Origin of the sequence: Chryseobacterium aurantiacum (assembly GCF_003020585.1) — a bacterium.
In the GTDB taxonomy this organism is placed as follows: Bacteria; Bacteroidota; Bacteroidia; order Flavobacteriales; family Weeksellaceae; genus Chryseobacterium; species Chryseobacterium aurantiacum.
In genome coordinates this window covers 1-57671 of the sequence record NZ_PXUE01000001.1, presented here as the reverse complement: position 1 = coordinate 57671, position 57671 = coordinate 1, and the positions used below count along the sequence as shown (strand labels likewise).

At 36.0% G+C, this 57671-nt stretch carries 49 protein-coding genes (1 of these 49 running past the window's edge); 30 read left to right on the top strand and 19 right to left on the bottom strand.

Going from position 1 to position 57671, the window contains the following annotated elements; genetic code table 11:
- From C7D53_RS00245 to C7D53_RS00225, 5 genes are all read left to right on the top strand, one after another.
- Positions 1-31, top strand: the 3' portion of a protein-coding gene (locus tag C7D53_RS00245; protein ID WP_106914438.1) for a hypothetical protein. The gene continues 761 nt to the left of window position 1, outside the view; the window shows 31 of its 792 coding nt (coding positions 762-792); its start codon lies beyond the left edge, outside the window; it ends in the stop codon at positions 29-31.
- 256 nt (positions 32-287) lie between these two features.
- Positions 288-1061, top strand: a complete 774-nt coding sequence (locus C7D53_RS00240; RefSeq protein WP_106914437.1) for a DUF6759 domain-containing protein — start codon at positions 288-290, stop codon at positions 1059-1061.
- Between the two features lie 98 nt (positions 1062-1159).
- On the top strand, positions 1160-1837 hold the full coding sequence (gene trmB / locus C7D53_RS00235) for a tRNA (guanosine(46)-N7)-methyltransferase TrmB (RefSeq protein ID WP_106914436.1): 678 nt from the start codon (positions 1160-1162) through the stop codon (positions 1835-1837).
- 19 nt (positions 1838-1856) lie between these two features.
- Positions 1857-2534 carry a DUF6759 domain-containing protein gene (locus tag C7D53_RS00230; RefSeq protein WP_228422127.1) on the top strand — a complete coding sequence of 226 codons (678 nt, stop codon included), beginning with the start codon at positions 1857-1859 and terminating at the stop codon, positions 2532-2534.
- A 7-nt stretch (positions 2535-2541) separates the two neighbouring features.
- Positions 2542-2979 (top strand): DUF6759 domain-containing protein, encoded by a 438-nt coding sequence (locus C7D53_RS00225; RefSeq protein ID WP_106914435.1) that lies wholly within the window; start codon positions 2542-2544, stop codon positions 2977-2979.
- 137 nt (positions 2980-3116) lie between these two features.
- On the opposite strand, the gene rpsB is transcribed toward C7D53_RS00225, so the two are convergent.
- The 3 genes from rpsB to rplM all read right to left on the bottom strand — a co-directional run bounded on the left by rpsB (position 3117) and on the right by rplM (position 4910).
- Positions 3117-3878: a 30S ribosomal protein S2 gene (rpsB, locus tag C7D53_RS00220; protein ID WP_045501217.1), complete on the bottom strand. Its 762-nt coding sequence runs from the start codon at positions 3876-3878 to the stop codon at positions 3117-3119.
- Between the two features lie 183 nt (positions 3879-4061).
- On the bottom strand, positions 4062-4448 hold the full coding sequence (gene rpsI / locus C7D53_RS00215) for a 30S ribosomal protein S9 (RefSeq protein WP_034706090.1): 387 nt from the start codon (positions 4446-4448) through the stop codon (positions 4062-4064).
- 6 nt (positions 4449-4454) lie between these two features.
- Positions 4455-4910, bottom strand: a complete 456-nt coding sequence (rplM, locus tag C7D53_RS00210) for a 50S ribosomal protein L13 (protein ID WP_047385928.1) — start codon at positions 4908-4910, stop codon at positions 4455-4457.
- Positions 4911-5254: 344 nt separating this feature from the next.
- Between rplM and C7D53_RS00205 the strand changes: the two genes are divergently transcribed.
- A complete protein-coding gene (locus C7D53_RS00205) occupies positions 5255-6361 on the top strand; it encodes a DUF3667 domain-containing protein (RefSeq protein WP_106914434.1) in 1107 nt (368 codons plus the stop codon).
- A 40-nt stretch (positions 6362-6401) separates the two neighbouring features.
- Here the strand turns inward: C7D53_RS00205 and C7D53_RS00200 are convergent, their stop codons facing one another.
- A complete protein-coding gene (locus C7D53_RS00200; protein WP_106915526.1) occupies positions 6402-6734 on the bottom strand; it encodes a hypothetical protein in 333 nt (110 codons plus the stop codon).
- A gap of 257 nt (positions 6735-6991) precedes the next feature.
- Here C7D53_RS00200 and C7D53_RS00195 point away from each other — a divergent pair, with 257 nt between their 5' ends.
- The 4 genes from C7D53_RS00195 (at position 6992) to C7D53_RS00180 (ending at position 12622) form a co-directional block, all read left to right on the top strand.
- A complete protein-coding gene (locus C7D53_RS00195; protein ID WP_106914433.1) occupies positions 6992-10339 on the top strand; it encodes a methylmalonyl-CoA mutase family protein in 3348 nt (1115 codons plus the stop codon).
- A gap of 18 nt (positions 10340-10357) precedes the next feature.
- Entirely contained in the window at positions 10358-10936 is a 579-nt protein-coding gene (locus C7D53_RS00190) for a hypothetical protein (protein ID WP_106914432.1), read from the top strand.
- Positions 10937-11068: 132 nt separating this feature from the next.
- Positions 11069-11851: a hypothetical protein gene (locus C7D53_RS00185; RefSeq protein WP_106914431.1), complete on the top strand. Its 783-nt coding sequence runs from the start codon at positions 11069-11071 to the stop codon at positions 11849-11851.
- A gap of 60 nt (positions 11852-11911) precedes the next feature.
- Positions 11912-12622 (top strand): Dph6-related ATP pyrophosphatase, encoded by a 711-nt coding sequence (locus tag C7D53_RS00180; RefSeq protein ID WP_106914430.1) that lies wholly within the window; start codon positions 11912-11914, stop codon positions 12620-12622.
- A 31-nt stretch (positions 12623-12653) separates the two neighbouring features.
- Here C7D53_RS00180 and C7D53_RS00175 read toward each other — a convergent pair whose 3' ends face one another.
- Positions 12654-14060, bottom strand: coding sequence for a pyridoxal phosphate-dependent decarboxylase family protein (locus tag C7D53_RS00175; RefSeq protein WP_106914429.1), 1407 nt, complete (start codon positions 14058-14060; stop codon positions 12654-12656).
- Between the two features lie 177 nt (positions 14061-14237).
- Between C7D53_RS00175 and C7D53_RS00170 the strand changes: the two genes are divergently transcribed.
- Entirely contained in the window at positions 14238-15344 is a 1107-nt protein-coding gene (locus tag C7D53_RS00170) for a serine hydrolase domain-containing protein (protein WP_106914428.1), read from the top strand.
- On the opposite strand, the gene C7D53_RS00165 is transcribed toward C7D53_RS00170, so the two are convergent.
- Both C7D53_RS00165 and C7D53_RS00160 read right to left on the bottom strand, forming a co-directional pair.
- Positions 15328-15942, bottom strand: a complete 615-nt coding sequence (locus C7D53_RS00165) for a hypothetical protein (protein WP_106914427.1) — start codon at positions 15940-15942, stop codon at positions 15328-15330. The two genes, C7D53_RS00170 and C7D53_RS00165, sit on opposite strands and share 17 nt — an antisense overlap.
- A 53-nt stretch (positions 15943-15995) precedes the next feature.
- A complete protein-coding gene (locus C7D53_RS00160) occupies positions 15996-16319 on the bottom strand; it encodes a PadR family transcriptional regulator (RefSeq protein WP_106914426.1) in 324 nt (107 codons plus the stop codon).
- Positions 16320-16399: 80 nt separating this feature from the next.
- Here C7D53_RS00160 and C7D53_RS00155 point away from each other — a divergent pair, with 80 nt between their 5' ends.
- Both C7D53_RS00155 and ruvC read left to right on the top strand, forming a co-directional pair.
- On the top strand, positions 16400-16924 hold the full coding sequence (locus tag C7D53_RS00155) for a 2'-5' RNA ligase family protein (RefSeq protein WP_106914425.1): 525 nt from the start codon (positions 16400-16402) through the stop codon (positions 16922-16924).
- Positions 16925-17047: 123 nt separating this feature from the next.
- On the top strand, positions 17048-17602 hold the full coding sequence (gene ruvC, locus C7D53_RS00150; RefSeq protein ID WP_106914424.1) for a crossover junction endodeoxyribonuclease RuvC: 555 nt from the start codon (positions 17048-17050) through the stop codon (positions 17600-17602).
- A 35-nt stretch (positions 17603-17637) separates the two neighbouring features.
- Here the strand turns inward: ruvC and C7D53_RS00145 are convergent, their stop codons facing one another.
- Positions 17638-19551, bottom strand: a complete 1914-nt coding sequence (locus tag C7D53_RS00145) for a zinc-dependent metalloprotease (protein ID WP_106914423.1) — start codon at positions 19549-19551, stop codon at positions 17638-17640.
- 223 nt (positions 19552-19774) lie between these two features.
- Here C7D53_RS00145 and C7D53_RS00140 point away from each other — a divergent pair, with 223 nt between their 5' ends.
- Entirely contained in the window at positions 19775-20845 is a 1071-nt protein-coding gene (locus C7D53_RS00140; protein WP_106914422.1) for a DUF4407 domain-containing protein, read from the top strand.
- 143 nt (positions 20846-20988) lie between these two features.
- Here the strand turns inward: C7D53_RS00140 and C7D53_RS00135 are convergent, their stop codons facing one another.
- From C7D53_RS00135 to C7D53_RS00100, 8 genes are all read right to left on the bottom strand, one after another.
- On the bottom strand, positions 20989-22857 hold the full coding sequence (locus tag C7D53_RS00135) for a GEVED domain-containing protein (protein ID WP_106914421.1): 1869 nt from the start codon (positions 22855-22857) through the stop codon (positions 20989-20991).
- Between the two features lie 371 nt (positions 22858-23228).
- Positions 23229-24689, bottom strand: a complete 1461-nt coding sequence (guaB, locus tag C7D53_RS00130; RefSeq protein WP_106914420.1) for an IMP dehydrogenase — start codon at positions 24687-24689, stop codon at positions 23229-23231.
- Between the two features lie 178 nt (positions 24690-24867).
- Positions 24868-25374: a DUF4252 domain-containing protein gene (locus tag C7D53_RS00125; RefSeq protein ID WP_106914419.1), complete on the bottom strand. Its 507-nt coding sequence runs from the start codon at positions 25372-25374 to the stop codon at positions 24868-24870.
- 10 nt (positions 25375-25384) lie between these two features.
- Positions 25385-26665, bottom strand: coding sequence for a DUF4252 domain-containing protein (locus C7D53_RS00120; protein WP_106914418.1), 1281 nt, complete (start codon positions 26663-26665; stop codon positions 25385-25387).
- 48 nt (positions 26666-26713) lie between these two features.
- A complete protein-coding gene (locus C7D53_RS00115) occupies positions 26714-27385 on the bottom strand; it encodes a hypothetical protein (RefSeq protein WP_185126676.1) in 672 nt (223 codons plus the stop codon).
- Positions 27360-27869: an RNA polymerase sigma factor gene (locus C7D53_RS00110; protein WP_076355200.1), complete on the bottom strand. Its 510-nt coding sequence runs from the start codon at positions 27867-27869 to the stop codon at positions 27360-27362. Before C7D53_RS00110 ends, C7D53_RS00115 begins: the two co-directional genes overlap by 26 nt.
- Before the next feature lie 99 nt (positions 27870-27968).
- Positions 27969-29129, bottom strand: coding sequence for a putative sugar nucleotidyl transferase (locus C7D53_RS00105; RefSeq protein ID WP_185126680.1), 1161 nt, complete (start codon positions 29127-29129; stop codon positions 27969-27971).
- A gap of 104 nt (positions 29130-29233) precedes the next feature.
- On the bottom strand, positions 29234-29485 hold the full coding sequence (locus C7D53_RS00100; protein ID WP_027375398.1) for a type B 50S ribosomal protein L31: 252 nt from the start codon (positions 29483-29485) through the stop codon (positions 29234-29236).
- Between the two features lie 185 nt (positions 29486-29670).
- Between C7D53_RS00100 and C7D53_RS00095 the strand changes: the two genes are divergently transcribed.
- The 6 genes from C7D53_RS00095 to C7D53_RS00070 all read left to right on the top strand — a co-directional run bounded on the left by C7D53_RS00095 (position 29671) and on the right by C7D53_RS00070 (position 35130).
- The gene (locus tag C7D53_RS00095; RefSeq protein WP_106914416.1) at positions 29671-31080 is read left to right on the top strand and encodes a hypothetical protein; all 1410 of its coding nucleotides are present in this window, start codon (positions 29671-29673) and stop codon (positions 31078-31080) included.
- Positions 31080-31406, top strand: coding sequence for a nucleotide pyrophosphohydrolase (locus C7D53_RS00090; RefSeq protein WP_106914415.1), 327 nt, complete (start codon positions 31080-31082; stop codon positions 31404-31406). The genes C7D53_RS00095 and C7D53_RS00090 overlap by 1 nt, the downstream gene beginning before the upstream one ends.
- An 83-nt stretch (positions 31407-31489) precedes the next feature.
- Complete coding sequence (locus C7D53_RS00085) at positions 31490-32713, top strand: 3-phosphoshikimate 1-carboxyvinyltransferase (RefSeq protein WP_106914414.1); 1224 nt, start codon at positions 31490-31492, stop codon at positions 32711-32713.
- An 82-nt stretch (positions 32714-32795) separates the two neighbouring features.
- Complete coding sequence (locus C7D53_RS00080; protein WP_106914413.1) at positions 32796-33284, top strand: hypothetical protein; 489 nt, start codon at positions 32796-32798, stop codon at positions 33282-33284.
- Positions 33285-33299: 15 nt separating this feature from the next.
- Positions 33300-33983 carry a hypothetical protein gene (locus tag C7D53_RS00075; RefSeq protein WP_106914412.1) on the top strand — a complete coding sequence of 228 codons (684 nt, stop codon included), beginning with the start codon at positions 33300-33302 and terminating at the stop codon, positions 33981-33983.
- 148 nt (positions 33984-34131) lie between these two features.
- The gene (locus tag C7D53_RS00070; RefSeq protein WP_106914411.1) at positions 34132-35130 is read left to right on the top strand and encodes a phosphatidylinositol-specific phospholipase C; all 999 of its coding nucleotides are present in this window, start codon (positions 34132-34134) and stop codon (positions 35128-35130) included.
- 80 nt (positions 35131-35210) lie between these two features.
- On the opposite strand, the gene C7D53_RS00065 is transcribed toward C7D53_RS00070, so the two are convergent.
- From C7D53_RS00065 to C7D53_RS00055, 3 genes are all read right to left on the bottom strand, one after another.
- Positions 35211-37037, bottom strand: a complete 1827-nt coding sequence (locus tag C7D53_RS00065) for an alkaline phosphatase (protein ID WP_106914410.1) — start codon at positions 37035-37037, stop codon at positions 35211-35213.
- 75 nt (positions 37038-37112) lie between these two features.
- A complete protein-coding gene (locus C7D53_RS00060; RefSeq protein ID WP_106914409.1) occupies positions 37113-38621 on the bottom strand; it encodes a RagB/SusD family nutrient uptake outer membrane protein in 1509 nt (502 codons plus the stop codon).
- A 26-nt stretch (positions 38622-38647) separates the two neighbouring features.
- Entirely contained in the window at positions 38648-41536 is a 2889-nt protein-coding gene (locus tag C7D53_RS00055) for a SusC/RagA family TonB-linked outer membrane protein (protein WP_106914408.1), read from the bottom strand.
- Between the two features lie 397 nt (positions 41537-41933).
- Here C7D53_RS00055 and C7D53_RS00050 point away from each other — a divergent pair, with 397 nt between their 5' ends.
- From C7D53_RS00050 to C7D53_RS00005, 10 genes are all read left to right on the top strand, one after another.
- Positions 41934-42722 (top strand): SDR family oxidoreductase, encoded by a 789-nt coding sequence (locus C7D53_RS00050; protein ID WP_106914407.1) that lies wholly within the window; start codon positions 41934-41936, stop codon positions 42720-42722.
- A gap of 132 nt (positions 42723-42854) precedes the next feature.
- Positions 42855-44432, top strand: a complete 1578-nt coding sequence (locus tag C7D53_RS00045) for an autotransporter assembly complex protein TamA (protein WP_228422124.1) — start codon at positions 42855-42857, stop codon at positions 44430-44432.
- Between the two features lie 298 nt (positions 44433-44730).
- On the top strand, positions 44731-47889 hold the full coding sequence (locus tag C7D53_RS00040) for a SusC/RagA family TonB-linked outer membrane protein (protein ID WP_106914405.1): 3159 nt from the start codon (positions 44731-44733) through the stop codon (positions 47887-47889).
- Positions 47890-47908: 19 nt separating this feature from the next.
- Entirely contained in the window at positions 47909-49429 is a 1521-nt protein-coding gene (locus C7D53_RS00035) for a SusD/RagB family nutrient-binding outer membrane lipoprotein (RefSeq protein WP_106914404.1), read from the top strand.
- Between the two features lie 82 nt (positions 49430-49511).
- Positions 49512-51860, top strand: coding sequence for a phosphocholine-specific phospholipase C (locus tag C7D53_RS00030; RefSeq protein WP_106914403.1), 2349 nt, complete (start codon positions 49512-49514; stop codon positions 51858-51860).
- A gap of 185 nt (positions 51861-52045) precedes the next feature.
- Positions 52046-52624 (top strand): hypothetical protein, encoded by a 579-nt coding sequence (locus C7D53_RS00025; protein ID WP_106914402.1) that lies wholly within the window; start codon positions 52046-52048, stop codon positions 52622-52624.
- Between the two features lie 103 nt (positions 52625-52727).
- Positions 52728-53537 carry a WxL protein host-binding domain-containing protein gene (locus C7D53_RS00020; RefSeq protein ID WP_228422123.1) on the top strand — a complete coding sequence of 270 codons (810 nt, stop codon included), beginning with the start codon at positions 52728-52730 and terminating at the stop codon, positions 53535-53537.
- Positions 53530-56265, top strand: coding sequence for a hypothetical protein (locus C7D53_RS00015; protein WP_106914401.1), 2736 nt, complete (start codon positions 53530-53532; stop codon positions 56263-56265). Before C7D53_RS00020 ends, C7D53_RS00015 begins: the two co-directional genes overlap by 8 nt.
- Positions 56262-56792 (top strand): hypothetical protein, encoded by a 531-nt coding sequence (locus C7D53_RS00010; RefSeq protein ID WP_106914400.1) that lies wholly within the window; start codon positions 56262-56264, stop codon positions 56790-56792. Before C7D53_RS00015 ends, C7D53_RS00010 begins: the two co-directional genes overlap by 4 nt.
- A 90-nt stretch (positions 56793-56882) precedes the next feature.
- Positions 56883-57371: a hypothetical protein gene (locus tag C7D53_RS00005; protein WP_228422122.1), complete on the top strand. Its 489-nt coding sequence runs from the start codon at positions 56883-56885 to the stop codon at positions 57369-57371.
- The last annotated feature ends 300 nt before the right edge of the window (positions 57372-57671 follow it).

The following is a 57671-nucleotide window of genomic DNA, read 5'->3' as shown; positions in this document are numbered from 1 at the left end:
CTCTCATCTTCAGGAGGTAGTTGCCAAGTAAAATCTGATCTGAAAAAGAAACCAAAATTTCATATAAACCATAATCCATGTATCATTTACATGGATTATTTTTTTATCATTTATACAGGCTATTCAAAATTTATCAAATACTTCTGTTTAATATTCAAAAATATGCGTAATTTTATGTCACATACAAGTGTTTAAAATAAAAAAAATACTATTACGTTATCATATAAACTATTTAACCTAAACGCAAATTAAGAGAAAGTACATCATTTTTAACTAAAAACTCATTAATGAAAAAAATACTTTTACTTATTAGCTCAGTCTTGTTTTTCAGTCTGTCTGCCCAAAAAAGAGGGAAAGACTACAGCGATGTTATAAAAAGCAATAACATCTATGAAATTAATGCTTTCTTAAGAGACGCTCATCCTGATGATCCAAGACGATCTGTACTGAAACCAAGGGTTATGGAACTGATGAAAGAATACATCAAAAACGCACACCCTGACGATCAGAAAGTAAAAGATATGCAGGAAATGCTTGCCCTGTTAAGAAGAAGACCTTCTACGAAGATTACTTTTGATGAGATGAACGCCAAAATCAAGGAGAAACAAATCGCAAAGTATAAGGCGGAACTGGCATCAAAGCAACCTACAGCCGTTTACACCCCAAGCACCACGCAAAATACATTTGTTGTAAATACAGCCTCCAACACAGCCATACCCAATGCAGAAGCTGAAGAATTCAATATGCTGATGAAAATCTCTCCTGTGGAACACCAAAACAAGACTGTAAAAATCCTTAATTCCCTTTTTGATAATGATCCTAATGCTAAGGAATGCATTATTCTTATTCAAAATAATTCTGACTGTAATATCATTGTGAGAATGGAAGGGGTAGGAACCACCAAGTATAGACTTGCTATTCCAGCGCATGCTGACAACTCAATAGTGATAGAAAAAGGACAGTATCTTTTCACAAGCTTAGTCTGCGGAGCGCAGTATGCCTCACAAAAAACCATTCAAAAACCAATTATGGTAGCCCTCGGAAGCACAAAGGCAAAGTAACCAAACGAATATAGTGTATTCTCCATAGGTCTTTTAGTTCTAAAAGGTCTATAATCTATGCAATTTTTACTATTTTTGCAGTCATTTTATAAATCTCAATGGGCAAGAATAAATTAGCAAGATTTGCTGAAAACAAAATATTACCAAATGTTATCCAACCAACAAGAGAAGATGCTTTAAATGGCTTTGATCTTAAAGGAAAATGGAGAGAAAACTTCTTTAAAAATGACAACCCTATCGTTTTGGAACTAGGTTGTGGAAAGGGAGAATACTCTGTAGGACTTGCAAGAACATTTCCTGAAAAAAACTTTATCGGAATTGACATTAAGGGCGCGAGATTTTGGTTTGGAGCTAAAGAAGCTGTGGAAAACAATATGAATAATGTTGCTTTTTTAAGATCGCAAATTGAACTTGTAGATCATTTCTTTGCCGAGAATGAAGTAGATGAAATCTGGATCACTTTCCCGGATCCACAGATCAAATATAAAAGAACAAAACACAGATTAACTCACCCTGACTTTTTAAACCGATATAAAAAATTCCTTAAGCCGGGTGGTATCATCCATTTGAAAACAGATTCAGAGTTTCTTCACGGATATACTTTAGGATACCTACAAGGTGCAGGATATGAAATCATCTCTGCTCACCATGACATTTATGGAGCTCCGGAATATGATCCTGATACAGAACATTTGAGAGACATCAAAACGTATTATGAAGAACTATTTTCGGCTAAAGGTAAAACTATCACTTATATAAAATTCCGAATAAGCTAATGAAATAAAACAACACTTGATGAAAAAAAAAATTTTAACGATTTTATTTTTCACTTTCCTTACCCCAGTCTTTACCAATGCACAAAAAAGCAGTAGAGACATCCTAAAAAGCACAAATATCAAGGAAATTGAAGAATATCTAAAGAACGCACACCCTGACGATCCGAAAAAGAGTGTGCTGAAACCGAAGCTCATTGCCCTGAAAAACTCTCAGTGGACCCAAGGAGCACTTACCGCCAAACCGATGGAAGCAAGGCCTGTATTGGCTGATATTCCCAAAAATGCAATGAAAGATCCCAATTCAAAAGAGGCGGAGGAATTTCGACGATTAATTGCGGAAACATCTACCGAACATAAGGAGAAAACAGAAAAACTCCTGAATGCAATGCTCAATGAGGATATTACCAAAAAAGAAGTTATCCTTTTATTTAAAAATAACTCAGACTGCAATATTGTTCTTAGGATAGAAGGAAAAGATTATTACAATCTTGCCGTTCCTGCTCATGGAGAAAACTTCATTGTGATCAACAAAGGCTCCTATACCCTCAACAGTAACGTGTGTGATATGAAGTACTTTTCCCAGAAAGAGGTAAAAAAAAGTATCTTTGTAACCATTGATAATCCGAAACAGCCAGTAGCTGAACAAAAGCCTGCTGCTCCACCGGAAAAACCCTTAAAAAAGAAAAGAAAAAAATAGAATAGGTATGAAAAAGCTATTAGCTCTCACAGGAATCTCATTAATTCTTACAAGTTGTAGTGCCAACTATGGTGGCTACCCTATAAGAAATCCCTACCCTACCAATAACTCTGGTGGAAGTGCGGCTAATACAGCAAGAGAATATAACGAGCTTATTAAAACCTATAAACCAGAAACAGCAGAGGTACTCAGCGATCTTCTAAATGATGATGATCCCGGCAACCTCAGAACCTCCATTTCAGTAGAGAATAAATCTTCTTGTAATATGGTCCTTACGGTAAGCGGAAACGGCTTTTTTAAGAAGATTCCCATAGGAGCCGGAAAGATAGGCTACACCATGGTTCCTAAAAATCAAAACTACCGACTTTCAGGAATGGTTTGCAACTCGTCCTATCAATCGACAAAGTACATAACAAGTTCCTATTCTATAACGCTTAGAAACTAACATAAGGCCACAGAATTCTGTGGCTTTTCTTTTATATTCTTATTTTAATAGACTAACCTAATATTTAAACATCTATAAAAGCAAAAAAACGCTGAACCTAAGTTCAGCGTTTTTCCTATATTAAAGAAAATCTTTAATTATTCTGCATCGAAATCAGCATCTGTATCAGCAGACACTTTTTCTCCTTCTTCTTTAGATTTTTCTTTATCAGCTTTTCTTTGAGACTGACCTTCTTTGATAGAATCAGAAACAATGCTCAAGATCATATCGATAGATTTAGAAGCATCATCGTTTCCTGGGATAACGAAGTCAACTTTTCTAGGGTCAGAGTTTGTATCAACGATACCGAAAACTGGAATACCTAATTTCTTAGCTTCAGTTACCGCGATGTGTTCTCTTAAGATATCAACTACAAAGATTGCAGAAGGAAGTCTAACCATGTCAGAGATAGAACCTAAGTTTTTCTCTAAGTTAGCTCTTTGTCTGTCAACTTGTAATCTTTCTTTTTTAGATAAAGTTTCGAACGTACCGTCTTTTTTCATTTTGTCGATAGAGTTCATCTTCTTTACCGCCTTTCTGATAGTAACGAAGTTCGTTAACATACCTCCTGGCCATCTTTCTGTAATATAAGGCATATTAAGTTCAGAAGCGTGTTTTGCAACAACTTCTTTCGCTTGCTTTTTAGTAGCTACGAAAAGAACTTTTTTACCTGCAGAAGTTAATTTTTCTAAAGCGCTGCACGCCTCATCTAATTTAACTGCTGTTTTATGTAAGTCTACAATGTGAATACCGTTTTTCTCCATAAAAATGTATGGAGCCATATTTGGATTCCACTTTCTAGTCATGTGACCGAAGTGTACGCCAGCCTCTAAAAGGTCTTTTACATTTGCTTTTGCCATGTTTTCTGTTTTTGTTAGTTTACTTTCCGTCTTTTAAACAATCAACAACTTCTTTAGATGGGAGAAGCGTTTGGATGCTAAACGTAACGGGCAATTTTTTTGTTTAGATAAATAGATTTTAGATAAAAGACAACAAATTGAATAAATTCTGAAATCTGAAATCTTGAATCTGAAGTCTGAAAATTAACGTTTTGAGAATTGGAATCTCTTTCTTGCTTTTTTCTGACCTGGCTTCTTTCTTTCCACCATTCTTGCGTCTCTTGTAAGTAAACCAGCTGGCTTTAATGCTAATCTGAACTCAGCGTTGATTTCGCATAAAGCTCTAGAAATACCTAATCTGATAGCCTCTGCTTGACCTGTATTTCCACCACCGAAAACATTTACGGTAACGTCGTACTGACCAACAGTCTCAGAAAGGATAAACGGTTGGTTTAATTTATAAACCATCACGTCTGTAGAGAAATAAGTTGCAGCATCTTTACCGTTTACTGTAATAACACCAGAACCTGGTTTTACATAAACTCTAGCTACAGAAGTTTTTCTTCTTCCGATTTTGTGAACTATAGACATAATTAATTATTTAAATTCGTTAACATTAATTGTTTTAGGCTGTTGAGCTTCATGTTTGTGCTCAGTTCCTTCATATAAATAAAGGTTCTTAAGGATGGCAGAACCTAATCTGTTTTTAGGTAACATACCTTTTACAGACTTTTCTAATACCTTTAAAGAATCTTTCTTTTGAAGTTCAGCCGCAGTCATAGACTTCTGTCCACCAGGGTATCCTGTATGCCAGATATAAGTCTTATCAGCCCACTTGTTTCCGGAAAGCGTAATTTTCCCAGCATTCAAAACGATTACGTTATCACCACAATCTACGTGAGGTGTAAAGTTCGTTTTGTGCTTACCTCTCAAAATCTTTGCAACCGTAGAAGCTAGTCTTCCTAACGGCTGTCCTTCAGCGTCTACCACAACCCATTCTTTATTAGCAGTAGCTTTGTTCGCTGAAACAGTTTTGTAACTTAATGTATTCACACGTTTTAGTTAAAGATTAAACATAATTTACCCCTAAAAGGGTGTGCAAAGGTACAAATAATTTTCGTAACCCAAAAACATATTTCATTTAATCTATATAATATCTGCTATTCAACTCTATAGCAATAGATTTTAACACTATTTATACTTTTGGCATAAAACTTGTAAAATGTTGTTGCGATGAAAAAAACGTTTAGAAGATTCTAAAAACACAACTGATAAAGTAAGAGTTTGGTCCCTCAACTCTTTCTTTATTAACTTTCCTTTAAAGATTTCCGCAAAAGCTTACTGATCCCATTATTTTATCACTGAAATAATTATATTTGCCTCACAAACTTTTACTCATGAGCCACGGAAAGATCAGAGAAGATAAAACCTGCCTGAACTGCGGGCATCAAGTTGAAGAACGTTTCTGCCCCCATTGCGGACAGGAAAATACTGAAAGACGCCAACCGTTTTATTTTCTTTTTACCCACTTTATTGAAGACTTCACCCATTATGATGGGCAATTCTGGGGTACGGTAAAAAATCTACTATTTAAACCCGGAAAACTTACAAACACTTATCTGGAGGGTAAGAGACAGGTATTTGTTCCCCCTGTAAAGCTCTATATATTTGTCAGTTTCATTACTTTCTTTGTGTTTGCCCTTTTTCCTATGGTGAATTTTAATTTTAATGAAGAGAAAGACCACAAAGATTCGGAAAAGACAGGTGTTATTTCCAAAATACAATCTCTGGAAGCTCAAAAAATACTGGACAGCATACAGGCTAAAAAAAACCTGACAGCAGAGGATTCAATGACTATTAAAGGTTTAAACGCACTTCCGGACTCCGCTAAAATAGAGGATGTTAAAGAAATATTGAACCTGAATAAGACAATAGATCCTGATGTGGAGTATGGACAATACAGAACGAGGAAATCCTATGACTCGGCTCTGGCTAAAAAACCTTCAATTTTTGATGTTATTCAAAAACCAGTGGCTCATAAATTCTTTGAGCTTAAAGAGAAAGGAGTAACTAAAAAAGAAATTGTTGTTAATATGATACAAAAGTCATTTCACAACCTACCCAAAGCCCTTTTCATCTATCTTCCGCTCTTTGCATTCTTTTTATGGGTTTTTCATAGCAAGAAAAAATGGTGGTATTTTGACCACGGGATCTTTACCCTGCATTATTTCTCGTTTCTTTTATTAACAATCCTGCTTATATTCTTACTCACCAAATTGATAGGTCTAGTAGACTTTTGGCTGGCTAATACTATTTTATATATTCTGGTGATGGCCTTATCAATATATAGTGTTGGATATTTCTTTATTGCTCACCGTAGGGTTTATCATGCACATGGCCTCGTAAGCTTTATTATTGGAGCCATATTATTTACCCTTAATTTATTTGCATTTACGTTTTTAGTTGTCGGTCTTGCTATAATTAGCTTTCTGATGATTCACTAAATAAAAAAACTGAGGCTGTCTATTTTGACAGCCTCAGTTTTTATTTTCTTAATGACTTGCTACCCCTGAAGCTAGCAAATAAATAATACGCTACAAAAACCGTAGAAAACTTTAGGATGGAAGGAATCGCTAATTCTAATTTAAAAATCAGGGTTCCCACCAGAACAAGAATTCCCATGGCTACAAATGATAAGCCTAGTTTTTGAGGTAAAGTAAAGTTGGGCGTATCCAAATAATAAGCAATTCCCCATGCAGTTCCAAAGGCAAAGGCATAATAAATATCCAATGCGATGTTCTCTGAACTTAAAAAGAAATAATTGATAAGGAAGCTTATTACCGTTCCCAATGCGAAGTACATCAAAGCTTTTTGCATGTCTGTAAAATATTTTGCAAAAGTAGAGAATTTAATTTGAGAATCTAAAGCCGAATCCATTTGAAAATGAAATCCCTGTAACTCATTTTAACTCTGCAACTCCCGATCTTTCAAACTTTTAAACACTTCAACCCAAAAAAGGGGACATTTAATTAAATAGCCTTAACCAAAATAGTGATAATCAATACTATAAAATCAAACACAGGGTTCTTTTTTTATTATTATATTTGGAAACTTAGAAACTTTCTAGAATTTTTATGGAAACCCAAAAATATACTCCAACCAACAAGGTAAGAATCGTAACTGCTGCCTCATTATTTGACGGGCATGATGCTGCGATCAATATTATGCGTCGTGTCATTCAGGGAACTGGATGTGAAGTTATTCACCTAGGACATGACAAATCTGCAGAGGAAGTTGTAAATACAGCGATCCAGGAAGATGCCAATGCTATTGCATTAACCTCCTATCAAGGTGGTCACAATGAATATTTTAAATATATCTATGACCTTTTAAGAGAAAAAAACTCTCCACAAATTAAAATTTTTGGCGGCGGCGGCGGTGTAATCCTACCCGAAGAAATCGAAGATATTATGTCTTACGGAATCGACAGGATTTATTCTCCGGACGACGGTCGTGAACTTGGTTTACAGGGAATGATCGATGATTTGGTGAAAAGATCAGATTTCGCAACAGGAAAAGAAGTAACTGCGGAAGATTTAGACTCAATTAGCTTTGAAAACTCTACGAGTATTGCTAAAATTATTTCTGCCGTTGAAAACTTTTCAGAAGATAAACCTGAACTAGTAAAAGCCATTGACGAAAAATCAAAGGATTTAAATATTCCAATTATTGGTATCACCGGAACGGGTGGTGCAGGAAAATCTTCTTTGACGGATGAACTGGTAAGACGTTTCCTTCGTTCAAATCCTGGTAAAAAAATTGCCATTATTTCCATTGACCCTTCGAAAAAGAAAACCGGAGGAGCATTATTGGGAGACAGAATCCGTATGAACGCAATCAATGATTCCAGAGTTTATATGCGTTCTATGGCTACGAGAGAAAACAATGTTTCCGTTTCTCCATTTATCCATTCAGCTTTAAATGTTTTGAAACTTGCTCATCCTGATGTAATTATTCTTGAAACTTCAGGTATCGGACAATCGGGTTCGGAGGTTTCAGATTTTGCTGATGTTTCAATGTATGTGATGACTCCTGAATATGGAGCTTCTACGCAGTTGGAAAAAATCGACATGTTAGATTATGCAGATTTAGTTGCCTTAAATAAATCTGATAAAAGAGGTGCTTTGGATGCGCTTCAGGCAGTAAGAAAACAGTTCCAGAGAAACCACTTATTGTGGGAAAGTCCATTGGATGACATGCCGGTTTATGCCACAAAAGCGTCTCAGTTCAATGATCACGGAACAACAGAATTATACAACAGATTGGTTGAAAAAGTTAATGAGAAGTACTCGGATTTGAACTTACAAGGTTTTGTTGAACAGGAAATCACAGATGAAGTAACCATTATCCCTCCAAAAAGAGTTCGTTACCTTTCTGAGATTGTTGAAAACAACAGACAATACGATGCTAATATTGAAAAACAGGCAGAATTAGCCAGAAAAATGTATCACATTGAAGGAGTGAGAAGTTTTCTTTCTAATGAAACTTTAGATGCTGAATATCAAAAGGCTGAAAAAGATCTTCAACAGGAAAATATCGACTTCCTAAAAACTTGGGATGATACGAAAAAAGCTTTCCATGCTGAGTTTTACTCCTATTTTGTAAGAGGAAAAGAAATCAAGGTTGAAACCTCAACAGAATCTTTATCTCACTTAAGAATTCCAAAAATTGCTTTACCTAAATATACCGATTGGGGTGATTTGATTAAATGGAAAGGCCAGGAAAATCTTCCTGGAGGATTCCCTTATACTGCAGGAATTTACCCTTTCAAAAGAACGGGTGAAGATCCTACAAGAATGTTTGCAGGAGAAGGAGGACCAGAAAGAACAAACAGAAGATTCCATTACGTTTCTGCAGAAATGGATGCAAAACGTTTGTCTACAGCATTTGACTCTGTAACTTTATATGGTCAAGACCCTGCTTTACCACCGGATATTTATGGTAAAATTGGAAATGCAGGAGTTTCTATTGCGACTTTAGATGATGCTAAAAAATTGTATTCCGGATTTGATTTGGTGAATGCAATGACTTCAGTTTCTATGACCATCAACGGGCCTGCACCCATGTTGCTAGCTTTCTTTATGAATGCAGCCATTGACCAGAACGTTGAAAAATATATTGCTGAACACAAGCTTGAAGCCAATGTTGAGAAAGCCTTAAAAGCAAAATTCGATGACAAAGGCTTAGAAAGACCAAAATATAACGGCGAATTGCCTCCATCAAATAACGGATTAGGTCTAAAATTGTTGGGCTTAACGGGAGATGAAGTAATTCCGGCTGAAGCTTATGCTGAAATTAAAGCCAAAACAATTGCAACAGTTCGTGGAACGGTTCAGGCAGATATTTTAAAGGAAGATCAGGCTCAGAATACCTGTATCTTCTCTACAGAATTCGCATTAAGATTGATGGGTGATGTTCAGGAATATTTCATCACAGAAAAAGTGAGAAACTTCTATTCGGTTTCTATTTCAGGATACCACATTGCGGAAGCAGGTGCTAATCCGGTTTCTCAGCTGGCATTTACGTTGGCGAATGGTTTCACTTATGTGGAATATTATTTGTCAAGAGGAATGAACATTAATGATTTCGCTCCTAACCTATCTTTCTTCTTCTCGAATGGTATTGACCCTGAATACTCAGTAATCGGACGTGTAGCAAGAAGAATCTGGGCAAAAGCAATGAAACTGAAATATGGTGCTGACGAAAGAAGCCAGATGTTGAAATACCACATCCAAACTTCGGGACGTTCTCTTCACGCTCAGGAAATTGATTTTAATGATATCAGAACAACGCTTCAGGCCCTTTATGCTATTTATGACAACTGTAACTCTTTGCATACAAATGCATATGACGAGGCGATTACAACTCCTACAGAACAATCTGTAAGAAGAGCAATGGCGATTCAGCTGATCATCAACAAAGAATTAGGATTAGCGAAAAATGAAAATCCGCTTCAAGGATCATTTATCATTGAAGAGTTGACAGATTTAGTGGAAGAAGCTGTGTATGCAGAATTTGACAGAATTACAGAAAGAGGAGGTGTTCTTGGTGCAATGGAGACGATGTATCAACGTTCAAAAATTCAGGAAGAATCTATGCATTACGAATGGTTGAAACACACTGGAGAATATCCAATTATCGGGGTAAATACTTTCCTTGGTAAAGATGGTTCACCAACGGTTCGTCCGGGAGAAGTTATCCGTTCAACTGAGGAAGAAAAACAGGTTCAGATTGAAACTCTTCATAATTTCCAAAGATCAAATGAAGACAAGTCAGAAGCTGCCTTAAAAACATTACAACACGCTGCCATCAATCAACAGAATTTATTTAATGTAATGATGGATGCCGTGAAATATTGTTCTCTGGGACAGATCACCAATGCTTTGTTCGAAGTAGGTGGAAAATATAGAAGAAACATGTAGAATATAAAAAAACTAACAATGAAAACTCTCTTTAAAATTATTTGTTGCCTTGTTTTATTTTCATGTAGTGGATCAGATGATGACACTTCATCAGACAACAAACCAACTGAACCGCCAGTGGAAGGATATTTCCAGGCAAAAATTGAAGGTGTAGACAAAAAAGTCGAAAATAAAGGAACTACCCATTATGTAGAATGGAGAAAATCAAAAGATTCGCATAACCGCGATTATTATGGGATTTTCATATATGCTTATGACCAGGGATTTTATTTAGATTCTAAAATTTATACAGACAATATTGAAGTGGGTAAGGAATATGTTTATGTACATACCGATCTCCCCGCCTCCATGAATATGGATTTCAACTATTCTGAGACTTGTGTGGCTCCAAACTGTTCATCCTATTGGGGATGTACCAATAGTTTCTATGGGAAACCGACCGGAAAAATTACCATTACTTCATTTGATGGAAAAAAGATGTCCGGTAAAATAGAAACAAAGGTGAATCATCAATATTATGGGGTAACGGCTAATCAGACAAGAACCATTAGTGGTGGTGTATTTGTGAATGCAGAAAAAGCGACAGGAAGTTTATAATTTAGATCGTCCAGCAGTTTTTACTGAAAACATTATATCCACACCCTATTTTTGAATTATTTTCAGAAAATATAAAAGCCTCAAGGAATTTCTTTGAGGTTTTTTTGTATTTTTATTCTTCAACGTATAATCATGAAAGAAAAATTTCAAATTTCGAGTCCCTGCAGTCAGGACTGGGAGAACATGGAGCAGGTTTCAGATGGCAAATTCTGTGATGAATGCAAAAAAAAGGTATGGGATTTCGATCATCTTCCTGAAACAGAAATTGATGCAGTTTTAGAAAGCAACACCTCTATTTGTGTGAAAAAAACATATTTAAAACCTACTTTTTCAAGTGTATTTTTGGCCTTAACACTCACCTCTTCAATCTATGTGAATGCACAAACTGAAAATAATAAGTCTACCACTGAAAATGTATATCAAAAAGAGATTACAATAAAAGGAAAGCTGGTTTCTTCAAGAAATGCAAAGTTAGCAGCAGGAGAAATATCATTAGTGACATTGGATAGGCTGTACAGTGCAAAAGCCGATGAAAACGGAAATTTCACTTTATCTTTTCCGGAAAAAGTATTAACTGAACACAACATCGTAAGAATTGATTATACGACTATAGATTCAAACAATAAAGAAGTTACTGATTTTAAATCTTCCATCCTTAAAACCAATGAGTTATTGGGTAAACAAAACTTTGAGATTGAAAGAGAGTATATAACCATAGGAGCTGTTTACATATCCGATCATCAACCTCCTGATTATTATTTTCTGGATGGAAAAAAAGTAGGAAAAAGAAAATTTGAAAAAATAAAAGCTGAGCATCCTGAATATAAGTATTTAGCATTCTATGATGAAGTAATTGTTAAGAAGCTGTCTAAAAAAAGCTTTATAGAAAACCTTTATTTACTTTATTCTAAGTAAAAGCCTATAAATCCATGAAAATGATCAGGGATTTTTTATTTTCGCAGAACAATTATTCTCATGAAGCCAAAAGCCTTATTCAACTGGAGCAGCGGGAAAGATTCTACGCTTGCCCTTTACAAAATATTACAAGAAGATCAGTATGAGGTCTCTACTCTATTGACAAGCATTAATAAGGAGTTTCAAAGAATTTCCATGCATGGGGTACATGTTTCCCTTTTGGAAAAACAAGCTGAAAGTTTAGGGATTCCTTTAATTAAAATGGAACTTCCCAAGGAACCTTCTATGGAGGAATATCAGCAAATCATGAGTAAAACGATGTCTGAAATACAAGCTCAGGGCATCACCTACTCTATTTTTGGAGATATTTTCCTGGAAGACCTTCGTAAATATCGTGAGAATCAACTAAAAGCCATTGGAATGCAAGCTGTATTTCCTCTTTGGAAAAAAGATACTTTAAATCTTATCCACGAGTTTCTGAATCTTGGTTTTAAAACCATTGTAACCTGTGTAAACGGAAACTATCTGGACAAAACCTTTGCAGGACGTATTATTGACCAACAATTTATAGATGATTTGCCCGATAATGTAGACCCTTGTGGAGAAAATGGAGAGTTTCATACTTTCACGTTTGATGGCCCTATTTTCAAGAATCCTATTGATTTTGAAATTGGAGAAATTGTCAAGAAAACCTACCCCAAGCCTAAAGCCAATCCCGAAGATCAGGATGAAGAGTATCTTTTTTGGTTTTGTGATCTGGTATTAAAGTAAGCCCGAAAATTTCTTAACGGGCTTTTCAATATTATTTTAATGTGGTAATTATATCATTCATTAGATCAAATACCAGGCGAATATCATTTTCATTGGTTTGCCAGTTTACAAAAGCCGCCCGAATTCCTTTATGTTGGTTATAAAAGGTTGGAGTCATAAAAACCTTTCCTATTTTGTTAAGCAATTCCAGAAAATGAGCAACCTCATCCTGCTTGTTATCATCTTTTAAGGTAAAGCAAACGGTATTAAGCCTCACAGGAGCCAATAATTTAAAATCATTACTCTTTTCCACAAATTGCCCGAACTGTTTTGCAAGAGATACATTATTCTCTACGATATCCTGATATCCCTCCTTTCCATAAGCCATAATGGAAAACCATGCTGGCAGGGCCTTTAACCTCCTTGAATTCTCAGGAAGAAAATTTAAATAACTGAAGCTCTCCAACGGATCTCCAAGATAAGGAGCATTAGAATTTTGAAAAGTCTCTATCTGTAAAATTTTATATTGATCCTTAATAAAGAAAACAGCACTTTCATAAGGTACATTAAGCCATTTATGACAATCTACTGTGATACTGTCTGCATATTCCCAACCTTCCACAAGGTGTTTATAATTTTCTGAACACGCGGCAAAACCTCCAAAAGCTGCATCAATATGCCACCAGAAGTTATATTTATCTTTTAATTTTTTTATTTCCACAAAATCATCGAAATCAACAGTATTTACCGTTCCTCCGCTTGAAATCAGGAGAAATGGTTCTCCATTAAGTCCCATAATCTGATCTTCTAAATCTGCGATGGAAATTGCCTCACGATCTTCTTGTGTTTTTATTCTGATCATATTATTACTTCCGATTCCTAGCAATGAAAGTGATTTTATGGAAGACGAATGTGGTGTCGCTGTCAGTACTCTCACCGGTTCGGAAAGACCATCTTTAGCAACATCTCTCCCTTGCTGTTTTCCCAACCATTGACGAGCCACCGCCATGCATGTAAAATTAGACAGAGTAGCCCCTGTTACAAAGCCTCCTAAAAAGTTATCTGGAAGCCCAAGAAGCTTCAACATTAATTGTATCGTTTCCAGTTCTATATTGGCAGAAATGTCCCCCTGTCCTTTTACAGATTGAGTATTCTGATCATAAATAGTTGCCAGCCAATCACCGGCAATGGAAGCGGGAGTAGTGCCTCCGGTAACAAATCCCCAATATCTGGGTCCTGATGATCCAACCATAATAGGTTCGAATCTTTCATTGAATATTTTTAGTGTTTCTTCAGTTCCATAACCAGACTTTGATAGTTCCGGCTCAGCAGGCTCAAAAGGTTTATTTATTGTTACAGGTCTGTCCGCAATAGAATTGAGGTATTCTGTACCCTGCTTCTTTATGGCATCCAAAATATGGTCAATTTGGGCAGCATCATTTTTTAAATGGTCATTCATTATTTTTCGGATTACAGATAATTTATTCAAATGTATTGAATACTCCTCAAAGAATTATTAAATACTTATTAAATGCCTCAAAAAGTCTTTGTTAGCACACATTTTGCATATTCCAATGCTCTTAAAAGTTTCAGTATCTTTAAGAATATCATTTTTAATTTTAAAAAATAAACACCCGTGATCAAAAATTTAGTATTCCTTTTGCCTTTCTGTTTTTTATTTTCCTGTAAAACTGAAACCCCTCTCCCTCCCATTGATAAAAAAGCAGTTATTGATTCCACCATCACCGCTTTTCAAAAGACCCTTTTAGAACAACAGATTGATTCTGTATTTAAAAAATATCAATTCAATGGCAGTGTTGCCGTTTTTAAGGACTCTCTACCATTGTACAGAAAGGAAAGCGGATATTCAGATTTTAAAAGGAAAATAAAAATTGACAGCAGTACTATTTTTGCCATTGGTTCTGTAAGTAAGCAGTTTACCGCTGTTTTGGTTCTTCTTCAGATGGAGCAGGGAAAATTGAATGTTACAGACAAGGTTTCAAAATATCTGAAGGAATTCCAGATTAAAGAGTATCAAAACATCACTATCCATCAGCTTCTGAACCATACTTCCGGATTGAACATGCTGGGTGGAAAACTGATGTTTAAAAGCGGGTCTGATTTCTATTATTCCAACGACGGCTTTAATGCACTAGGAAAAATTGTAGAAACAGTGTCCGGAAAATCATATGATGAAAATGCAGTGGAGCTTTTTAAAAAGGCGGGAATGAGCCATTCTTCTACGGACGAAATTTTTAAAGGAAATAATTTTGCCTCGGCCTATGTTGGCAATGCCGTCAGAGCTGAAGAAGTTCCGAACATGCCGAAAAGACTTGGTGGAAAAGAAATTGGAACTCCTGCCGGAGGGATACTTTCTACCATTCAGGATCTTCATACCTGGAATAATGCCCTTTATGGCGGAAAAATCCTTAAGCCTGAAACCCTCAATCAGTTTATGGCCAAAAGTGCAGAAAGACGACATGCTATCTTTGGAAAAATGGGCTATGCCTACGGAATCATGTTGAACATCGGCAAGCCCAATTCTTATTTTCACAGTGGGTATGTAAAGGGATCTCCGTCCCTAAATATCTATTATCCTGAAACGAAGACCTCTGTTATTATCCTTTCCAATATTGCGGATGAAGAAAAAGGCAAAGGCCTGGTCTTCAAACCCCATATAGAGGTGAAAAAGATCACGGATAATCTTGAAAACACACTAGTGCAGCTTAAATCAAAACACTAGTCTTCTTTGCGTTGTAATAAAGTAACTGAATTTTAACTGCAATAGCGTATAAGAAGAAAATCTTCATTATTCCGCTTCCTGCGTCCGTTACATTATTACCCCAAAACCATGCAACAGAAAAAAGGATAATACCAACGAAGGCATTCTTTAAAATTAAGGGATGAAAGCTAAGTCGTACATAATTGTATAGTCTCATTTTTCCAAATACAAGGTTATACCCCAGAAGTACTCCCATAATGCTTAATAATGAAATCTGAGAATACCTGAATACATTGGAATTGCTGTACATAAACACTGCAAGAAGCAATGAAAAAGCAACAGCAGAAAAGGTAATGGTCTTAAATCTTTTCTGAATCACTGATTTTTCAATTCTTGCGATCTTTCTGGATGATAGAAAATCTGCTTTCACCATATTTAATTCTTTCTTCCAGCTCATTTTTGCCTGTTGGAAAGCGTCCTGAAAACTGATGTTTTTCTCTTCCTGTTGTACTGAAATCTGTTCTATGAAATGATCTTTAATTTCAATAAACAATTCAGAATTTAAATTCTTAGATAAAAGATATCTTTCGATCTCCTTTTCCTGATTGATTGCCATCATAGTAAAATGAATTATTAGTTTAAATATTTATTGGATTGGTTAAATACAGCTTATTAGATACTGAATATTGTCTGCAGATTGATAAGATAACTTTTCATCTCACTTTCCTGTTCTGCCTGCTGCTTTTTCCCTTTTTCAGTCAGTAAATAGTATTTCCGGTCTCTACCGTTAATCTTTTGAATTTCCGAAGTGATCATTCCATCGGCCTCCAGTTTATGCAGTAGAGGATAAAGGGCTCCCTCCGTCATTTCAAGCTCTCCCTGAGTAAGCTCCTTGGCTCTCTGGGTAATCTGGTAACCATACATTTTAACTTCCCTGGAAAGTAATTTCAAAATGATATTCTGTAATGTTCCTTTATAAAGACTGTTCTTTTTCATGGAGTAATTTTAATATATTGCAAACATATGCATAATTTTCTTATGTATCAAAATTTATTTTAAAATTTTAAATTTACTTTATGAAAAAAATGTATTTCATTGCCATTTATCCACCTCAGGAAATTATTGAAGAAGTTAGGGTTTTTAAAAGAGATCTTGCGGTTTCATATAGCAATACCATGGCATTGAAGAATGATGCTCACATCACTCTTTTCCCTCCTTTTTCCAGAGAATTAGAATTGGAAAGTGATATTCATGTAGCTTTTCAAAAAATTAATACCAGTCTATCACCCTTTGAAATGGATTTAAATGGATTTGGTAGTTTCCCTAACCCAAAAAACCCTGTTATTTTTGTACATCCTGAAAATAATGTTCATTTAACTGAGCTTTACCATAGAGTAAATCAGCAGTTTAATTTTACAAAATATTCATTTAATCCACATATGACAGTAGGCTACAGAGATCTGACATGGGAAAACTATCTGAATGCATGGGAAGAATATAAGGAAAAAGAATATAAAACTAAATTCATAGTTGAGAAAATTTTACTGCTTCGTCATGATGGTAAATGGGTTCCTATTGCTGAAAAACACTTGACAGATTAGAAGGATGAATGGGTGGAAGAATCATCTTAGATTCTATAAAAACCCTTTAAATTCTTATTGAAGTGAAGTACTGAACTATTTTCAGTTTCTATTGTTATTTTATAAAGTCATATCTTTGAACCAATGATTTCAGAGAAGATAATTTTAGGTATTGACCCCGGCACCGCCATCATGGGATTTGGTCTTATTTCCGTTAAAAAAGGTAAAATGGAAATGATTTCTATTCACGAACTTATCCTAAAAAAATACCCCAATCACGAAACCAAGCTCAAATATATTTTTGAAAAAACACTGGCTCTTATTGATGAGTTTCATCCTGATGAAGTAGCACTGGAAGCTCCTTTCTTTGGAAAAAATGTACAGAGTATGCTAAAATTGGGACGTGCACAGGGAGTAGCCATGGCTGCCAGCCTATATAGAAATATTCCCATTACGGAATATTCTCCTAAGAAGATCAAAATGGCAATTACAGGAAATGGTAATGCGAGTAAGGAACAGGTCGCAGGAATGCTTCAAAATCTTCTTAATTTAAAAGAATTTCCCACCAAATATCTGGATGCTTCTGACGGGCTTGCTGTTGCCGTATGTCATCACTTCAATTCTGGGACTATTACAGATACAAAATCTTACTCAGGCTGGGAAAGCTTTTTAAAGCAGAATCCCAATAGATTAAAATAAAGAAAGCCCTTTTACAAGGGCTTTTTTACTTAGTTTTAGTTGTTCAAGAATTTCTTAGATTCTTTCTTATTTTTATCAGAGTAATTAATGATATATGCTCCTTTAGGAAGCGATCTATCAATCTGAACTTCATTTGTCTTGGTATTTCCTTTCTGAATAAGCTTACCGCTTAGGTCATAGATCTGGTAATCTCCAAATATGTCATTTCTTCCAGCTAATCTTAATTTATTTTCAGCTTTCAGATAGACTAATTTTGATTCTGTATTACCAGTAACTTCAGAAGTTCCCAAACCTCCCATAATTCTCACTGCATAGTCTTCCATTTGACCATATTGTAATTGAGAGCAAGCAGTAACATCAGGAAGTGCTGCACCAGCATAGGTTGCTGCGTCTACCGCAATTCTCATTCTTAGGTAAGTATTGGTAACAGCTCCTGCCGGAGGAGTAATATTGGTAGTAATGGTAGTCCCTCCTCCAGATGCTATAGTAGCGGAAGTATTGTTTACCACTAACTCAGATTCTTCGAATGAACCATTGTTATTATAATCTATCCAAACCTTGGTTTTAAATTTATCAGCCTGATTAAAGCCATTGTCATACCCAACTTTTAACGCTGTGCTTCCAGCTAAAGGAATATCAGTATAGTAAGCAGGTCTTATACAGTTTGCGGCAGTGTAATCATCATAAAACTTAGGAGCTGGTTCATCTGAATCATATCCGTTAGTTAAACTTCCAATAGATCCAAAGCTCACTCTTGTTGGTCCAATCGCAAAGTTATTGTTAGCAGGGTGTGTAATTCCTGCCGGATTACATTGAGCTGCCACTACAGAAACAGGAGACGGAATTACAACAGAAAGATCTTTACCAGCTGTTGAATTAAGTAGATTTTTTCTGTTCTCCATCATCAACATGATAGCTCTTTCTCTCTGGCCTGCTGTAAATTTTCTTTCCGTATTAGAATAGTTCATAATATTATACTGAACCCCTTGATAATTTACCCCGGTACAAGGATTAATAGCTGTGTTAGCAGGTGCCGGATTCTGATAGAAAGCAGCCCCGGAAACTTCAGTATCACAAACCCTGTCATTATCTATTGTACAGTCTGTTTGAGCAGGAGGACAATATCCAGCATTTCCACTTGTTACAGTATAATTCCCCCCCTGGAAAGTGTGATAAAGACCAAACGCGTGCCCTAGTTCATGCGTAAGTGTTGTATCATTGGAATTTTTGATGGTAGCTACTTTCATGAAACTTTCATAAAAATAATCATAGGTCTCGGGGAACCTTGCATATCCCATCAACCCACCAGAATTTAGCTGTTGACCGTTAAATCCAATGATAACATAAATATTAAAATAAGAGCCTTCTGGCCAATGCGGAGCCAATGCTTTAATATCAGCATCACTTGCACCACTACCTCCAGAACCTTGCTTTACGCCACTGGCATCATATTGAGGAATCGGGCTTCCGTTATATCGTACAATACCGTTTGTAGCTGTACAGGTTGGTGATCTTTTTGCTAAAACTAATTTAAAAGGCATTACATTTCCTCCATCTATACCTGGGCCTTCTGGATAGAAACCATTACCGTAAGTAGTTGCATACATTTTATTTGCCCTGTCAATCCAGTCTGTAATCTCCTGATCTGTCAGTGATAAATTTGCATTTGCAGCTGCTTTAGATTCAATAACATGTACTACAACAGGAATTTCATATACCTCACCGGTATATAACCCGTTCCAGGATGTTCCACCCCCTACTTTATTCAGATAGTCATGCTTATCAATTTTTCTAAGCTTTTGTTCTGTCTCTTCTCTTCTCTTTTTCAGTTCAGGAAACTGAGCATCCATTCTTCTTAATTCATCATCAAATCCACAAGCATGTTCGTGGCTCTGTGAAAAAACATTAATAAACAACAAAACCGCAGAAACAATAGTAATTTTCTTCATATTGATCTTTTTTTTTGATTATATAAAAGCAAAAATATCATTTTTAATCTAATTAACTCAAAAACAAAAATATTTTTTTTATTATTTATACAATTCAATCCAGTTTATCCAACCTATTATAAATCAACATTTTGATATTTTTAGCCAAATTACTTGGTAAAACATAATACTATCTTTTACATTGGTATGATTTTTAATACTACATTTGTATAAATTTTCAGTTATGAAAACAAACCAACAAACTATAAATCAAGCGAATCATAAAATAAACTGGTTCCAAAAGTTTCTAATGGTCTGTTCTGGCGGGAACATCCATATTTTAAGAAAAACTCCAAGTGAATGGAATAAATTTTCAGGGATTGGAGGAATTGTACTTTTTACTGCAGTATTTGCTACTTTATCTGCAGGTTATGCTATGTATACGGTATTTGACAACATCTTGGCCTCTGTAGGTTTTGGAATTTTGTGGGGATTGATGATCTTTAACCTTGACCGATATATTGTTTCCTCTATTAAAAAAACAGGAACATGGTGGAATCAGATACTCATGTCTATCCCCCGATTGATTCTTGCTACTTTTCTAGGAATTATTATTTCAAAACCTCTGGAGCTTAAAATTTTTGAAAAGGAGGTTAATAAGCAATTAAATACCATTATTCAAAGAAATAAAAAGCAGCTTCAGGGAGAAATGAGTGGAAGAATTCTTCAACAAAGCGGGCCTTTTGAAACAGAAAAGAACCAGATCTCTGAAAAAATAGCTCTGTATCAAAAATCATATGATTCTGCATCTGTGGAACTGGAAAAGGAAATCTTGGGAAAACAATCCGGTTTAACCAGCGGAAAAGAAGGTTTTGGTCCTAATGCTAAACGTAAGCAACAATTGAAGGAACAAAGAAGACAGGATCTTGAAAATTACCAGAAACAGGCAGCTCCAAGATTGCAATATCTGGATCAGGAAATCTCAAAGGTCTATACAAATCTGGAAACAGAAAGAAAATCTACAGAAACCTTTGAGGATAAATTCAATGGTTTTGCAGCAAGGCTTCAGGCTTTGGATGAACTTGGAAAGAATTCGGCCATTATAGGGCTTGCAGCTACGTTTATTATGGGATTATTTATCTGTCTTGAAATTTCACCTGTTTTGGTAAAATTAATCTCTCATGTAGGTCCTTATGATTATCTTTTAGAGAAAACAGAAAATGACTTCCGTCTTTATTCTAAAGAAAAAATTGAAAAAGGGAATGCTCTGACAGATTTCCGTGTTGAAGATTTCAAGGATAATTTAAAAAGCTAATATATACGTATTGTATATTGAATAATTAAAATCACAAAGCTTTCGGAATTTCCGGAAGCTTTTTTTGAATAAATATTGAATTCGGAATACTAAAAAAATGCCCCCATTAAATGGAGGCATTATTATTTATAAATTGATTAAAATTATTTAATGATCAATTTAGAAGTTTTATTCTCTTTTCCGTTAGAAACCTGAATCATATAAACTCCTTTTTCAAGTTGTTGATTTACTTTGAAAACACCATTTCTTTCTTCAGATACAGATGGACTTGCCACCAATCTTCCAGACATATCAGAAATTGAAACTTTCAAGTTCTTAGCATTTTTAGCCTTGATGAAAATTTTCTCTCCTGTAGCAACAGGGTTAGGATAAATTGTTAAATCACCATTATCAGCTTTCACCTCACTTGTTCCTAGGTTGGTAACAAATCTCACTGTATAATCTTCAATCTGACCATACTTTAATTGTCCACAAGGAGCCATCCCTGGATTATCATCATCTACAAGTACTCTCATTCTAAGTGGAGTATTAAGCACTACTGTAGCAGGAGCTGTAACTGTAGTAGTGTAGATACCTATTGCTGTAGCTGGATCCGCAACAATATTGTCACCAGAACCAACAAGCTCAGAAGCTTCAAATGTTCCGTTATTATTGAAATCAATCCATACTCTCACATCATTCTCTGAACCAGACACGTTAACCTGAAGATTATGTGTACCGGTTGCTGAAAGCTCCGTAGATGTAGCTTTCAAGCAGCTTGTCCCTGTATAATCTTCATAAAAGTTAGGTGCACCAGCCCAAAATCCTACAGAACCATTATTTATATTTCCTAGCTTTACCAATGTAGGCCCTACAAAATAATTAGCAGGAGTTATTACCCCAGTTGGGTTACATGTAGCAGCAATAGGAGTTCCAATAGAGGTAGTTGCAGAAGGTGCAGTTGCCCCCAATGAAGTACTTAATGCCCCTCTTAATAAGAAGAAATTAAGAGATGCTTTGTCGTGTTGCCCATTTGTAAATTTGAATGCATTCGGGTTTGTATAATTCATCATATTATACTGTACTCCCTGATAATTAGTTCCTGTACAATAATTCATATCATTATTGGTAGGTGCTGGATCATTAAGTAAACTTCTTGATCTTTCTGTATCACAAACCCCATCATCATCTACAGTGCAGTCGTTAGTAGTTGGTGGGCAAAAATTAGTAGTAGTATCTCCTTGTGGAGCGTCAGGGTCTACATTTCCGAAAGTATGAAGTAATCCCATACTATGTCCAAACTCATGAGCTAAAGTAATATCATCCTGTAGTGTCACTACAAAAGACTTCATGAAAGATTCGTATGCAGAATCAGGATTTTGAGGCAGGCCTGCCCATCCCATAATTCCATATTGCCCTCCTCCATCTACTTTATTCATAATATAGATATTAAAATAAGAAGCTTCTGGCCAATGCGGGGCAATCGTTTTTACCTGTGTAGTAGTAACTCCATTTGCTCCATTACGCTTTACTCCATAATCATTATATCCTGCAAGTGTACCTCCATTGTATCTGATGATTCCTGTAGTTGCATTACAATTAGGATCTCTTTTAGCCAAAACTAGTTTTATTGGCATTGTAGCTGCATTTCCAAAATCAGCAGGAACGCCTTGAGCCCATTGATAAGTACCAGCATACATTGCATTACAACGATCCAGCCACGCCTGAATTTGAGCATCACTTTTATTATAAGAAGAGCCTATAGCAGCATCAGTAGGTGCTATTACGTGTACCACTACCGGAATTTCGTAAACTCCATCCACCGTTTTAAAAGCAGCACCCCCATTCTTCGCATTACTTTTCTGATTAGAATCTACAATACGGTTGCGGATATTACGAATCATTTCGTCAATTTCCTTATTCTGTTTTTGATAATTTTTTTGTTCTTTATCAAATTCACACCACTCTTTTTTTTGCTGTGCTGATACAGAAAGGGAAAGTAGCAATGCCCCACAAAGGATAGTTTTCTTCATTTCAATAATTTTTAAAAAGTTTTAAATTCACAACTTTATCTAAAGTAAAATCAGATATACATAATTCACATTAGCTAAAAATGAATAAAATCCAAATATTTAATACAGTAAGTAGAAAAAAACTCCAATTTGTTACACTTTCTATTTTTTTTATTTCGCAATAATTAAAATATTTTCTTGAAAATAAAATTAAAAGAAAGCTTATTTAAGGTTAAAATTCACTTTTAAAGTAATTTATTAAAAGCACAACACATCAAGACAACAATCTATCAATCAATACAAAAATTACTAAAACAACACTTAATCATCAATTAACTCCAAAAAAAAGCCGCACTTTTGTGCGGTTTTTATAGTACTATTTAAATTATTTTTTAAAAAGAATAATTCGGAGCTTCTTGGGTGATAATTACATCATGCGGGTGCGATTCTTTCAATCCGCTTCCTGTTATCATTACTAATTTGGAATCTTTTTGCAGAACTTCAATATCCTTAGCTCCACAATATCCCATACCTGCTCTCAGACCACCAGTCAATTGGAAGATTACATCTTCTAATTTTCCTTTGTGTGGTACTCTTCCTTCAATTCCTTCCGGAACGAATTTTTTAGCTTCACTTTGGAAATATCTTTCTTTTCCTCCTCTCTTCATTGCAGAAAGACTTCCCATTCCCTGGTAAGACTTGAATTTTCTTCCCTGGAAAATAATTTCCTCTCCTGGTGCTTCATCAGTACCGGCTAAAAGAGAACCTAACATTACTGCTCCTGCTCCACTTGCAATAGCTTTTACAATATCTCCGGAAAGCTTGATTCCTCCATCAGCAATTACAGTTACATTTTGAGATTTTGCGTATTCGTACACATTATAAATAGCTGATAGCTGTGGTACTCCAACTCCGGCAACCACTCTGGTTGTACAGATTGAACCTGGACCAACTCCTACCTTAAGAACATTTGCTCCTGCCTTAATAAGATCTTTTGCAGCTTCAGCAGTTACAATATTTCCTCCTACGATATCCAGATTAGGATACGCTTTTCTGATTTCAGAAATTTTATCCAATACCCCTTTAGAATGTCCGTGAGCTGAATCAATTGCGATAATATCTACACCTGCCTGAACAAGGGCCTGAATTCTATCCAATGTATCTTCTCCAACTCCAACTCCTGCTCCTACAATAAGGCGACCGTTGTCATCTTTATTTGCATTTGGATATTCCAACTGATTATCAATATCCTTGATGGTAATTAATCCAACAAGTTTATTATCCTTATCTACGATAGGCAATTTTTCTACTCTGTTTTTAAGAAGAATTTCTTTTGCCTTTTCAAGGTTGGTATCTTTGTCTGAAGTGATCAAGTTTTCCTTGGTCATAATCTCCTCCACTTTCATATCAAGATTCTCCTGATACTTTACATCTCTGTTGGTAATGATTCCAATAAGAACATTATTGGGGTCTACTACCGGAAGACCAGAAATTTTGAATTTTGACATCAGTTCTTTAGCTTCTGCTAAAGTATGATCTTTTGAAAGGGTCACCGGATCAGAAATCATTCCGTTTTCGGAACGTTTCACACGGTTTACTTGCGCTGCCTGCTCGGCAATCGTCATGTTTTTGTGAATAAAGCCTAACCCTCCAACTCTTGCTAATGCAATGGCCAGATCAGCTTCAGTAACGGTGTCCATAGCAGCGGAAACTATCGGAACATTCAGCGTGATTTTGTCGGTAAGTCTTGATTTTAATGAAACCTGGTTAGGTAAAACTTCTGAATAAGAAGGGACTAGAAGAACGTCATCGAAAGTGATGGCTGTCTCTACAATTTTGTTATGAATAGACATCTTTACTTTCTTTGCAAAATTAGGTTATTTTAATGACATATGAAAATCATTTTTAATAGTTTAAATAAAAATTAATAATCAACAAGTTAAATCGAAAAACCGCCCTTTTTAAGAGCGGTTTTCCTTTACAAAATAAATTTAGTATGTCTGAAACTACTTGCTTTCTATTATAATTGTATTAATTATCCACAGAAATAGAACTAATCATTCTTGAAATATCATCAGGAGTAAAGTTTCCTTTTACATCTACAAATACCATTTCTTTACTATTAGAATCTAAGGTGATCAACATATTTTTAATGGCATCCCCATCCTGTTTTACACGAATATTGATATTATCTCCATCATGCTTTATGGTAGCCCATTCCTCATAGTGGTTATCCTGCAAATATTGAGCATAGTCACGAAGCATTTGCTTATTACCATTGGCAACTGTAAGCAGTTTTATTTTAGAGGTTTTTTTAACAAGATTGATCGCTTCCTCATCTTTTCCTTTTTCTCTCAGAGATTTCTTAATATAGGATTTGGCTAAAAACATGGGTACATTAATACTCATAAATGTAGCCCCTTTAAAGTCATATTTAGAATTCGAAAAGAAAGCCATATTAGGTTTTTCCGAAACAATACAGGATTGAAGCATTCCTATTGTCAGGATAGCAAGAAAAAAGTTTTTAAGAGTTTTCATGGTGATGATTTTAGTCCATTGGTTTTAATAATCCTCCTGAGGTTTTGCTAATATTTGCATCTATTTCAGGTCTTCCTTTATATCTTACAGATCCTCCGGAAGAGGCTCTTACCTTTAGTTTATCGGACACATTTACGCTAAGATTTCCTCCGGAAGTAGCTTCTGTTTCAAGATAAGTAAACTTCAGCTCATCAGCTTTACATAATGCTCCACTGCTAATATCAATGGTTCCGGAATCTGCTTTTCCACTCAAACTGATATTGGAGCCGCTTGAACTTTTTACATCAATATTTCCAGCTGTAATTCCTGCTCTGATATTGGAACCTGAAGAGACTGAAATAGTGGCCGCATTTGATACTTTGAAATCACCAGTAATATTAGAACCGGATGAAGCATCAATCTTCATGTTTTTTTCCTGAATAGAGTTTACAATGGTAAGGTTAGAGCCAGAAGACACATCAATATCTTCCATTCTTGGAGAGGATACGTTAACGCTTAGATTTTTGAATCTCAGATTTCTTACCCCTTTATTATCAATATAAATTTTTAAAATACCATTCTCCACCTTGGTAATAATGTATTCTAATTTATCTGAATCAGCAATCACTTTTACACTGGTTGGTTTTTCTTGTTTAAAGATTACGTTTACACCTGTACTTACGCGAATCCCTGAAAAATCACCTACGTTTCTCGCTTCCCCGTTAAGGTAAGACGAATTATTATCTGAGGTAAGATTATTTCTTGTGCTGGAAATTGGATTCTTCTTGGTTTCACTGGAATTAATGATTTTGCTCACATCATCCATAGAAAGCTTTCCGTCCAGCATTACAAAAATACTTTCCCCGCTTCCTCCGTCAATACTTAATAACAAATCATCCAAAATTCCATTTTTAGCTTCTGCGGATAAAAACTTCACTTTAGCTCCGGCATTATTCACCGACATGATTTCGCTGTAGTTCAGATTCTTTAAGTAAGAGGAAATATCTTTACTTAGCTGAGACATATTTGTTTGAATCTTACGCCCTTCAGCGGTATTTCCCTTTTCCTGATTTTCGGTGATCAGAATCTTAAGTCCGTTAATCTTTGACAATAGCGGTTTAATCTGATCTAGCTGAGAGTCATCAATATTGAGACTGCTAAGCATCCCGAACATTGGTTTCGCAATCTTAATGGAGGTTACTCCTTCTACCTCTTGATATTTGTCAAAAAGCTGATCAAATTTATCTTTTTGTCCATATACATTAAAGAAATGGGAAAAAGCAAGAGCGAATATTATGAATAGTTTTTTCATGAGTCAATTTTATTTTTTTTAAGTTAATGATGGCAACTGTTGTTCTGATTAATAATCATCGTCTACCACCGTAGGCTGTGCCAATTTTTCACTAACGTTATTTGCAAATATCTGAAATGAGTATTTTGTTACATTAATTGCTTCTTCTACATTGTCAATTCTTTTTCCGTTTACAATAACGTAAGAATTTTCATAGCCTGTAGAATCTTTAGACATATTGTTTTTAAAAGGAGAATTATCCGCGTATCTTGGCTTTCTTTCCTTTTTAAGCCTGCCTCTTTTTGGCAATATTTCATCCATAACATCTTTTTCAGCTACATGATTATCCTGAAATATGGAATCTTTTTTTGTTCCTGAAATAGAATCGGTGTGGTTAACCGCTACCTGTTCCTGGTGTTCATTATTTTCTTCAATGAATCTGGATTTTTGTCTTAAGACTTCATTCTTCACCAGTTGTTCTTTATCCTGAGTATCTGCTTCAGAATTATTATTAAGGAAAAGCCCTATCCCAAAGACCAGCATTACACTAGCGGCCATCCAGAACCATTTGGGAAAGGAGGGTCTTTTCGGTTCTTCCAATGGAATAATTGGAGTTATATTTCCTTCGGGTTCTGCACTTTCTGCTTTCTGAAGAAAATCCTCAAAGCTCCAGTCCATTTTTTCTTCCTTTATATCCCGGAAGACTTCGTTGTATTTATCTTGTAATTGATCTTTTTTCATAGCTCATCAGTTGTGAGATTTGTTCTTTTACTTTTTGTCTCGCTCGCATAAGGTTTACCCTTACTGCATTTTCCTCCATTTCCAGCATTTCAGAAATTTCGGAAACATCATACTCTTCTACATCTTTCAAGTGGATAACCATCTTCTGTTTTTCGGGGAGCTGGTTGATAAATCCTATGATATAGTCCTTAAGATTATCAACGTCCATACTGTAAAGCTCTGACCGATGAAGTTGCATATCCGCAAAGCCTATCTTCACATCGTGATGCTTCAGCCGGTTCAGGCATTCATTACGAACAGACTTCAGCGCATAGGATTTAAAGTTTCCAAATTGCTCAAGTTCATCCCTTTTCTGCCAGAACTTCATCATAAGATCCTGTACTACATCTTCTGCCTCATCACTACTCATGACGAATCGCTTCGCAAAACGATACATCTCGTCTTTGAGAATAAACACCGTATTCTTGAAAGTTTCTTGGGTCATGAGTTTTGTTTCTTATAGGTAAGACAACTGCTGTTTCAAATCTATTACATCAAAAATAAAAAAACTTCAAAAAAAATTGAAGTTTTTATTATAATTAGATTAATACGTATCAAAAATATGTTTCAGAATAGCCTTATCCTCCTCTGTTAAAGGGACTTTCCGTCTTGCCATTGCTCTTTCAGCCACCTCATAAACTTTATCCAGTCGGAATCTTTCATCATCCTTTAATCCTCCCCATGAGAAATTCTCTACAAGATTGGGTGGAAAACCAGGTTTGAAGATATTGGAAGCAACTCCAATCACAGTTCCTGTATTCAATTGAGTATTGATTGCTGTTTTGGAATGATCTCCAACAACAAGACCTGCAAACTGCAATCCGGTATCTTCGAAAGCCTTGGTTCTATAATTCCATAGCTTAACATGGCTATAGTTATTTTTAAGATTGGAAGAATTGGTATCTGCTCCAAAATTACACCATTCGCCAATTACTGAGTTTCCTATAAACCCTTCGTGTCCTTTGCTTGTGTACCCGAAGATGATAATATTATTCACCTCTCCTCCTACTTTACAGTGTGGCCCAATGGTAGTTGCCCCATAGATTTTTGAACCCAGGTTAAATTTAGAATCATCACCCAGTGTGATCGGTCCACGGAGGTTACACCCTTCCATAACTTCTGCATTTTTACCAATATAAATCTTACCGGTCTTGGTATTCAATGTTGAAAATTCAATTTGGGCCCCCTCTTCAATGAATAAGTCTTTTTTATCACCTAAAAATCCGTTTGTTGAAGATAATTCCTGCGAAGTTCTTCCTTTGGTAATCAGGTCAAAGTCAAAATCAATTGCGTGATGGTTATAGGTAAACAGGTCGGTTGGTTTTTTAAAGAAAATAAGTTCTTCTTTAATATCAGTCATTTTTTCAATCTGATGTAAAGAAAATCCTTTCATATTAATTTTTGCAGCCACCAATTCATCTTCGTAAACCAAAGCTTCCCCTTGTTTAAGATCCTTGATTTGTTGAATTACTGTTTCTGTAGGCAGAAAGTTCGGAACCAGAAAAAGACTTTCCTTTTCTTCCGGGGCTTTAAATTTATCCTGCAGATACATTTCTGTAAAATAAGAAACTTCTGTATTCTCCAGAATTTTCTGCCATCTTTCTGAAAATGTAAGAATACCACATCGCATTGCTGCAACTGGTCTGGTAAAAGTAAGTGGAAGAAAGTCTTCCCAATATTGTGCGTCTGAAAATACTAATTGCATCATTCAGTTTTAAGTTTAAGGTTTAAAGATCTAGATTAACAAATTTACAATAAAAAAAGTCTCCCAAAAATTGGAAGACTTTAATATTTTAATTGTACAAAAAATTACTTAGCGAATTTTTTGTATTTGTTCATGAACTTATCAACTCTACCTGCAGTGTCAACTAATTTCACTTTACCAGTATAGAAAGGGTGAGAAGTTGAAGAGATCTCCATTTTGATTAGAGGGTACTCTTGTCCTTCGAACTCGATAGTGTCTTTTGTTTCTGCAGTAGACTTGCAAAGAAACACCTCGTCGTTACTCATATCTTTGAAAACAACAAGTCTATAATTTTCTGGGTGGATTCCGTTTTTCATAATACTTTTTTTTAAAAAAATTAAGTTTGCTTTCGAAATAGTAATGGATATTTCTCTGCTAAATTTTAGGTTGCAAAAATACAACATTTTTTCTAATTTCCAAATACTGAATCCAATATTTTTTTATTGATAAGAAATTCAAAGTATTTTCGTTAAATTTGGAACTTACTTAAACTTTAATTTCGATGAAATTCAAATTATTACTGGCTTTTTCTTTTTGGATGCTACTTGTTGCAGTATCATGTAATAAGGATGATATTACCTTTGATGCTCCTTCGCAGGAGTTAAGATTTTCAAGAGACACGGTATTCTGTGACACGGTATATCACCAGGTACGTTCAGAAACCTATGTAGTAAAGGTATATAATAATGAAGACAAAGATATTCTGATCCCAAGAGTAAATCTTGAAAAAGGAGCAGCATCGTTATATAGAATTAATGTAGATGGAAAACCAGGGTATGATTTTAAGGATGTTCCTTTGAGAAAAAAAGACAGTCTCTATATATATGTGGAGATAGCACCACAGGCAACAGGACCTGAAGCCATTGCTGAGGACAAGGTTCTTTTTTCCGGACCTACCGGACAGCAGCATGTTACCCTATTCTCAGTCGTTCAGGATGCAGAATTTTTTATTCAGACTCCTACCAATCCTAATATAATTTCCAGTTCTACCACATGGACTAATAATAAAGCGAAAATTATCTACGGGGATCTTAGTCTTGCTTCTAATGTAACTTTAGATATAGATCCGGGTACCAAGGTATATTTCCATAAAAACAGTGGAATGAAAGTCTCTTCCAATGCTGTTTTAAATATTAATGGGACAAAGGATAACCAAGTTATTCTTCGTGGGGACAGAAATGACCCTTATTATGATACTATTTCTAAAAACTGGAACTCCATAAGAATGGAGGCTAATTCTATCCTTAATATGAATCATGCAAGACTCTTTGGCGGAACAAGGGGTCTGGAAATGAAGCAAACCAATGCTTCCATCACCAATTCATTTATCCATACTTTCTTTGAGTACGGAATTTATGCTGTAAATTCTAAGGTGAATGCCAATAATCTTGTGATGAACAATTGTGGATTATCATGTATTGGAATTTTCAAAGGAGGAAATCATAATTATACTCATGCAACAATTGCCAACTACTCCAAATCAATGGGAACATTTGACAGAAATGGAGTCTTTGCAACGAATGAGTGGAAAAATGATGCCGGCCAAATAGAACAGGGCGCTTTACAGCAGCTTAATATAAGAAACAGTATTATTTACTCTGACAGGGATAATTCTGTTCAGTTTGAACCTACACCCGGACAACAGTTTGAATATCTTATTCAAAATTGTTTAATAAAATATTCCGGTCCATCCGAAGCTGGTTTCTCTTTTGAGAATAATACGAATATCGTACAAACAATTAGAAATGTGGAACCTGAGTTTGTGAACTATTTTATGGCAAAAATGAACTTAAGAGTAAAAACTACTTCTCCGGCTATCGGAAAAGGAAATGTTTCCGTAGCGGGAACTGTACCTTTTGACATTGTCAATGTATCAAGAACCACTAACCCTACTCTTGGAGCTTATCAATAATGGAAATTACCCAACTACAACAACAGGTTGATGAGTGGATTAAAACCATCGGTGTAAGATATTTTAATGAGCTGACCAACATGGCCATGCTAACTGAGGAAGTAGGCGAAGTAGCCAGAATCATCGCAAGAAGATATGGTGAACAGAGTGAAAAGGAAAGTGACAAAACCAAAGACCTGGGAGAAGAACTCGCAGATGTACTTTTTGTAACACTATGTCTGGCCAATCAGACCGGAGTGAATCTACAGGAAGCATTCGACAAGAAAATGAAGATTAAAACTGACCGTGATAAAGATCGGCATCAGAATAATGAAAAATTAAAATAGAGAAAGTTCTCAGATAACAGATCTCGGATCGTAAACTCTGATATCTGTTATCTGGTTCCTTACTTCTTAAATCCGAAGAAATAATGAAGCTAGAAAAATCAAAATTAATAGGCAATAAGACAGTACAAATCAGCGGTTCGAAAAGTATTTCGAATCGTTTATTGATTTTGGAAAGTTTATTTAGTAATATTAAAATCGGGAACTTATCCAATTCTCAGGATACCCAATTATTGAAGAAAGCATTATCTGAAAACACAGAGGTGGTGGACATCCACCATGCGGGAACGGCCATGCGTTTTCTCACTTCCTATTATTCAATTCAGGAGGGAAAAACAACTGTACTTACCGGTTCCGGAAGAATGAAAGAAAGACCTATTAAGAATTTAGTGAATGCCTTAGTAGATCTTGGTGTAGAGATTGAATATCTGGAGAACGAGGGTTTTCCTCCTTTAAAAATCACCGGTAAAAAGATCACTCAAACTTCGGTCAATGTTCCTGCTCATATTTCAAGCCAGTTTATTACCTCTCTGCTGCTAATTGCAGGAAAACTTGAAAACGGTCTGGAAATTCATCTTGTAGGTGAAGTAACATCAAGATCTTATATTGAAATGACTCTTGATATTCTGACAAGATTTGGAATTAAAAACAGCTTTGAAGGCAATACTATTAAAGTAGAACCCTTCCATCCTGATACTGAAACTGCAACGGTAAGTTACGAGGTTGAAAGCGACTGGAGTTCGGCTTCTTATTTCTACTCAATCTGTGCATTGGGAAGAGAAACCATTCATCTGAAAAGCTTTTACAAATCATCAACTCAGGGTGATTCTGCGATTGCAAAAATTTACGAAGATTTCTTCGGAATTAAAACAACGTTCTCTGAGGATGAACACAAACTGACACTGGAACCTCAACCTGACTTCTCTTTTCCTGAAAAAATCATTTTGGACATGAATAACTGCCCGGATATTGCCCAAACGCTTTGCGTAACAGCCGCAGCACTACAAATACCTTTTGAAATATCAGGACTGGGAACATTAAGGGTAAAGGAAACCGACAGGCTTCAAGCTTTATATAATGAACTGAAAAAACTGGGTACTGATACCAAAATTACTGATCTAACCATTGATTCTGTAAGTTTTGGGGAACCAGAGGAGCATATTTCGATCCGAACATATCAGGATCATAGAATGGCTATGAGCTTTGCTCCTTTCTGCCTGATTAAGGAACTTAACATTGAGGATGAGAATGTAGTGGAAAAATCTTATCCTATGTTCTGGGAAGACCTTGCCAGTGTAACAGTACAATAATTTAACAATTTGAAAATGTAGTAATTTGAAAATGAGCTGCTAAGTCTTTTTAAATTACTACATTTATAAATAACACCATTTCATGAAAAAGTATTTAATCCTATTTGCTTTAACGTTCCCCCTATCCATTTGGGCGCAGTATCTTCTTCCCAATGAAGAAATTATTTTTTCCTTCGAAACAAAAGCAGGAAAGAAAATGGCATTGGTAAAGGATAAAAAGGATGAATACATTCAATATCGTTTTGGAAGTAAAAATCATGTAGAAATGGAGTTTCCGGCGGAAAGAACAAAAGACAGTTGGAAAAAATTCAAGTACAATTCTTATTTCAGAGGCGGAGGAAAGCAAAATGCAGGAATGGAGCTTAATTATCTTACGTTTACCAATAATGGCTACCAATATCAGCTATTCAGAAGTTACTATGCAGAGGATGAATCCTATTCTACAGGAGTCACTGTAACGGACAGCAAGGGTAAGGAAACTAATATTGCAGGAATCTACAAAACCATAAAAGGCTGTATGTGCCACCTGGAGGAATCCGGATTGATAGAAAAAGAAGATACGGGATTATAATTTCAAGACTATTCTATGAAAAATCTTTTTTTCCTTATTACAATATCATTCAGTACCCTTTCAAATGCACAAAATCTGAAAGATTTTTCAATTCCGAAAGGATACACAAAAATTACGGAGGAGAAAGGAGATCTGGATAAAGATGGAAAAGAGGAAACAGTAATTATACTGGAGACTGATCAAAAAGCTTCAGAAAACAAAGATTATCCCGAGCATAAGGACTTTAAAAGAATTCTATACATTCTGAAACAGGATCATGGAAAACTTAAGATATGGAAAGAAAACTCTATCCTCCTATTTTCTAGCGGAACAGGCTTTTATCCTGAATATAATACTCCTCCAAAAATTTTTATAAAAACTGCTGCTCTTTCAATTACTCAGGAGTTTAATACCAATTCCCGGCATTCTTTAACCTATAAACATACTTTTAGATTTCAGAATGGCGATTTTTACCTGATCGGTGCCCACGAAAATTTTGCAGACACCTGTGAGTTTGATTTTACCTATGAAATCAATTTTTCTACAGGAAAGGTTATTGTTGACAAGGACTTTTCATCTTGTAATGACAATGAAAAGATCCCTGAAGATTTTTATAAAGAGTTTACCCATAAGTTTCAATACCCAATAAAAATGGAAAATTTCAAAATCGGGGAACATAAGTTTAAAATTCCCGGACTGAAAGAAGATTTCATTTTTTAGAAAGCAAATAGGGCGCGATAAATTTCTTGTATTTGATTTTTATCTGCGTTCTTTTTTATTCTCAGCAACTTAATTATCTTTTAAAGTTAAATTAACTCCTCATTGCTTGATATATTATTAATTTTAAATACAATTAAAAATATAAACTATGTTCAAGCACCCCATGAAATATGTAAAAACCTTTACCCTTAGTATGGCTACTGCAGCTGTCTTTTTTTCTTGCTCTGATGGTCTTATAGAAAGAGATTCCAATGAAGCAAGCCCTACTTCCATTGAAAAAGCAAGCTCTAAATTATCTTCTTTAGCTCCTATTGAAATGAACAGCTGGATGTCTGCTCTTCAGGATAATATTTCGATTTCCAGGATTTCAATCCCAGGAACGCATGATTCCGGAGCACGTATAGATGCTCCTGTAGTAACAGGTACTGCAAAAACCCAAAATCTCAGCATCAGTGAACAGCTTAACGCGGGTGTTCGTTTTCTTGATATCCGTTGCAGGCACATTGATAATTCTTTTACCATTCATCATGGCCCTATTTATCAGAACCTCAACTTTGATGATGTACTTAATGCCTGCAATGCATTTTTGGACAGCCATCCATCTGAAACAATCATTATGTCAGTAAAGGAAGAGCATGATGCATCCAATACCACAAGAAGCTTCGAGAAAACTTTTGATTCTTATGTTCAGAAAAATCCATCGAAATGGAATCTGGGAACTAATATTCCTACTCTTGGAGAGATTAGAGGAAAGATCAGATTATTGAGGAGGTTCTCTGCTGAGACAGCAAAAGGAATTAATGCAACGGCATGGGCAGATAATACGACATTTGAAATTAATAACTCAGGGGCGTTGCTTAAAGTTCAGGATTATTATAAGGTGACTAACAATGATGATAAATGGAATGGAGTCTCCAGTCTTTTGAATGAAGCAAAAAACAGTAATAACGATAGACTTTTCATCAACTTTACCAGCGGTTATAAACCAGGAATATTTGGAATCCCGAGCATCCCTACCGTTTCAAACAATATTAATCCAAAGCTTAAAACATTCTTTCAAACAAATACGCACGGATCATTTGGGATTATGCCAATGGACTTTGTGAATGCTGAGCTTTCTGAACTTATTGTTAAAACCAATTTCTAAATTATTATTTGTTAGATATACTCAAAGGCCGTTTCTTTTTTGAAACGGCCTTTCTTTATAAAGAGAAAAAAAATCAAAAGCTATTTCTGAATTCCGTAAGCTGCGAGTATTTTGTTGAAAATTTCGGTGTTTTCAAACATGCCTGTAAATTCCTTTGAATTCGGACCATAGGCAAAAACACTTGACGGAATAGAGGTATGATCATTTGTACTGAAGTTTCCGAATATCCATCCGTCTTTTAAGCTTCCGTCCAAAAGGGTTAAACCACCGGTTTCGTGGTCTCCCACTACAATTACTAATGTTTCTTTGTTTTCATCTGCAAACTTCATGGCTTTCCCCACCACATGATCGAAATCCAGCAATTCAGTAACCAATTGTTCTATATTATTACTGTGCCCGCCGCCATCAGTCTGGGAAGCTTCCACCATCATGAAAAAACCTTTTTTATTATTTTTTAAATCATTTAAGGTAAGATCAAAGGCATCGGCCAGCCAATTTCCTCTTCCATTGGTTACTCTTTGTGAAGCCAGAGGATCAATGATCAGGGTACGATTATTTATTTTCCCAACAGATTTGAGGTTTTGAAATAGATCTATTTTTGCTTCCTTAAGTTTTTGTTCGGTTTCTTTTGTTAATCCACTGGTAGGCCCTCCAATTAAAATTTTGGTTTTTGAGCCTGCAAAATCCTTTAAAATGGGTTCCGAGCTGTTTCTGTTATCTGAGTGTGCATAAAAGTCTGCCGGCGTAGCATCAGTAACATCTCCTGTAGAAATAAGACCAGACACCCATCCTTTAGCTGCAATAATATCAGGAATCTGAGCCAAAGACTTTCCTGTATCATCAACTCCTACAAATGTATTTTTTGTTTTTACTCCTGTTGCAAATGCTGTAGATCCCGGTGCAGAATCAGTTACATAAGCATTGGAAGAATTGGTTTTGGATAAACCGGTTGATTTCATATTAAAGACATTCAACTTTCCTTTGTTTGCTGTAAAAGCAGCATAATATTGAGGCAGGGAAGTTCCATCCGGAATCAAAAGAATCACATTTTTCACCTTTTTACTGATTCCATCTGTTTTATAAGTTGGAGTATAGGTTGCGTACTCCTTTGTATTTTTGTAAAAATTCTTTGGAATGGTATTCATGAATTTTTTAAGATCCGGAATATGATCTGTATTGATGTAATCTACTCCCATATCCATTAGGTTTACCCATGCATTGGGAAAATCGGGAGCTCCATAAAAGCGCATAGGTTTTTGTTGAGCATGGGACTTATCAACAGCTTTTTTTATCTTTTCTGTTTCTTCATCTCTCGGAATACCTTTTCCATTCCATTTTACCAGCCCAGGAAGATCTGCACTGAACATCCCTACCCTTTTCAACTGGTCAGCAGAATAGTTTTTGTCAAGATCTCCATCAAAATAAAGATAGCTGGGATAATTTTTAAAATCCGCAGGCTGGGGCCTACCGCCGGTAATAACAATTTTCACCCCCGAGCTTCCTGTAATTTCAGGGTATTTCTTCAGGGTACTTACCAATGCGTTCAGGGTTGTTTTATAGTCCTGCTTGATGTCGACAAGCAATTGTAGTTTTTTATTAGCATCAGGGTAAATATTCCCTTTGTTCAGCTTTATTTGCTTTGAAATAGGATCCAGATAAAGATTTTCAAGTGTTCTGTCTGCTGAAAGTTCTTTTTCTGTGTGAGCGACCCAAAGTTTGCCTTTCACCAGAAAAACATCTGCTTCAATGGAACCAAATTCAGCATAGTAAGCCTGCCAGAAAGGAATTCCCTGCATATAATCATTGTGAGAATGTGCATTTCCAACATTATAATTCAAATAATTCTGTGCCTGATTTTCGAAAAAAACGGCCAAAGCCAGTAATCCTAATATTTTTGATAATTTCATAAGACGTGTTTAAAAAACTATATCATTACAGAAATTTCTGTAATGATATAGTGAATACTATTTAAGATTAAAATTTTACCAACCTTCGTTCTGTTTAACCACTCCGTGACTATTAACGATTTCGGCCTGTGGAACTGCCCATACGTTATGGATTGCAGGATTGAAGCTTCTTGCTGCCCATACCACTTTTCCGTCTATCCCGTGTAAAGGCTGAGAATACGTTGACTGAGCATCTCCCCAGCGTACAAGATCTCTATGCCTGTCTGCCCATTCACCTGCTAATTCGCAACGTCTTTCGTGCTTCAGATCAGCCATTGTACATCCGGTTTTAGGAGCTAGTCCCGCACGTTTTCTAATGAGGTTGATTTCTGCGTCTGCATTTCCGCCTGACATCAATAAGGCCTCGGCTCTGATCAGAATAACCTCAGCATAACGCATAATAGGAACGGCAAGGTCTGTACAAGGGTAGTCTCCATTGGCACTTACATGGCCACTGCTCAGCGGATATTTAAAAGCATCCATATATTTATTAAACTGATACCCTGTGAGAGAGTTGGAAGACGCATATGTTCTTTCTGTTCCGTTAAAAGTGAATTTATCACCTAATTTAAGAACTGTTGCTCCTCTTCTAAGATCTCCGGATTCATACTCATCATACAATTCTTTGGTCGGCTGAAAATATCCCCATCCGTTATATTCTCCCCAACCTTTATTTTCTAACATGACCCCCGGAAGAATACTTCCCACTGAATTAAATTTGGGGGTACTTGGAATAGACCAGATATATTCTGAGCTGTAATTATTTTCTGCTTTGAAGACATCTGCATAATTATTCAAAAGATTTCTATTTCCCTTTGTCATTACTTCATTTGCCCAATATGCTGCATTTTGCCAATCCTTCATAAACAGGTATACTTTTGATAAAAGCGCCCATGCTGCGGCTTTATGAGGTCTTCCGTAATCTTTAGCAGGAAGTTCTGCCTGGCTTGGTAATAATTCAGCAGCTTTTTTCAGGTCATTGACAATATAATTGTAATTTTCCATCACATTGGATGCTCTTGGAATTGGGTTTGGATCCGGTTCTTTGGTACGATCTATAATAGGAATACCTGCTTTTTCATTTCCATAACTGTAGGCGAGCTCAAAATACATTCTGCTGCTCATAAACAATGCTTCCCCCAAATACTTATTTTTAACGGCCTGTGAAGCCTGAATATTATTAACATTACGGATCACCCGGTTGGCAACTCCAATCACAGTATATCTTTTGTTCCATTGTGTTTCCAGATCTCCTGCCGCGATATAGTTACTGCTAAAGTTCTTCACATTATCCGCCTCACTTTTTGATCTTCCTGTTACCATATCGTCACTGGCATTGATGAACCAGAAAAATCCTCTTCCATAGAATTCACTATCGGAAAGTGGTTTATACATGGCATTGGCTCCGGTAATCAGGTCATTTTCCGTTTTCCAGAAGCTGGCTTCTGTTGGAGTTCCCTCAGGCTGTATATCCAGTTCATTGGTACATGACAACAATGATGCGGATAGCCATGTTAGTACAATTATTGTATTGAAAAATTTCATCTTTTTAAATTTTAAATTTGTTTAGATTAGAACCCTACTTCCAGTCCGAAAATAAATGACCGGGCCTGAGGATATCTTCCGGTATCCACACCATATGTTTCCATGCCTACTTCAGGATCAAAGCCTGTATATTTGGTAATGGTAAAGAGGTTATTGCTCGTTACATATACTCTTATTTTATTTACATCAAGTCTTTTATAAAGCTCCTGTGGCAATGAATATCCAATCGTAAGGTTTTTCAATCTAAAATAAGAGCCATCTTCCACATAGAAATCTGATACTTTGGAGTAATTACCACTTGGGTCACCTTGTACTACTCTAGGAATATTGGTATTGGTATTCTGCGGAGTCCACGCGTTCAGGATATCCCTGTCCATGTTATAGTTCTGCCCTGTTCCACCCGGATTTAATGAAATAAACTTCAATCCATTAAATATTTTGTTTCCATATACTCCCTGAAAGAATAGGTTAAGATCAAAGTTCTTCCATGACATATTGTAAGATAGTCCGTAAGAGAATTTAGGATATGGATTTCCAAGGTTTACAAAATCATTGTTGTTCAATACTCCGGTATTTCCATCTTTTTTCAGGAATTTGATATCTCCCGGTTTAGCATTAGGCTGAATAAGGTTACCGTTGGCATCTTTATAATTATCAATTTCTGCCTGAGTCTGGAAAATCCCGTCTGTTCTGTAACCATAATAAGAATAAAGAGATTCTCCTACTTTTATTCTGGTAGGCTTCAATACTCCCCGAACATTATTACTATTGATAAAGATCTCGTCTACACCGGCCAATTGCTTCGCCGTATTTTTTAGTTGACTGAAAGTAGCGCCTATTGAATAGGTAAAATCGCCTGTGTTTTTGCTGTTATAATTGATTCCTAATTCGAATCCTTTATCCTGAAACAATCCAGCATTCACATATTGATCTATATAACCGGATGTACTTGAAAGATTAACGTTGAAAATCTGGTCTCGTGAATTCTTAACAAAATAATCAAACTGTAAGGAAAGACTGTTTCGCAGGAAAGAAGCATCTACCCCAAAATTGGTTTGCTCAGATTTCCCCCATTTTATATCTGAATTAGGAAATGTTGTAGCATAATAGGCAATATTCTGTGATGGATCCTGTCCAAAAATAATATTATTATCCCTTACCATCAGAGGATTCACTGCCTGATAAGAAACTCCTCCCAGGTTCCCTAGAATTCCGTAGCTTCCTCTTAGTTTCAGATTGGAAAGCCAGGAAATATCGTTCATAAAGTTTTCTTTGGAAACCACCCATCCTCCGGAAATGGAATAATAATTGGCTACCTTATTTTGTTTAGCAACCAGAGAAGTTCCGTCTCTTCTTCCCAGCAAACTGATAATATACTTACCTGCATAGTCATAGTTGGCTCTTGCCAGATAAGATACCAGAGACTGCTGATATTTATAACTGTATAATTCTTTATTGGTATCTGCTGCATTTTGAAGATATCTGAACACCTCTGCTTCACTTCTGAAATCAAAAGCTTTAGCTTTGAAACCATCTTCAGTTGTTTTCTGAAAAGTAAATCCTGCAAGAAAATCAAAATTGTGCTTACCAGTTGTTAGCTTATACGTAAGGAGCTGTTCGGCAAGAGAAGTGGATATGTTGTTAGACTGATATTCCAGACTATTGGTATCAAATATTTTTCCTACCTCCAATACTCTGGGAGTAAATTCTTTAACATTTCCGATCTTAAATGTCTGAGAAAAATTTGAACGGAATTTTAAATCTTTAGCCAAAGTAATTTCTACATAAGGATTGATCAAAATCTCATGGGTAGGGTTTTGAATACTGATCCTTTTAAGATAGGCAACAGGGTTGATCATATCTCCATAACCTCCTGCCACATCAATGGGTAATCCAGAAAAAGCTCCTGTTGGTGTATATACAGGGACATTGGGCGGATAATACATCGCGGCAACCAAAGCTCCCGTATAACCGTTCTTTGTGTTGGCAGTATTTCCCTGGGAATAATTATAATACATATTCTCTCCAAACGTCAGCCAGTCTTTCACTTTATGTTCAGAGTTTACCCTGAAATTATATCTTTTTGCCTGGGTGTTTAATAAAATTCCCTCGAGATTCCTGTGATTCATTCCTACAAAGAATCTGGATTTTTCATTTCCACCGCTTAGGTTTACATTATATTCCTGAATGGTTCCTGTGCGGAAAATTTCTTTCATCCAGTCTGTTCTTGTAATTCCGCCATCAGCATATTTTTCCGAATTGAAAGCTAGTGGAAGACTATTTAGTTTCCCCGCATTAGTATATGCCTGACGCATTACGTCCTGAAATTCTGCAGCATTTAAAGATTCTCTTAACTTCCATGCCTGGTTGATTCCGTATTTAACATCAAAATCAATAGTCAGACTCCCTTTTTTACCTCTTTTTGTGGTAATAAGGATTACCCCTCCGGAAGATCTTGCTCCGTAAATTGCAGCAGAAGCATCCTTAAGCACAGAAATATCCTGAATATCATTAGGATTAATGGCAGGGGTTCCGTTAAAAACTACGCCATCCACAACGTAAAGAGGAGTTTCTCCATTTACCCCTCCCAAACCACGGATATTTACCTTAGGCGAGCCATTAGGATCTCCCCCTTCATTTACCACCGTTACTCCGGCAGCTTTTCCCTGAAGTACCTCTCCAACTCCAGATAAAGATCTTGAACTAAGCTTATCCAGCGAAGCTTCTGCAACAGCACCGGACACTTTACTTTTCTTCTGTGTTCCGTACCCTATAACAACAACCTCATCGATGGTTTTTTCCTTTAAGCTGTCTTTTTTCTGAGATAGGAACATCGGTGAAGCAGATATTGCACCAATAAGTAATACCCTACCCGTTAAATAAGTTACTGAGACAGGGATTTTAAATACATTCATGACATCCTTTTTAATTACATGCAAAATTAGAGCAGCGCATTCCCTCACCTCATTAAGATTCCCTTATGTTTTTATTAAGAAACTTTAACCGTTATCAAAAAAAAATTCTCACAATCGTTAATTAAAACACTGTAAAACAACAACATAAACAAATAAAGTAATCATTCCGTTGATATTCTCTGCATAGATGACATTAACTTTCGTTTAAGTTTATAATCAATTGGAGACAATAAACCTGTTGGGATTAAAAATATTTTCAGATACAATAAGTAACATAGTTCATTATTCTTTTTTTACATTTGCTGAAAATAGATTTTTCATTTGTTCATAGATATCCCAAACCGGCTATAGATGTGCAGGAAAGAAGAATAAAACATTATTAAAATCATACGATTAAATGACCATTATCATTACAGGAACCTCATCAGGGATTGGATTTGCATTAGCTGAATATTTTGGTAAAAAAGGGAACAAAGTATATGGTTTAAGCAGAAAGCATACGGAAAGCCAGTATTTCAAATCGATACCTACGGATGTTACCGACAACACTGCTGTTCAAAACGCCATTGCCGAGGTTCTGAAAACCGAAACCAGAATTGATGTATTGATTAATAATGCAGGAATGGGAATGGTAGGTGCCGTAGAGGATTCTACTAAGGAAGATATTCTAAAACTTTTCAGTCTGAATTTGGCAGGTCCTGTTCAGATGATGAGCGCTGTACTTCCCAAAATGCGTGAAAACAAATTCGGAAAAATCATTAATGTTTCCAGTATCGGAAGTGAAATGGGATTACCATTCCGCGGGTTTTATTCGGCATCAAAATCTGCTCTGGATAAAGTAACTGAGGCGATGAGGTATGAAGTTTACCCTTGGAATATTGAGGTATGTTCTCTTCACCTGGGAGATATTAAAACCAATATTGCAGAAAACAGAGTCATTGCTCAGGTTTCCCAACCCTATAAAAATGTATTTGACAAAGTATATTCTTTGATGAATGCCCATGTGAACGAAGGAACCGAACCTATAGAAGTGGCAGAATACATTGAAAAACTTTTAGGGAAGAATAAATGGAAAGCTCATTATTATTTTGGTAAATTCGGGCAGAAAATAGGAGTTCCATTGAAATGGATTCTTCCGCAGGGAGTTTATGAGAATTTGATGAAGAAGTATAATAAACTGGACTAGTTTCAGTTTTATAAAAAGTTATTTAATAATTACTTTAAACCATTAGGGAGGAGTAAGCTTATTTTAAATTTTAGCAACCCATCTATGGTTTAAATACACTGAGAATTGAAGCTGTTTTTAAAAATATTTTTTGTGCTCTTCTGCGTTTTTATACAAGCGCAGAAAAAGCAGTATTGGCTAATTGATACTGAAACCAAGGTCAGAAAAAAAGTAAAAGATTCTGTTTCTGCGGTAAAATATCTGGATTCTCTGGCTCAAAGTAACTATTTCTTCACCCAGCTAAAAGATGTAAAAATAAAAGGAGACAGCACGGAAATTTTTTATGACAAAGGGAAGAACTTCAATGAAACCTATGTTAACCTTTCCGATTCCATTGTTCAAAAGCTGAAAGTTCAGAAAGATTTTTTTACTAAAAATTTAGACTCAACCAAGAAAAGCATCAATAAAAGCTATATTGATGACGGATATTCCTTCAGTAGAATTAAGTCTAAATATAAGGGACAAAAAAATGGATTTCCGATTGTAGAGCTGGATATCAACAAAAATGATAAAAGAACGATCAATGGTTTCGTCATAAAAGGTTACGATAAGGTTCCCAAACGATTCATCAAAAACCTTGAAAAAGAATTTAAGGGCAAAAACTATGATGACAAAAACTTGCTGGCCATTAATAAGAATTTCCAAAGCCATCCTTTTGTCATGCTTGAAAGACAGCCACAGACTTTATTCACCAAAGATTCTACCAATATTTACCTGTTTTTGGAGAAAAAAAAGACCAATACCTTTGATGGGGTAATTGGTTTTGGAAATGACAAATCTGATAAGTTTACCCTAAACGGTACCATGAACGTGAATTTCAGGAATATGTTCAATGGTTTTGAAGCAGTTAATCTTTACTGGCAGAGAAACCCAGACAAAGGGCAAACCTTTGATCTTCAGGTAGACATCCCTTATCTTTTTAAATCCAATGTGGGGATGAATACCAAGGTGAATATCTACAGACAGGATTCTACCTTTGCCAACGTAAAGTTTCTTCCTGCTTTCTATTATCACATCAACAATCGGAATAAAATTGGTCTTCGAGCGACTCTGGAAACATCCACTATTATTGATTCATTGTATGTTCAGGGAAAGGATTACAACAAAAGAGGAATCGGGATATGGTTTGAAATGACCGAGCCTACCGATATTGATCTTTTTCTTTACAAAACAAGGATCAATGCAGGATATGATTACTTAACAACAACTTATACCAAAGGAAATATTAAATCTACCCAAAACCAGTTTTACTTTTTTGGGGAGCACAATTATCATATTTCCGGGAACCATTTCCTGAATATTAAAGGAGAAGGTGCCATGATGGATTCTAAAATAGAGTTTTCGGCCAACGAATTGTATCGCTTCGGAGGCTGGAATTCCATGCGGGGATTTAATGAAAACTCCCTCGCCGCAGATTTTTATTATTACGGAAGCTTAGAATATCGGTACCTCATTGGCAATCAAGCTTTCTTTGACCTCTTTGGGCAATATGGACAACTCAATAATAAATCATTGAATGTAAAACCCAAGCTCTACAGCGTTGGGCTAGGTTTCAATTTCTTTATCCCCATCGGGCTGATGAGTTTTCAGCTGTCAAATGGTAATGAATTCGGGAACCCATTCAAATTCAATGACATCAAGATCCATTGGGGTATTTTGAGTAGATTTTAAATTGTCTAAATATTTTTCAACCACAAAAGTTATTTTAAATATTGGATTTTCATCTTATATCAACTTTTTTTGTTGTCTTATTTTAGATTTCCTAAAACTTTAAAACATTGGTATAACAATACTTTTGTGACCTTTGTGGTTCAACTTATAATAAAGCAAAAATCCTTACACAAAAGCTCTTTTTCACTTTACCCTTTTGTTAATTATTTCTGTTAAAAAATGTATAAATCGTATTTTTATTTTAATATGATCGTAAAGTATAGGTAATAATGCCCGGCTAAATTTGCATTCAAAAAAAATGAAGAAAGCTTTAGCTACATTTGCAGTTTTTTTACTTCCCTTATATATTACGGCTCAGGAAATTAACATTTCTGGAAATGTAAAATCTGAAAACGGCACCAGTGTATCGGGTGTAAATATCACCGATAAAAACACAGGAAAGACCGCCATGACTGATGAAAATGGTAATTTCACCATTTCAGCTAATCCCAAAGATATTCTCGAATTCTTTTCACCTGACTTTTCTGTTTACACCGTGGAAGTTTCCTCAAAAAAGGAATATTCGGTTGTTTTAAAGAAAACCAATGAAAAGCAGATTGAAGGAGTTGTCATCACTGCCTTGGGGATTGCTAAAAAGAAAGAAAAGATAGGATATTCTACGCAAGAAGTAGGAACCAAGCAGTTTGAGACCATTACAACTCCAAGCATCGGGAATCTCTTCTCTGGACAGGTAGCCGGTCTTAATGTTTCCAATCCAACGGGGATGCAACAGGCTCCCCAATTTACATTGAGAGGAAATTCCAATTTGGTTTTTGTAATTGACGGTGTAATTGTGGAAAAGGAAGTTTTTCAAAATCTGGATCCCAACAATATAGAGAATGTCAACGTACTGAAAGGAGCTCCGGCTTCTGCTTTATATGGTTCAAGAGGGAGATACGGAGCTATTCTGATTACCACAAAAAGTGCTAAAAAGAAAGGGTTTTCTGTAGAATTTTCTCAAAATACCATGATTACAGGGGGATTTACTAATCTTCCAAAGACCCAGACAGAATATGGTAACGGATCTCATGGAAAATATGAATTCTGGGACGGTGCTGATGGCGGGGTGAATGATGGAGATATGATCTGGGGACCAAAGTTTGTTCCGGGATTGCAGATTGCCCAATGGAACAGCCCTATCAGAGATAAAGTAACAGGACAAATCACGCCTTGGTATGGAGCTGTTACAGGAACTCAGTATAATGATAAATCAAGATACGAAAGGGTTCCGATTGACTGGAAGTATCATAATAACTTAGATACATTTTTAAAGCCTGCGGTTATCAATAACAATAATTTTGCGATCAGCTACAGGAATAATAAGGATATATACAGGCTTTCCGGGAACTTCATGAATTATGATGACAGGGTTCCTAATTCTTATCTCCAGAAATACGGGATTAATTTCTCCTCTGAAAATCATTTGGGAGACAAGCTTATATTGGATACAAAATTTAACTTTAATCAGGCCTTTACACCCAATGTTCCAAATTATGATTACAACCCTAGCGGACACATGTACACAATACTGATCTGGATGGGTGGTGATGTGGACGGAAATGCACTGAGAAATCATATGTGGGTTCCCGGAAAAGAAGGTACTTCACAAGCCAACTGGAACTATGCATGGTACAATAACCCCTGGTTTGGAGCTGAATATTATAAAAACCAAAACAGAACCAATATCATCAATGCACAGGCCGGATTGGAATACAAGGCAACTCAGGATTTTTCTATAAAAGGTAAAGCTTCCATTGTAGAAAATCATAGCAAGACGGAAACTTTCAGCCCTTATTCTTACTTCAATTATAATGCGCCAAGAAGTGGAGGGTATATATTGAAAGATCTAAAAACCTGGAATCTTAACTACGATGTATTGGCTACGTACAAGAAAAAGATTTCTGAAAATTTTGACTTTACCATCAATGCCGGAGGTTCCACATTCTACTACAAAAACAACAATAATGAAACCTCTACAGATGGTTTAAGGATTCCTGAAGTGTATACAATGGAAAATTCCATAGGAGCCATCAAAAAATATTCTTATCTAAAAGAAAAGCTGATCTACAGTGCCTATTCTACTATTGATATTGGGTTGTACAATGCTTTTTTCATCAATATTTCCGGACGTAATGACTGGTCTTCCACATTACCTAAGGCCAACAGATCTTATTTTTATCCATCTGCTTCCATAAGTGCTGTAATTTCCAATCTGGTAAAGCTTCCGGAATCTATCAATATGCTAAAACTTTCTGCTTCATGGGCAAAAGTGGCTTATGACTTCCAGCCTTACTCAATCAGAAATTATTATTTGAATAATAAAGGAATTACTTTCAATGGAAACCCAACCTACCTTTATCCAACAATTCTGAATATAGAAAACTCTTTAAAACCTGAGCAGACAAAATCTTATGAACTAGGATTAAGTGCAGGCTTCCTCAAAAACAGAATTACCTTAGATGCAACTTACTTCAGAACTTTGGATTACAACAACATTCTTGAATTTCCGAGTGCTGAGTCATCCGGATTCATTTCCCAGTATGTAAACGGAAATGAGTATACAACAAAAGGATTCGAGGTTTCCTTGGGACTTGTTCCTGTAAAAACATCTGATTTTACTTGGAAAACTCTAATCAACTGGAGTACATATGAACAAAAGCTGACTTCCATTTATGATAATATGCCTAACTATAATAATATCAAGTTAGGTGAAAGAATGGACAGCTACTATGACTACACCTGGCAAAAATCTCCGGACGGAAAAGTAATTCTGGATGCTAAATCGGGAATGCCAACCAGAGCAAATACACCAAGCAATCTGGGACATTTCAATCCGGACTGGACATTTGGCTTTAACAACAGCTTCAAGTATAAGAAACTATCTCTAAATATTGGGATCGATGGAAGCATTGGTGGCGTGATGAGATCTCAGGTGGTTGAAAAAATGTGGTGGGGAGGAAAACATCCTAATTCTGTTGCTTACAGGGATCTTGAATACGCTAAACCGGGAAGTTATTATTTCGTACCGGATGGGGTAAACTACAACCCTGCTACAGGGCTTTATACTCCGCATACAACAGCCATCAGCTTCCAGGACTGGGCCCAGAACTATCCTTACCAAGCAAGAGTAACTCAGGATGAAAGTGAAGAATTTGCGAATGTTTTCGACAGAACATTCATCAAGCTAAGGTCTGTAGTATTAGAATATGATTTCTCTTCTTTATTGAATCCAAGGGGAATGATCAAGGGCTTCACTGCCAACATTTCTGCCTACAACCTAGCTATGTGGAAAAAATCCAAGAACCTTTATTCTGATCCTGACTTCCAAATCAGATCAGGAAGAACGGGTGACATCACAAATGATATTCAGGATCCATCAAGCAGATGGTTTGGAATAGGATTCAATCTTAAGTTTTAATTAAAAGTACGTCAATACAATGAAAAATAATATCAATGTGATCACTAGAGCAAGACAAACTGCAAAGTGGCTCAACATAAAATCTATCCTTATTGCAGGAGCATTAGCATTAACTTCGTGCGAATCCAGCCTGGATACTATTAATGAAAATCCAAATGATCCGGCCAGTATTGATCCAAAATATCTTCTAACCTATATTTCAAAATATACTTTTCAGGTAGATAGTGATAATATGTATGCTTCCAGAATGATGATTGGTACAGATGGAGAGAATAAATATCAGTACATGAAATGGAATGATACTTCTTTCGAGGTTTATACCAAAGGGCTTTTGAATACAGGAAAAATGATGCAGGAAGCAGAGAAGATCAATAATAAAAATTATATCGCCATTGGAAAATTTTACAGGGCCTATCATTTTTTTAATATAAGCTTAAGAGTAGGGAGTGCTCCTTATTCTGAAGCAGCCAAAGGTGAATCCGGAATTACACAGCCAAAATATGACACTCAGGACGCTATCATGTCCGGAATTTTATCAGAATTAAAAGAGGCCAATGATCTGATCAATACCAATGATAAAATTGAGGGCGATATTGTTTTCAGCGGAGATGCTTTAAAATGGAAAAAACTGATCAATTCTTTCCGATTGAAAATACTGATGACCTTATCTAAAAAAACTACGGTTGGAAGCTACAACATTGCAACAGAATTTGCAGCCATTGCAGGAAGCCAGCCTTTAATGACTTCTATTTCTGACAACGGAGAACTTAAGTTTGCTGATACTGCAGACAGCAGATACAGCATGTTCAACAACAGTGGATATGGATCTAGTTTATATATGGCCGATTATTTCATTAATCTGTTTAAAGACAGACATGATCCCCGATTATTCACATTTGCAGCCCAAACTACAGGAGCTAAGGAAGCAGGAAAAGCCATTACAGATTTTACAGGATATAATGGAGGAAACCCTACATCTCCTTATTCTGATAACGCCGCTTTAATCACTGCAAAAAATATCTCTAAGGTAAACGATCGTTTTTACAAAGATGCTACCAACGAGCCCTCGTCAGTACTAAGCTATTCAGAATTAGAATTTATTTTAGCAGAAGCCTCTGCCAGAGGATGGATCTCAGGATCAGCAAAAACGCACTATGACAATGCAATCAAGGCCAGTTTTACTTTCTATCAGACGTATGTAAAAAATCCAGGACAGTATTTCTCAGGTTTTGATGTAAACCAATACCTTATCACTCCTTTGGTCGTTTATAATAATTCTGCACCATTAGAAACCCAGGTGGAAAAAATCATCACTCAAAAGTACATGACCATGTTCCATCAGGCACAATGGACTTCCTATTATGATTATTTAAGAACAGGATATCCAAACTATCCTTTAAAGGCAGGCGTTCCGGCACCATTCAGATTCAGATATCCTCAATCCGAATATAGCTATAACAATGCAAATTTAAAGGCAGCCCTTACTTCTCAGTATGGAGGGAATGATAACATTAACTCTAAACCTTGGTGGTTACAGTAGAAATCTGATATATTTTATACAAAACAAAGAAATCGCAGGAAAATCCTATTAACTTGCGGTTTCTTTCTTATTACGACTGAACATGGACAGAAGAGAATTTTTAGAAAAATCAAGTATTTTATTAGCCGGATTAGGAACTTCAGGTGTTCTTCATCCTGCAATTTTAAAGGCCTTAGCTATTGATCCGGCCGCACAATCTACTTTTTATGATGCTGAGCATGTAGTTATCCTAATGCAGGAAAACCGCTCATTTGATCATGCCTTTGGTGCTTTAAAAGGAGTAAGAGGTTTTTTAGATAAAAGAGCTTTTGTAAAACAGGATGGGCATTCTGTGTTCTTTCAAAAGGAAAATAGCGGAAAATATGCTTCCCCGGCTCGCCTGGATCTTAGAAATACTAAATCTACATGGATGAGCTCACTTCCTCATTCCTGGGAAAACCAGCAACACGCATTGAATAAAGGAAAATATGACCAATGGCTTCAGGCAAAAGCTTCAGGAAATAAGGATTATAAAAATATTCCCCTTACTCTAGGCTATTACAACCGCGAAGATCTTCCTTTTTATTATCAAATGGCAGATGCCTTTACCATATTTGATCAATATTTCTGTTCTTCACTTACGGGGACTACTCCTAACAGATTATTTCTTTGGTCCGGAACCTTAAGAGAACAGCAAAACGGTAAATCAAAAGCCAATGTTGTGAATGATGACATTGATTATGATAAAGCCAGACAGGCAAAATGGAAGAGTTTTCCTGAAATTTTAGAGGAAAAAAATGTATCATGGCGCATTTATCAGAATGAAATCAGCCTGCCAAAAGGAATGTCCGGAGAGCAGGAAGCATGGCTGAGCAACTTTACAGATAACCCGATTGAATGGTTTTCAAAATATAATGTAAAATTTTCAAAGGGGTATTACGAGAATATTCCCAAAATGATCGCTTCCCTGAAACAGGAAATCATAAAAAACCCTAGCCGAAAAGAAAGACTGGAAGCGCTCATTACTGAACTACAGGAAGATCAGGTAACATATCATCCTGATAATTATTCAAAATTATCACAACTGGAGAAAAATCTCCACGAAAAGGCGTTCACAACCAATTCAAATGATCCCGATTATCATCATCTGGAAATTGGTAAAGATGAAAACGGAGAAAGGCTGGTGGTTCCGAAAGGAGATGTATTGTTTCAGTTCCGTAAGGATGTGGAAGAGAAAAAACTTCCTTTGGTTTCCTGGCTGGTAGCCCCTGAACATTTCTCGGATCATCCTGGTTCTCCTTGGTATGGAGCATGGTATATTTCTGAGGTTTTAAATATTCTGACCAAGGACCCTGAAACCTGGAAAAAAACAATTTTTATTATCAATTATGATGAAAATGATGGCTATTTTGACCATGTAATCCCTTTTGCCCCACCATTAAACCCGAGCCAACCCGTTGATATGAATGGAAAAGAAGGGGTTGAATACGTTGACAAGTCTCAGGAATATATGTCCGATCCTACATTAAAGGATTATGAAAAAGCAGAAGGAACCGTTGGCCTTGGTTACAGGGTTCCAATGATTATTGCTTCTCCGTGGACCAAGGGAGGTTTTGTTAACTCTGAAGTTTCGGATCATACCTCTGTGCTGCAGTTTCTTGAAAAATTTATCATGAAGAAGTTTAATAAAAATGTTCATGTAGATACTATCAGTGAGTGGAGAAGAGCTATTTGCGGAGATCTGACTTCTGCTTTCAACCTACCCAATGCCAAAGCTCCAAAAATGGATTATCTGGATCAAAAGGATTTTGCTAAAACCATTAATGCTGCCAAAAACAAGCCTGTTCCTCAACTGAAATGGTATTCTGAAAATGAACTGAATAACAGTCTTCTTGATATTCAGGAAAAGGGAATGAAACCCTCCAATCCACTTCCCTATGATTTTTATGTGAATTTAAGTGGAGATAAGATCACGATGACCAATGTAAAGGAAAATGGAGTTCCTCTTCATCTTTATGACAGAACCCAATTGAATAGTAATAATTATTATTTTTCCTATGCATTATATTCAAAGCAGGAATTATCACACCCTGTGATACAATCCGGAACATATGATTACGAAGTGTTTGGGCCTAATGGCTTTTTCCGAAAATTCAAGGGATCCAAAAAACCAGAGGTTGAGGTGATTCTTATTAATAACAGTTCAAAAAGTCAGATTGAATTAGTTTTTAAAAACCATAAAGAAAGCAATGTCAATCTAACTCTGGAAAACGGGTATGAAAAAAGTAAAAAAATGATATCTACAAAAAAGCCTGAGGATAAAATAATTATTGATCTTAGCAAATACAAGGGCTGGTATGATCTTAAAATAACCCTTGAAAATCACATATGGCATTTTGCAGGCAGAATAGAAACGGGTAAAGTTTCTGTTTCGGATCCTCATTGGGCATAGGAGTTATTTCAATTAAGACCATAGATCCTGTACGTACTGTACAGGATTTTTTTATTTTCAAACATAAAATAATTCACAATTATATTGCGTTAAAAAGGTCAAATATTTAACAATATAAAAATTATAATATATTTTTTTTATAATATATCGAATTTCATTATATTCACTTAACTAATTATAGCATCATGAAAAAATTAAACTTAACGATTGCAATGTCCCTATTTGCAGTTGCTGTATCCACTAATTTAAGTGCACAGGATACTAATACAGACAACCATACAGTCACAATTTCTATCCCTGAAGTTGCTTTGGTAGATATTGAACCCGCTGCCACAAAAAATATTACTCTTGGATTTACAGCTCCTACAGAGGCAGGTAATCCTATTATTCCGGCTACGGCTAACACAACTCTATGGCTTAATTATTCTTCCATCAAATCTGTTGCAGATCCCACCCGTAATGTAAGTGTAAAAATGAACGCTATCATTCCCGGAGTTGATCTTCACGTAACTGCCGCTGCAGCTACAGGATCTGGTGCAGGTACATTAGGAACGTCTGCAGGTCTGTTGACTTTAAGTGCTGCCGACCAGACTATTATTTCAGGTATTGGGAGTGCTTATACAGGAAATGGTGCCAACAATGGACACAACCTTACGTACGCTCTTGCTGCAGGAAGCGGCCCTGGAGGGGTAGCAGCTTATGCAGATTTACAGGCAACAGCCACTACAGTAGCTACCGTTACGTATACAATATCAGATAATTAGAATTTAAATAAAATTCTTTTCTGAATTCAAAAACAAGAAGAAGCTGATATTCAGTTTCTTCCTGGTTTTGTATTATTAATGATTAAACTCCAAACTTTATATAATGATGATGATGATAAAGCGTATTCTTCTTTTGATCACCGTGATTTTGCAGTTCAGCTTTTTACATGCCGGCATTGTGGTTCTCAACGGGCTTACGCATTCTTACAAAATTGAAACAGGAAAAGTCTACAAAGGAAAAGTTGCCATTGAAAATACAAGCAAAACTCCCCAAACTGTAAAATTGTTTTTACAGGATTTCACCTACCAGGCTGACGGAACAATCAATTATACAACGCTGAATACCAACAAACGTACTAACGGAGAATGGGTTAAACTTAATACCAACCTGATTACGCTTAAAGGTAATGAAAAAACAGAGGTGTTTTATGAAATTACTGTTCCTAATCAGGCAATGGATCCTGGAAGCTACTGGAGTGTAATTATTGTAGAACCTGTGGAAGACATTAAGCCTAGTGATAATAAGCAAGGAGTGAATATTACTTCTGTTATACGTTATGCAATACAGGTTATTACCGATTTCGAAACAGAAAAAGCCAAGCCAATTCTTAAGTTTGAAAGCGTAAAAATAGAAAAGCAAGAGGGAAAGCAAACTCTAATGATTGCCATAGCCAACAATGGTAATCTTTATTGTAAACCCACCACATCCATTGAAATCTATAATCGTAAAACCGGTGAAAAGTTAGGTACTTATTCAAGTTTAACAATGGGATTGCTGCCCAATACTTCCAAAACATTTTATATTGATATCAGTAAAGTACCTCCAGAAAAATATAAAGCATCAATAATAGCAACTGATGAAGAGGAGAACGCATTTGCTCTCAATGTGGAACTAGAAGTAAAAAATGATTAGAACTTGGACTTTCTTTATTATTCTATCATTATTCCCGATATTTATTTTTTCTCAACAACAATCTAACCGATTGATTAGTAAAAAAGATAGTTTATTACCGGGAATGTCTACTTCTATCCCATTCACATTAGAAAATAATTCAGCTGAAAACAGAACTTATGATATTTCAGTGAGTACCTCAAATCCACAGATTCTACCCATTTTAACAAAAGGAGAATTCCAAATTGCCCCTCACGAAACATCAGTATATCTGGTTCCTCTGCGTATTGCAACAGAAACAAGCCAAGGTACCTATACTGTAACATTGAATATTACAGACAGAAACAATGGAATTTCCTTTACAAAAATTTCAAAGGTTACTGTTTCCGGAAATCGAAATATTTCTCTCACGGCTTTGAATTCACCGGAATTTGTAAAAGCCGGCGAAACCATTAAAGCTAATTTTCTCATTAAAAATAATGGAAACATTCCGGAAAAACTTATCCTGGAAAGTAAGAATGCCATCATAGATCAGGATTCGGAAATTTTCTTATCTCCAGGAGAAACAAAGCAAATATTAATCTCCCGAAAAACCGACCCTCAATTAGGGAAAAACGAGTTTCAAAACCTTAACTTAACTGTTTATTCTTCGGATGATCCAAAGGAAAGTGAAACGGCCTATGCAAGTGTAAAGGTAATATCTATCCAACCGTCTGAGGATGACATCTACCATAGATTACCTGTTTCAGCTTCATTGGCATTCATAGGAATGAGAAACAGAGGAGATTATAATGACGGTTTTCAAGGTGAAATTTACGGTAAAGGAAGTCTGGATAAAAACAATAAAGGACAAATAGAATTTCATGTTGCCACTAAAAACCCAGTCGAATACAGTTCTTTTACTCAATATGAAGAATATTTTGTAAACTACAAGAGAGATCATTTTCTTATCCATTTAGGTGACAAAACCTATTCTTCATCTTTTCTGACTGAATATTCAAGGTATGGACGTGGAGCGGAGGTGCGATTTGATATAAATAAAGTAAGTATTGGTGGTTTTTATAATCATCCAAGATTTTTTCGAGATATCAAAGATGAGTTTAATGTCTATTCAAAATTTAAAATAAAAAAGGAATCAGAAATCACAGCTGGATATTTATACAAAATACCAAGAAAGGAGGAAAATGTCTTTGCCATTTCAAGATTAGATTCCAATGCACACTTGCCTTACCTAACAGGAAAATTCCAGATATCTAAAAACCTGAATCTTTTAGGGGAGGTATCCTATAGTAAAACCAATAAAACGGAGGGAACTGCCTATATGATTCAGGCGCAGGCTAATTTTGAAAGATTAAATGGAAATGTGATGTATATGAGATCCAGCCCTGAATTTGCAGGATATTTTACCAATACAAGTACATTTAACGGAGGACTTCAATATAGGATTTCAAAGAGACTTAATATTACTGCCAACTTTGTTCAGGATGCTAAAAACTTTGAAAGAGATACCTTACTGCTTGCTGCTCCGTATAGAAAATTTTTGCAATATGGTATTCAGTATTCCTACACGAGTAAAGGTACTGTTATGCTTTATAGCGGTTATCAAAAGTATCAGGACCGTTTGGAGCCCAAGCAGTTTGACTATGATGAGCGTTTTTACAGATTGGCCATCAATCAAAAAATTGGAAATTTTCAGATCAACGTGGAAGGTCAGCTGGGAAAAACAGATAATTATCTGACTGGATTTTCAGGAACTTCCAGATTATATACGGCCAATATTGGATTTGAAAAGTTTAAAACATCATTCAATTTATATGGAAGCTATGCCGTGACTTCAAGATATCAACTGAAAAATCAAAGGCAAGTCTATTATGGTGCAAACATTATAAGTCATTTTTCACCAAAAACATATCTTAGTTTCCTTTATCAGAATAACTATATGCCGGAGTATTATTTCAAGGATAGAAATCTTCTTGAGCTTCTTTTTCATCAACAGCTTTTCCCTGGACATGAGTTTGATATATCCGGACGTTACACCCTCCAAAGAGGTGATCTTGCCAATAAGGACTTTATATTCTCACTGCGCTATACATTGCGTTTAAATGTCCCTGTACAGAAAATTGCGGAGTATACTACATTATCAGGAAACATCGGTAATATGGGCGTGAAGAAAATATCAGAAGTAAAGCTCATGCTCGGAAGCCACCTTACCATAACTGATAAGGATGGAAACTTCATCTTTAAAAATATTACACCTGGTGATTATTATCTTGAAATGGACCGGTCAACTACCGAAATCAATGATATCCCAACGGTAGCATTGCCCGCATCAGTTTCGCTTCATCATAAGGAAAATATCTTTAACTTCGGCCTGACTAGAGCAGCTAAGATACAGGGACATATCCAATTTACAGAACCTGTAGAAAATGATCAGATTAATTCTATTCAAAAAAGAAAAAAGGAAAGCATTATTATAGAGGCTATAAGTGGTGAACAAACCTATCGTAAAATTTGTTTTATAGGAGAGGATTTTGATTTTACTTATCTCCGCCCTGGAGATTGGACAGTGAAAATTTATAGAAATGGTTTAGACAAGCGGTATAAAATTTCAACCAATCAGTTTCAGTTTACTCTAAAGCCGGAAGAAATAAAAAAATTAAATATCAATATTGTAAAACAGCAAACTGAAATTAAATATCAGCAGGAAACTTTAAAAGTAGGATATAATGAAATAAAAAAACAGAAATGATGTTGATCCGCTCCATACTATTAATAACATATCTTCTCTTATCTGGACTACTATATTCCCAGACCACTCCGTCTATAACATTACCCGTTGTTACTTTAATGGATATTGAACCTTCAGGAAATATTAGCCTAAGCTTCACAGCGCCCACAGAAGCGGGAAGAGCTCTTGTTAATCCAACACCCAATACCACAAAATGGATTAATTATACATCAGCTATTGCCCCATCAGGAGCTACCAGAAGAATTACCGCAGCAGTAACCGTTAATCCACTCGTTCCTGGAGTTAATATAAGGTTGCAAGCCGCAGCAGCTTCAGGAGCAGGAGGTGGAACTTTAGGATCTTCCTCAGGGCAGGTAACCCTTACTACTACGCCTATAACAATCATCAGTGGTATAGGAGGTGCTTATACCGGAAACGGAGTCAATAATGGGCATAATATCACCATTTCTCTGGTTCCCGGCTCTTATAATAATATAACAGCCCAAACCAATACAGTAGTTACCATTACTTACACCATTACAGAATAAATTTGAAATATGAAGATCAATAGTCGCTTTCTCAAAAAAATACTCCTAAAAAAACATCTATACATTATTCCTTTAATAATGAGTAGTTGCATGGAAGCGCAAACATTAAATATTAGTGGAAGTAACTGGGTCGTAAGTGTCCCTGCTATTACCGAAGCAGGGACCAATTATGCAGGGACCTACCAAAGCAGTGATACTTTATTAACACTTTCTGGGTTATTACCCGGATCATTTCTAAATCTGCTTTCCGGTGGAGCTGCTAAGATCAGCATGCACTATATTCCTACTGCCTGGAATAACTCATTGCGTCTTTATGCAAAAAGAAGCGGTGGAAGTACAAGTATAGGCGGAGTCTGTGTTCTTTGTAGTGCTACCATCAATGGAGGAACTACCTATATAGAAATTCCTCAAGGAGTAGATGCAACATTTTTAACCATTAATTTCGCCGGAGTTCTAGGACTTGGCAATAGTGTATCTTTTTCGGGCATTAATACCCAGCTGCAAATAAGCGGAGTTTCCGTAGTAATTCCTGCTACAAGCTATAATGCCAAATTAGTTTTCACCATAGGCCCTAACTAAAATTACTCTAGTGAGTTTTCATAACATCTCATTCAAAAGAAATTCGATTTAGCCCTCATTGCTGTAGGAATTCAATATGGTAAGTTATGGGATGACAATCAATAAGCTGTCCAACCACTATTTAGAAAAGATGTATTATCAGGAGCCTAATCCCGCTATCCACTCATACTCCTTGCGCCATGGCTTCCAACAGCCTCGTCCTTGTGGGCCTTTTCCCTGCTGCGGGGTAACCGCTGCTATCGGGGCTAGTGACAGGCAGTGAATATAATGATAATGATGGGCCTTGGATGTTGCCTTCCC

Excerpts from the sequence above, each read along its gene's own strand:
- C7D53_RS00240 (WP_106914437.1), top strand. The coding sequence starts at position 288 with ATGAAAAAAATACTTTTACTTATTAGCTCAGTCTTGTTTTTCAGTCTG.
- trmB (WP_106914436.1), top strand. The coding sequence starts at position 1,160 with ATGGGCAAGAATAAATTAGCAAGATTTGCTGAAAACAAAATATTACCA.
- C7D53_RS00230 (WP_228422127.1), top strand. The coding sequence starts at position 1,857 with ATGAAAAAAAAAATTTTAACGATTTTATTTTTCACTTTCCTTACCCCA.
- C7D53_RS00225 (WP_106914435.1), top strand. The coding sequence starts at position 2,542 with ATGAAAAAGCTATTAGCTCTCACAGGAATCTCATTAATTCTTACAAGT.
- rpsB (WP_045501217.1), bottom strand. The coding sequence starts at position 3,878 with ATGGCAAAAGCAAATGTAAAAGACCTTTTAGAGGCTGGCGTACACTTC.
- rpsI (WP_034706090.1), bottom strand. The coding sequence starts at position 4,448 with ATGTCTATAGTTCACAAAATCGGAAGAAGAAAAACTTCTGTAGCTAGA.
- C7D53_RS00205 (WP_106914434.1), top strand. The coding sequence starts at position 5,255 with ATGAGCCACGGAAAGATCAGAGAAGATAAAACCTGCCTGAACTGCGGG.
- C7D53_RS00200 (WP_106915526.1), bottom strand. The coding sequence starts at position 6,734 with ATGCAAAAAGCTTTGATGTACTTCGCATTGGGAACGGTAATAAGCTTC.
- C7D53_RS00195 (WP_106914433.1), top strand. The coding sequence starts at position 6,992 with ATGGAAACCCAAAAATATACTCCAACCAACAAGGTAAGAATCGTAACT.
- C7D53_RS00190 (WP_106914432.1), top strand. The coding sequence starts at position 10,358 with ATGAAAACTCTCTTTAAAATTATTTGTTGCCTTGTTTTATTTTCATGT.
- C7D53_RS00185 (WP_106914431.1), top strand. The coding sequence starts at position 11,069 with ATGAAAGAAAAATTTCAAATTTCGAGTCCCTGCAGTCAGGACTGGGAG.
- C7D53_RS00180 (WP_106914430.1), top strand. The coding sequence starts at position 11,912 with ATGAAGCCAAAAGCCTTATTCAACTGGAGCAGCGGGAAAGATTCTACG.
- C7D53_RS00175 (WP_106914429.1), bottom strand. The coding sequence starts at position 14,060 with ATGAATGACCATTTAAAAAATGATGCTGCCCAAATTGACCATATTTTG.
- C7D53_RS00165 (WP_106914427.1), bottom strand. The coding sequence starts at position 15,942 with ATGATGGCAATCAATCAGGAAAAGGAGATCGAAAGATATCTTTTATCT.
- C7D53_RS00160 (WP_106914426.1), bottom strand. The coding sequence starts at position 16,319 with ATGAAAAAGAACAGTCTTTATAAAGGAACATTACAGAATATCATTTTG.
- C7D53_RS00155 (WP_106914425.1), top strand. The coding sequence starts at position 16,400 with ATGAAAAAAATGTATTTCATTGCCATTTATCCACCTCAGGAAATTATT.
- ruvC (WP_106914424.1), top strand. The coding sequence starts at position 17,048 with ATGATTTCAGAGAAGATAATTTTAGGTATTGACCCCGGCACCGCCATC.
- C7D53_RS00145 (WP_106914423.1), bottom strand. The coding sequence starts at position 19,551 with ATGAAGAAAATTACTATTGTTTCTGCGGTTTTGTTGTTTATTAATGTT.
- C7D53_RS00140 (WP_106914422.1), top strand. The coding sequence starts at position 19,775 with ATGAAAACAAACCAACAAACTATAAATCAAGCGAATCATAAAATAAAC.
- C7D53_RS00135 (WP_106914421.1), bottom strand. The coding sequence starts at position 22,857 with ATGAAGAAAACTATCCTTTGTGGGGCATTGCTACTTTCCCTTTCTGTA.
- guaB (WP_106914420.1), bottom strand. The coding sequence starts at position 24,689 with ATGTCTATTCATAACAAAATTGTAGAGACAGCCATCACTTTCGATGAC.
- C7D53_RS00125 (WP_106914419.1), bottom strand. The coding sequence starts at position 25,374 with ATGAAAACTCTTAAAAACTTTTTTCTTGCTATCCTGACAATAGGAATG.
- C7D53_RS00120 (WP_106914418.1), bottom strand. The coding sequence starts at position 26,665 with ATGAAAAAACTATTCATAATATTCGCTCTTGCTTTTTCCCATTTCTTT.
- C7D53_RS00115 (WP_185126676.1), bottom strand. The coding sequence starts at position 27,385 with ATGAAAAAAGATCAATTACAAGATAAATACAACGAAGTCTTCCGGGAT.
- C7D53_RS00110 (WP_076355200.1), bottom strand. The coding sequence starts at position 27,869 with ATGACCCAAGAAACTTTCAAGAATACGGTGTTTATTCTCAAAGACGAG.
- C7D53_RS00105 (WP_185126680.1), bottom strand. The coding sequence starts at position 29,129 with ATGCAATTAGTATTTTCAGACGCACAATATTGGGAAGACTTTCTTCCA.
- C7D53_RS00100 (WP_027375398.1), bottom strand. The coding sequence starts at position 29,485 with ATGAAAAACGGAATCCACCCAGAAAATTATAGACTTGTTGTTTTCAAA.
- C7D53_RS00095 (WP_106914416.1), top strand. The coding sequence starts at position 29,671 with ATGAAATTCAAATTATTACTGGCTTTTTCTTTTTGGATGCTACTTGTT.
- C7D53_RS00090 (WP_106914415.1), top strand. The coding sequence starts at position 31,080 with ATGGAAATTACCCAACTACAACAACAGGTTGATGAGTGGATTAAAACC.
- C7D53_RS00085 (WP_106914414.1), top strand. The coding sequence starts at position 31,490 with ATGAAGCTAGAAAAATCAAAATTAATAGGCAATAAGACAGTACAAATC.
- C7D53_RS00080 (WP_106914413.1), top strand. The coding sequence starts at position 32,796 with ATGAAAAAGTATTTAATCCTATTTGCTTTAACGTTCCCCCTATCCATT.
- C7D53_RS00075 (WP_106914412.1), top strand. The coding sequence starts at position 33,300 with ATGAAAAATCTTTTTTTCCTTATTACAATATCATTCAGTACCCTTTCA.
- C7D53_RS00070 (WP_106914411.1), top strand. The coding sequence starts at position 34,132 with ATGTTCAAGCACCCCATGAAATATGTAAAAACCTTTACCCTTAGTATG.
- C7D53_RS00065 (WP_106914410.1), bottom strand. The coding sequence starts at position 37,037 with ATGAAATTATCAAAAATATTAGGATTACTGGCTTTGGCCGTTTTTTTC.
- C7D53_RS00060 (WP_106914409.1), bottom strand. The coding sequence starts at position 38,621 with ATGAAATTTTTCAATACAATAATTGTACTAACATGGCTATCCGCATCA.
- C7D53_RS00055 (WP_106914408.1), bottom strand. The coding sequence starts at position 41,536 with ATGAATGTATTTAAAATCCCTGTCTCAGTAACTTATTTAACGGGTAGG.
- C7D53_RS00050 (WP_106914407.1), top strand. The coding sequence starts at position 41,934 with ATGACCATTATCATTACAGGAACCTCATCAGGGATTGGATTTGCATTA.
- C7D53_RS00040 (WP_106914405.1), top strand. The coding sequence starts at position 44,731 with ATGAAGAAAGCTTTAGCTACATTTGCAGTTTTTTTACTTCCCTTATAT.
- C7D53_RS00035 (WP_106914404.1), top strand. The coding sequence starts at position 47,909 with ATGAAAAATAATATCAATGTGATCACTAGAGCAAGACAAACTGCAAAG.
- C7D53_RS00030 (WP_106914403.1), top strand. The coding sequence starts at position 49,512 with ATGGACAGAAGAGAATTTTTAGAAAAATCAAGTATTTTATTAGCCGGA.
- C7D53_RS00025 (WP_106914402.1), top strand. The coding sequence starts at position 52,046 with ATGAAAAAATTAAACTTAACGATTGCAATGTCCCTATTTGCAGTTGCT.
- C7D53_RS00020 (WP_228422123.1), top strand. The coding sequence starts at position 52,728 with ATGATGATGATGATAAAGCGTATTCTTCTTTTGATCACCGTGATTTTG.
- C7D53_RS00015 (WP_106914401.1), top strand. The coding sequence starts at position 53,530 with ATGATTAGAACTTGGACTTTCTTTATTATTCTATCATTATTCCCGATA.
- C7D53_RS00010 (WP_106914400.1), top strand. The coding sequence starts at position 56,262 with ATGATGTTGATCCGCTCCATACTATTAATAACATATCTTCTCTTATCT.
- C7D53_RS00005 (WP_228422122.1), top strand. The coding sequence starts at position 56,883 with ATGGAAGCGCAAACATTAAATATTAGTGGAAGTAACTGGGTCGTAAGT.